Annotated in this window: 52 protein-coding genes (1 of these 52 cut by a window edge); 30 read left to right on the top strand and 22 right to left on the bottom strand. The window is 71.1% G+C overall.

What is annotated here, in order from left to right; all coding sequences use genetic code 11:
• A protein-coding gene (locus ACFYM0_RS21475) for a lytic transglycosylase domain-containing protein (RefSeq protein ID WP_388503580.1) crosses the window boundary here: on the top strand, positions 1 to 757 show its 3' end. Its footprint begins 956 nt before the window's first position; only the last 757 of its 1713 coding nucleotides appear in the window; its start codon lies off the left edge, out of view; it ends in the stop codon at positions 755 to 757.
• A 210-nt stretch (positions 758 to 967) separates the two neighbouring features.
• Here ACFYM0_RS21475 and ACFYM0_RS21470 read toward each other — a convergent pair whose 3' ends face one another.
• Complete coding sequence (locus ACFYM0_RS21470) at positions 968 to 1171, bottom strand: cold-shock protein (protein ID WP_112451444.1); 204 nt, start codon at positions 1169 to 1171, stop codon at positions 968 to 970.
• A gap of 237 nt (positions 1172 to 1408) precedes the next feature.
• On the opposite strand from ACFYM0_RS21470, the gene ACFYM0_RS21465 reads away from it, so the two are divergent.
• The 4 genes from ACFYM0_RS21465 (at position 1409) to ACFYM0_RS21450 (ending at position 5381) form a co-directional block, all read left to right on the top strand.
• On the top strand, positions 1409 to 2272 hold the full coding sequence (locus ACFYM0_RS21465) for a menaquinone biosynthetic enzyme MqnA/MqnD family protein (RefSeq protein WP_266905689.1): 864 nt from the start codon (positions 1409 to 1411) through the stop codon (positions 2270 to 2272).
• 242 nt (positions 2273 to 2514) lie between these two features.
• Complete coding sequence (locus tag ACFYM0_RS21460) at positions 2515 to 3300, top strand: prepilin peptidase (RefSeq protein WP_388503576.1); 786 nt, start codon at positions 2515 to 2517, stop codon at positions 3298 to 3300.
• Positions 3301 to 3521: 221 nt separating this feature from the next.
• Positions 3522 to 4721 (top strand): cyclic dehypoxanthinyl futalosine synthase, encoded by a 1200-nt coding sequence (mqnC, locus tag ACFYM0_RS21455; RefSeq protein ID WP_385383139.1) that lies wholly within the window; start codon positions 3522 to 3524, stop codon positions 4719 to 4721.
• A 6-nt stretch (positions 4722 to 4727) separates the two neighbouring features.
• Positions 4728 to 5381: a hypothetical protein gene (locus ACFYM0_RS21450; RefSeq protein ID WP_388503573.1), complete on the top strand. Its 654-nt coding sequence runs from the start codon at positions 4728 to 4730 to the stop codon at positions 5379 to 5381.
• Here the strand turns inward: ACFYM0_RS21450 and ACFYM0_RS21445 are convergent.
• Positions 5347 to 6228 carry a CPBP family intramembrane glutamic endopeptidase gene (locus ACFYM0_RS21445; protein WP_388503570.1) on the bottom strand — a complete coding sequence of 294 codons (882 nt, stop codon included), beginning with the start codon at positions 6226 to 6228 and terminating at the stop codon, positions 5347 to 5349. The two genes, ACFYM0_RS21450 and ACFYM0_RS21445, sit on opposite strands and share 35 nt — an antisense overlap.
• A gap of 171 nt (positions 6229 to 6399) precedes the next feature.
• Between ACFYM0_RS21445 and ACFYM0_RS21440 the strand changes: the two genes are divergently transcribed.
• A complete protein-coding gene (locus ACFYM0_RS21440; RefSeq protein WP_388503568.1) occupies positions 6400 to 7095 on the top strand; it encodes a demethylmenaquinone methyltransferase in 696 nt (231 codons plus the stop codon).
• 15 nt (positions 7096 to 7110) lie between these two features.
• Positions 7111 to 8022: a glutaminase gene (locus ACFYM0_RS21435; RefSeq protein WP_388503565.1), complete on the top strand. Its 912-nt coding sequence runs from the start codon at positions 7111 to 7113 to the stop codon at positions 8020 to 8022.
• A gap of 461 nt (positions 8023 to 8483) precedes the next feature.
• Here the strand turns inward: ACFYM0_RS21435 and ACFYM0_RS21430 are convergent, their stop codons facing one another.
• Positions 8484 to 9014, bottom strand: coding sequence for a GNAT family N-acetyltransferase (locus ACFYM0_RS21430; RefSeq protein ID WP_388503562.1), 531 nt, complete (start codon positions 9012 to 9014; stop codon positions 8484 to 8486).
• Between the two features lie 103 nt (positions 9015 to 9117).
• Between ACFYM0_RS21430 and ACFYM0_RS21425 the strand changes: the two genes are divergently transcribed.
• Positions 9118 to 10401: a geranylgeranyl reductase family protein gene (locus ACFYM0_RS21425; protein WP_388503561.1), complete on the top strand. Its 1284-nt coding sequence runs from the start codon at positions 9118 to 9120 to the stop codon at positions 10399 to 10401.
• Here the strand turns inward: ACFYM0_RS21425 and ACFYM0_RS21420 are convergent.
• Positions 10367 to 10711 (bottom strand): hypothetical protein, encoded by a 345-nt coding sequence (locus ACFYM0_RS21420; RefSeq protein WP_388503559.1) that lies wholly within the window; start codon positions 10709 to 10711, stop codon positions 10367 to 10369. The genes ACFYM0_RS21425 and ACFYM0_RS21420 overlap by 35 nt on opposite strands.
• A 188-nt stretch (positions 10712 to 10899) precedes the next feature.
• On the opposite strand from ACFYM0_RS21420, the gene ACFYM0_RS21415 reads away from it, so the two are divergent.
• Positions 10900 to 11916 carry a hypothetical protein gene (locus ACFYM0_RS21415; RefSeq protein WP_388503556.1) on the top strand — a complete coding sequence of 339 codons (1017 nt, stop codon included), beginning with the start codon at positions 10900 to 10902 and terminating at the stop codon, positions 11914 to 11916.
• A gap of 15 nt (positions 11917 to 11931) precedes the next feature.
• On the opposite strand, the gene ACFYM0_RS21410 is transcribed toward ACFYM0_RS21415, so the two are convergent.
• Positions 11932 to 12243: a hypothetical protein gene (locus tag ACFYM0_RS21410; protein ID WP_388503554.1), complete on the bottom strand. Its 312-nt coding sequence runs from the start codon at positions 12241 to 12243 to the stop codon at positions 11932 to 11934.
• 401 nt (positions 12244 to 12644) lie between these two features.
• On the opposite strand from ACFYM0_RS21410, the gene ACFYM0_RS21405 reads away from it, so the two are divergent.
• The gene (locus ACFYM0_RS21405; protein WP_388503551.1) at positions 12645 to 13058 is read left to right on the top strand and encodes a hypothetical protein; all 414 of its coding nucleotides are present in this window, start codon (positions 12645 to 12647) and stop codon (positions 13056 to 13058) included.
• Positions 13059 to 13250: 192 nt separating this feature from the next.
• Here ACFYM0_RS21405 and ACFYM0_RS21400 read toward each other — a convergent pair whose 3' ends face one another.
• The gene (locus tag ACFYM0_RS21400; RefSeq protein WP_388503549.1) at positions 13251 to 14117 is read right to left on the bottom strand and encodes a C40 family peptidase; all 867 of its coding nucleotides are present in this window, start codon (positions 14115 to 14117) and stop codon (positions 13251 to 13253) included.
• Positions 14118 to 14944: 827 nt separating this feature from the next.
• Here ACFYM0_RS21400 and ACFYM0_RS21395 point away from each other — a divergent pair.
• From ACFYM0_RS21395 to nuoN, 14 genes are read left to right on the top strand one after another with little or no spacing between them, the layout of a single operon-like run.
• Positions 14945 to 15304: an NADH-quinone oxidoreductase subunit A gene (locus ACFYM0_RS21395; RefSeq protein ID WP_030010013.1), complete on the top strand. Its 360-nt coding sequence runs from the start codon at positions 14945 to 14947 to the stop codon at positions 15302 to 15304.
• A gap of 14 nt (positions 15305 to 15318) precedes the next feature.
• The gene (locus ACFYM0_RS21390) at positions 15319 to 15873 is read left to right on the top strand and encodes an NADH-quinone oxidoreductase subunit B family protein (RefSeq protein WP_243339941.1); all 555 of its coding nucleotides are present in this window, start codon (positions 15319 to 15321) and stop codon (positions 15871 to 15873) included.
• Complete coding sequence (locus ACFYM0_RS21385) at positions 15870 to 16610, top strand: NADH-quinone oxidoreductase subunit C (RefSeq protein ID WP_388503546.1); 741 nt, start codon at positions 15870 to 15872, stop codon at positions 16608 to 16610. The genes ACFYM0_RS21390 and ACFYM0_RS21385 overlap by 4 nt, the downstream gene beginning before the upstream one ends.
• Complete coding sequence (locus tag ACFYM0_RS21380) at positions 16610 to 17950, top strand: NADH-quinone oxidoreductase subunit D (RefSeq protein WP_388503543.1); 1341 nt, start codon at positions 16610 to 16612, stop codon at positions 17948 to 17950. Before ACFYM0_RS21385 ends, ACFYM0_RS21380 begins: the two co-directional genes overlap by 1 nt.
• Positions 17947 to 18684 (top strand): NADH-quinone oxidoreductase subunit NuoE, encoded by a 738-nt coding sequence (nuoE, locus tag ACFYM0_RS21375; protein ID WP_327254425.1) that lies wholly within the window; start codon positions 17947 to 17949, stop codon positions 18682 to 18684. The genes ACFYM0_RS21380 and nuoE overlap by 4 nt, the downstream gene beginning before the upstream one ends.
• Positions 18684 to 20033: an NADH-quinone oxidoreductase subunit NuoF gene (nuoF, locus tag ACFYM0_RS21370; protein ID WP_388503540.1), complete on the top strand. Its 1350-nt coding sequence runs from the start codon at positions 18684 to 18686 to the stop codon at positions 20031 to 20033. Before nuoE ends, nuoF begins: the two co-directional genes overlap by 1 nt.
• Positions 20030 to 22537, top strand: coding sequence for an NADH-quinone oxidoreductase subunit G (locus tag ACFYM0_RS21365; RefSeq protein ID WP_388503537.1), 2508 nt, complete (start codon positions 20030 to 20032; stop codon positions 22535 to 22537). Before nuoF ends, ACFYM0_RS21365 begins: the two co-directional genes overlap by 4 nt.
• Entirely contained in the window at positions 22534 to 23892 is a 1359-nt protein-coding gene (gene nuoH, locus ACFYM0_RS21360) for an NADH-quinone oxidoreductase subunit NuoH (protein WP_388503535.1), read from the top strand. The genes ACFYM0_RS21365 and nuoH overlap by 4 nt, the downstream gene beginning before the upstream one ends.
• Before the next feature lie 3 nt (positions 23893 to 23895).
• The gene (gene nuoI / locus ACFYM0_RS21355; protein ID WP_388503533.1) at positions 23896 to 24507 is read left to right on the top strand and encodes an NADH-quinone oxidoreductase subunit NuoI; all 612 of its coding nucleotides are present in this window, start codon (positions 23896 to 23898) and stop codon (positions 24505 to 24507) included.
• Entirely contained in the window at positions 24504 to 25340 is an 837-nt protein-coding gene (locus tag ACFYM0_RS21350; protein ID WP_388503532.1) for an NADH-quinone oxidoreductase subunit J, read from the top strand. Before nuoI ends, ACFYM0_RS21350 begins: the two co-directional genes overlap by 4 nt.
• Positions 25337 to 25636, top strand: coding sequence for an NADH-quinone oxidoreductase subunit NuoK (gene nuoK / locus ACFYM0_RS21345; RefSeq protein WP_112449176.1), 300 nt, complete (start codon positions 25337 to 25339; stop codon positions 25634 to 25636). The genes ACFYM0_RS21350 and nuoK overlap by 4 nt, the downstream gene beginning before the upstream one ends.
• Positions 25637 to 25645: 9 nt before the next feature.
• Positions 25646 to 27541, top strand: coding sequence for an NADH-quinone oxidoreductase subunit L (nuoL, locus tag ACFYM0_RS21340; RefSeq protein ID WP_388503529.1), 1896 nt, complete (start codon positions 25646 to 25648; stop codon positions 27539 to 27541).
• Position 27542: 1 nt separating this feature from the next.
• On the top strand, positions 27543 to 29144 hold the full coding sequence (locus tag ACFYM0_RS21335) for an NADH-quinone oxidoreductase subunit M (RefSeq protein ID WP_388503526.1): 1602 nt from the start codon (positions 27543 to 27545) through the stop codon (positions 29142 to 29144).
• Between the two features lie 35 nt (positions 29145 to 29179).
• Complete coding sequence (gene nuoN, locus ACFYM0_RS21330; protein WP_388503640.1) at positions 29180 to 30799, top strand: NADH-quinone oxidoreductase subunit NuoN; 1620 nt, start codon at positions 29180 to 29182, stop codon at positions 30797 to 30799.
• Positions 30800 to 30884: 85 nt separating this feature from the next.
• Here the strand turns inward: nuoN and ACFYM0_RS21325 are convergent, their stop codons facing one another.
• From ACFYM0_RS21325 to fahA, 8 genes are all read right to left on the bottom strand, one after another.
• Positions 30885 to 31487, bottom strand: coding sequence for a hypothetical protein (locus tag ACFYM0_RS21325; protein ID WP_388503523.1), 603 nt, complete (start codon positions 31485 to 31487; stop codon positions 30885 to 30887).
• Positions 31488 to 31722: 235 nt separating this feature from the next.
• On the bottom strand, positions 31723 to 34398 hold the full coding sequence (locus tag ACFYM0_RS21320) for a fumarate reductase/succinate dehydrogenase flavoprotein subunit (protein ID WP_388503521.1): 2676 nt from the start codon (positions 34396 to 34398) through the stop codon (positions 31723 to 31725).
• 10 nt (positions 34399 to 34408) lie between these two features.
• A complete protein-coding gene (locus tag ACFYM0_RS21315; RefSeq protein ID WP_388503519.1) occupies positions 34409 to 35149 on the bottom strand; it encodes an ABC transporter ATP-binding protein in 741 nt (246 codons plus the stop codon).
• A 261-nt stretch (positions 35150 to 35410) separates the two neighbouring features.
• Positions 35411 to 36322, bottom strand: coding sequence for an ABC transporter permease (locus tag ACFYM0_RS21310; protein ID WP_388503517.1), 912 nt, complete (start codon positions 36320 to 36322; stop codon positions 35411 to 35413).
• The gene (locus ACFYM0_RS21305; protein ID WP_388503514.1) at positions 36319 to 37689 is read right to left on the bottom strand and encodes an ABC transporter substrate-binding protein; all 1371 of its coding nucleotides are present in this window, start codon (positions 37687 to 37689) and stop codon (positions 36319 to 36321) included. Before ACFYM0_RS21305 ends, ACFYM0_RS21310 begins: the two co-directional genes overlap by 4 nt.
• A gap of 14 nt (positions 37690 to 37703) precedes the next feature.
• Positions 37704 to 37931 (bottom strand): ferredoxin family protein, encoded by a 228-nt coding sequence (locus tag ACFYM0_RS21300; protein ID WP_030710222.1) that lies wholly within the window; start codon positions 37929 to 37931, stop codon positions 37704 to 37706.
• 76 nt (positions 37932 to 38007) lie between these two features.
• A complete protein-coding gene (locus ACFYM0_RS21295) occupies positions 38008 to 38784 on the bottom strand; it encodes a GntR family transcriptional regulator (RefSeq protein WP_388503512.1) in 777 nt (258 codons plus the stop codon).
• Positions 38785 to 38934: 150 nt separating this feature from the next.
• Positions 38935 to 40176 (bottom strand): fumarylacetoacetase, encoded by a 1242-nt coding sequence (gene fahA, locus ACFYM0_RS21290; RefSeq protein ID WP_388503510.1) that lies wholly within the window; start codon positions 40174 to 40176, stop codon positions 38935 to 38937.
• A gap of 141 nt (positions 40177 to 40317) precedes the next feature.
• On the opposite strand from fahA, the gene ACFYM0_RS21285 reads away from it, so the two are divergent.
• Complete coding sequence (locus ACFYM0_RS21285) at positions 40318 to 41127, top strand: HAD family hydrolase (protein ID WP_388503509.1); 810 nt, start codon at positions 40318 to 40320, stop codon at positions 41125 to 41127.
• A gap of 50 nt (positions 41128 to 41177) precedes the next feature.
• Here the strand turns inward: ACFYM0_RS21285 and ACFYM0_RS21280 are convergent, their stop codons facing one another.
• A complete protein-coding gene (locus ACFYM0_RS21280) occupies positions 41178 to 43184 on the bottom strand; it encodes a CocE/NonD family hydrolase (RefSeq protein WP_388503506.1) in 2007 nt (668 codons plus the stop codon).
• Positions 43185 to 43232: 48 nt separating this feature from the next.
• The gene (locus ACFYM0_RS21275; protein ID WP_388503503.1) at positions 43233 to 44750 is read right to left on the bottom strand and encodes a peptide MFS transporter; all 1518 of its coding nucleotides are present in this window, start codon (positions 44748 to 44750) and stop codon (positions 43233 to 43235) included.
• 201 nt (positions 44751 to 44951) lie between these two features.
• Between ACFYM0_RS21275 and ACFYM0_RS21270 the strand changes: the two genes are divergently transcribed.
• From ACFYM0_RS21270 to ACFYM0_RS21255, 4 genes are all read left to right on the top strand, one after another.
• Positions 44952 to 45962 (top strand): polyprenyl synthetase family protein, encoded by a 1011-nt coding sequence (locus ACFYM0_RS21270; protein WP_388503500.1) that lies wholly within the window; start codon positions 44952 to 44954, stop codon positions 45960 to 45962.
• A 276-nt stretch (positions 45963 to 46238) separates the two neighbouring features.
• Positions 46239 to 47483: an outer membrane lipoprotein carrier protein LolA gene (locus tag ACFYM0_RS21265; protein WP_388503498.1), complete on the top strand. Its 1245-nt coding sequence runs from the start codon at positions 46239 to 46241 to the stop codon at positions 47481 to 47483.
• Positions 47484 to 47581: 98 nt separating this feature from the next.
• A complete protein-coding gene (locus ACFYM0_RS21260; RefSeq protein ID WP_239516343.1) occupies positions 47582 to 47785 on the top strand; it encodes a ribbon-helix-helix domain-containing protein in 204 nt (67 codons plus the stop codon).
• Positions 47782 to 48198, top strand: a complete 417-nt coding sequence (locus tag ACFYM0_RS21255) for a hypothetical protein (protein ID WP_327254439.1) — start codon at positions 47782 to 47784, stop codon at positions 48196 to 48198. Before ACFYM0_RS21260 ends, ACFYM0_RS21255 begins: the two co-directional genes overlap by 4 nt.
• Positions 48199 to 48288: 90 nt before the next feature.
• Here ACFYM0_RS21255 and ACFYM0_RS21250 read toward each other — a convergent pair whose 3' ends face one another.
• Complete coding sequence (locus tag ACFYM0_RS21250; protein WP_388503495.1) at positions 48289 to 49605, bottom strand: M28 family metallopeptidase; 1317 nt, start codon at positions 49603 to 49605, stop codon at positions 48289 to 48291.
• A 192-nt stretch (positions 49606 to 49797) separates the two neighbouring features.
• Here ACFYM0_RS21250 and ACFYM0_RS21245 point away from each other — a divergent pair, with 192 nt between their 5' ends.
• On the top strand, positions 49798 to 50196 hold the full coding sequence (locus ACFYM0_RS21245; RefSeq protein WP_388503492.1) for a DUF6193 family natural product biosynthesis protein: 399 nt from the start codon (positions 49798 to 49800) through the stop codon (positions 50194 to 50196).
• A gap of 97 nt (positions 50197 to 50293) precedes the next feature.
• Here the strand turns inward: ACFYM0_RS21245 and rarD are convergent, their stop codons facing one another.
• From rarD to ACFYM0_RS21220, 5 genes are all read right to left on the bottom strand, one after another.
• The gene (gene rarD / locus ACFYM0_RS21240; protein ID WP_388503490.1) at positions 50294 to 51265 is read right to left on the bottom strand and encodes an EamA family transporter RarD; all 972 of its coding nucleotides are present in this window, start codon (positions 51263 to 51265) and stop codon (positions 50294 to 50296) included.
• Positions 51266 to 51445: 180 nt separating this feature from the next.
• Positions 51446 to 52513 carry a 2-oxoacid:ferredoxin oxidoreductase subunit beta gene (locus ACFYM0_RS21235; protein WP_388503489.1) on the bottom strand — a complete coding sequence of 356 codons (1068 nt, stop codon included), beginning with the start codon at positions 52511 to 52513 and terminating at the stop codon, positions 51446 to 51448.
• The gene (locus ACFYM0_RS21230) at positions 52506 to 54545 is read right to left on the bottom strand and encodes a 2-oxoacid:acceptor oxidoreductase subunit alpha (protein WP_388503487.1); all 2040 of its coding nucleotides are present in this window, start codon (positions 54543 to 54545) and stop codon (positions 52506 to 52508) included. The genes ACFYM0_RS21235 and ACFYM0_RS21230 overlap by 8 nt, the downstream gene beginning before the upstream one ends.
• Positions 54546 to 54689: 144 nt before the next feature.
• Positions 54690 to 55349 (bottom strand): response regulator transcription factor, encoded by a 660-nt coding sequence (locus ACFYM0_RS21225; RefSeq protein WP_308313410.1) that lies wholly within the window; start codon positions 55347 to 55349, stop codon positions 54690 to 54692.
• Positions 55350 to 55696: 347 nt separating this feature from the next.
• Positions 55697 to 57004, bottom strand: a complete 1308-nt coding sequence (locus ACFYM0_RS21220) for a sensor histidine kinase (protein ID WP_388503485.1) — start codon at positions 57002 to 57004, stop codon at positions 55697 to 55699.
• Between the last annotated feature and the right edge of the window lie 256 nt (positions 57005 to 57260).

Here is a 57260-nt window from a genome sequence, read left to right as displayed (position 1 = left end):
GAGGGAGCTCACGGCCGAGGCCGGGACCGAGTTCCCGCGCACCCCGCTGATCAAGGCGGTGCTGTCCAACGGCATGCCGGCCGTCGACCAGGTCGTCGTCTTCTCCATCGACGACGACACCACCGGCCACACCGTCTTCGCGGCCGACGGCAAGGACTTCGCGGTCCTGCGCACCAACGAAAAGGGCCTGGTCAGGGTTCCGAAGCTGAAGGCGGGCCGCAAGGCGGGCGACTTCACCCTGCGCGCCTCGGGCTACGCGGCTTCGTCCGAGGTCTCCGTGAAGATCGCCGGCAAGGTCACCCCGGCCAAGCCGGTACCGGTCCCGGAGGCGGACAAGCTGGTCCGCAGCGACGCGAACGCCGGCAAGCCGCTCACCGCGGAAGCCGGGACCGGGATCAAGGGCGTGCAGTTCCTGGCGACGGCGAAGGACAAGCCGGTCGCCGGAGCCAAGGCCACGGCCGGGCTGGGCACCAGGGCCGCGGACGGCACGTGGACCCCCGCGGACCCGGCCAAGGCCGGGGCGACCCCGTACTTCCTGGACAAGGACGGCAAGAAGCTCACGGAGCTGGCGCTCCCGGCGACGGGGGCGGACGGCAAGATCGACCTGCCGGAACTGTCCACCACCGGCGTCGCCGCGGGCACGTACACGCTCCGCGTGCGGATCTCGGACCAGGCGGTCCTCTTCCTGGAGATCACCGTCACCGAGCCCCCGGCCACCGAGCCCCCCGCGACGGAGCAGCCGACCCGGAAGAGCTAGTCCCTCGGGGCGTTCCGCTCCGTATGCGGCAGAACACACGTCACAGTGCCCCCGGCGCCGGTCAACGGTGCCGGGGGCACTGTGACGTGTTCTGCGGGTTTCGCGACCCGGCCGGGGCAAAAGGCAGGAGCCCCGTCGACTCTGCTCGCGCAGAGAAGACAGGGCTCCTTGGGTACTGCATATCCAACCGCGATTGGTTGGCCCAGGCGACTAGGCCGGGGTGACGTTCTCCGCCTGCGGGCCCTTCGGACCCTGGGTGACGTCGAAGTTCACCAGCTGGTTCTCCTCAAGGGAGCGGAAGCCGGCGGCGTTGATCGCGGAGTAGTGGACGAAGACATCCGGGCCGCCGCCGTCCTGGGCGATGAAGCCGAAGCCCTTTTCAGCGTTGAACCACTTGACGGTTCCGGTAGCCATGAGCCCTCCTATGGGCCAAAGGGTCGCCCTGCTCCAGAACCTGCTAAGAAGTCTGAAAACTACAAAAGCCTGCGGGTCACATTCTCCGCAGGCCTCGTACTGCAAGGGAAACCAAACTGCAACTTGCGTCGAGCCTAGCACGCACCCTGCGGCCGAGACCAGAGGGAAAGATCACGTCACTCGGACGTTTGAGACCCGCCAGAGGGCTGACGGAGACGCGGGGGCTAGTCTCGCGATGTGGACGCCTATCGCAGCCGGCCCCGTGTCGGCCACATTCAGTTCCTGAACTGCTTGCCCCTCTACTGGGGGCTGGCCAGAACCGGCACGCTGCTGGACCTGGAGCTGACCAAGGACACCCCGGAGAAGCTCAGCGCGAGCCTCGTGCAGGGCGGCCTGGACATCGGTCCCATCACCCTCGTGGAGTTCCTCCGCAACGCGGACGAGCTCGTCGCCTTCCCCGACCTCGCGGTCGGCTGCGACGGCCCCGTCATGTCCTGCGTGATCGTCTCGCAGGTCCCCCTGGACCAGCTGGACGGCGCCCGCGTCGCTCTGGGGTCCACCTCGAGAACGTCCGTACGCCTGGCCCAGCTGCTGCTCGCGGAGAAGTACGACGTACGGCCCGACTACTACACCTGCCCGCCCGACCTGGGGCTGATGATGCAGGAGGCGGACGCGGCGGTGCTGATCGGCGACGCCGCGCTGCGGGCCTCGCTGCACGACGCGCCCCGGCTCGGGCTCACCGTCCACGACCTGGGGGCGATGTGGAAGGAGTGGACCGGACTGCCGTTCGTCTTCGCCGTCTGGGCCGCCCGCAAGGAGTACCTGGAGCGCGAGCCGGAGGTCGTGCGGAAGGTCCACGAGGCCTTCCTCGCCTCCCGGGACGTCTCCCTGGAGGAGGTCGGCAAGGTGGCCGAGCAGGCCGCCCGCTGGGAGGCCTTCGACGCGGAACTCCTGGAGCGCTACTTCACGACGCTCGACTTCCGCTTCGGCCCCGACCAACTGGCCGGCGTACGTGAATTCGCGCGGCGCACGGGACTTACGACGGGCTATGCGCCCGATGTGAACGTGGAGCTCCTGCCGGTGGCCGTGCCGGGTCATTAGTGCGGCTTATGCGGGTATTGGCCTTTCGCCTTTCCTGTTCGCCCTTCCGCGGAGCGGAATGGAGCGGAAGGCGAATGCCCGCCGTCCACCGCGAATGCGTTCCGCTTTCACCGCCCCCGCGCGGACGGGCGTGCCGGGGACGCGATGCGGGCGCGGCGGCCTGAGCCGGAGCGCGCCCCGGGGACAACCGCCCCTGCTACCGTCCATCGCCGAGAAGCGGCGGGGCGGGGGCTGAAGCTGACATGGACATTGTGGGATTCGTTGCCGGGGTCATGCTCTGGGGCGCACTGGCAGGCCTCCTGCTGCCCCGCGCCGTCTACCGCCTCGCGGTCGAGGCGGACCTGCCCCGGCGCTCGGCCTGCCCGGCCGGGCACCGGCTGACCGGCCCGGCACGCGGCTGGCTGGGCCTCGCGGTCTGCCCCCGGTGCACGCCGCCCGCCCCGGGCACCCGGTCCCGTTGGCGCGGGGGCTTCGCCCCTGCGGGCGGGGCCGTGCTCGCGACCATCCTGGTGTGCCTCGCGCTCGGGGCCGGGGTGGGGGCGCGGCCCGAGCTGGTCGTCTGGCTGCTGCTGGCGCCCTTCACCGTGCTGCTCTGCCTCGTCGACCGGGCCGTGCACCGGCTGCCCGACGTACTGACCCTCCCGCTGGCCGCCGGGACCGCCCTCGCCCTCGGGGCGGCAGCCCTGGCCGAGGGGGCCGGCGGCTCCTGGACGCGCGCGCTGCTCGGCGGGCTCGCCCTCGGCGGCGCCTACCTCCTCCTCTTCTTCATCAACCCGCGCGGCATGGGCTTCGGCGACGTCAAACTCGCGCTCGTCGTGGGGCAGGTGCTCGGCTGGTACGGGTGGCCCGTGCTGCTCGCCGGCACCTTCGCCGCGTTCCTCGGGGGCGCCGTGCACGGCCTCGCCCTGATCGCCCTGCGCCGGGCGGACCGCAACAGCCCGATCCCCTTCGGCCCGTTCATGGCGGGCGGCGCCCTCGCGGGCGTGGTCTGGGCAGGCCTCGGCCTCGGCGCCGCGGCAGGCCTCTGAGGGGGCCTGCGAATGCGCCTCGGACGGCGCCTGTGCGCGTCCCCGAAGGTCCCTGAGCAGGGACCCCGTACGCCCGGCAGGGGGTCAGGGCCGGGGAGGGGGCGGCTGGCGTAGGCTGGATCGGTCCGGCATCTTGACACAGCCGAACGCCAGCCGGACGCCAGCCGAACGACCCAGGCGAACGACACCGCCGAACGACACAGCCGAAAGGTGACGCACCGGTGACCGACCAGGCCGCTCTCCAGTCAGTCCTCGACCGAGCCGCCGCTGGGGGCCGGATCACCAAGGAAGAGGCGCTCGACCTCTACCGTCACGCGCCGCTGCACGCGCTGGGCCAGGCCGCCGACGCGGCCCGCCGGCTGCGCTACGCCGGTACCGAGCACATCGCGACGTACATCATCGAGCGCAACATCAACTACACCAACGTGTGTGTGACGGCGTGCAAGTTCTGTGCCTTCTACGCGGCCCCCAAGGACGTGAAGAAGGGCTGGTCCCGCGACCTCGACGACATCCTGCGCCGCTGCGCGGAAACCGTCGAGCTGGGCGGCACCCAGATCATGTTCCAGGGCGGCCACCACCCGGACTACGGCGTCGAGTACTACGAGCACCACTTCTCCGCCATCAAGCAGGCCTTCCCCCAGCTGGTCATCCACTCCCTCGGCGCGTCCGAGGTCGATCACATGGCCCGGATCTCCAAGGTGTCGGCGGAGGAGGCCATCCAGCGCATCCACGCCGCCGGCCTCGACTCCTTCGCGGGCGCCGGCGCAGAGCTGCTCCCGGAGCGGCCGCGCAAGGCGATCGCCCCGCTCAAGGAGTCCGGCGAGCGCTGGCTGGAGATCATGGAGATCGCCCACAAGCTGGGCGTGGAGTCCACCTCCACCATGCTGATGGGCACCGGCGAGACCAACGCCGAGCGCATCGAGCACATCGCGATGATCCGGGACACGCAGGACCGCACGGGGGGCTTCCGCGCCTTCATCCCGTACACCTACCAGCCCGAGAACAACCACCTCAAGGGCCGGACCCAGGCGACCGTCTTCGAGTACCTGCGCATGATCGCCATCGCGCGGCTCTTCCTCGACAACATCGCCCACATCCAGGGCTCCTGGCTCACCGTCGGCAAGGAGGCGGGCCAGCTCTCCCTGCACTACGGCGCCGACGACCTCGGTTCGATCATGCTGGAGGAGAACGTGGTCTCCTCGGCCGGTGCCAAGCACCGCTCCAACCGCATGGAGATCATCGACCTCATCCGCAAGGCGGGCCGCGTCCCGGCGCAGCGCGCCACGACGTACGAGCACCTCCTCGTGCACGAGGACCCGGCGAACGACCCGGTCGACGACCGCGTGGTCTCGCACATCTCCTCCACCGCCATCGAGGGCGGTACGGCCCACCCCGAGCTGAAGCTCATCTCCTCGAACTGAGCGCCCGTGCTGACGATCCACACCGCCGAACTCCTCGTGACCGGGCCCTCCGGTCAGGGACCCGCGCCGCTGCCTGGCGGCGCGGTCCTGGTCGAGGGCGACCGCATCGCCCGGGTGGGCCCGTACGAGGAACTCGCCGCGGCCTATCCGCACGCGCGCGCCCGCAGCTGGCCCGGGGTGCTGACCCCGGGGCTGCTGGTGCGCGGCGGCGACGAGCTGCTGGAGCGCACGTACTACCCGGACGACCCCTACGAGATCACCGAGCTCGGGGCCGAACCGATCAGCGGAGCGGCGGCGTTGGCGGACCTGAAGATGACGGAGCCGCGCTGGGGCAACAGCGCGCGGCGCGGTACGCAGAAGCTCCTCGCCCGCGGGGTGGTCGCGGTGGCCGGCCGCTTCACCAGCCCGGCCGTCCGTACGGCCGTGGTCCGCTCCGGGCTCACCGTCGTTGCGCCCGCTCCCTACGGGGGCCCGGCCTCCCTGGACCCGCTCGCCGGCCGCACCGCGGCCGAGGAGGCCTTCCACGGAGTCCTGGAGCCGGGCGCCCCGGCGCGGTTCGCGGTGTTCGCCGTGGCCGGTCCGGCGGAGCTGCTGGCGGAGGGCCCGACGAGCTGTGTGGCCACGGTCATCGGCGGCCGGCTGCTGCACCGCCGCCGCTGAGCCCGGCGGCGTCCGCCCGGCCCCGGCGGTCCTCGCGGACCAGGAAGACGGCCACGAACGAGAAGACGACCATGAGGATCGTGGCCGCCGAGGAGAGGACGGACCAGCCGCCGGTGTGGTGCGCGACGGCTTCGTCGATGCCGCCGCTGGCGAGGATCGTCGTCGGGTCCGTGACGGCGTGTAGGGCGATGGCCGCCCAGATGGTGCCGGTGAGACGCATGACGAGGTACATGCAGACGCCGAAGCCGAAGGTGTAGACGACGGTGATGAGCACCGTGCCCACCTTCATCCCGGACAGCATGTTGGTCAGGTGCATGAGGGCGAACAGCAGCGACGAGACCACCATCACGAACCGCTCGGAGCGCCCGGCGCCGCGGAGCAACTCGACCGCGAGGCCGCGCGTCGCGAGCTCCTCGGCGAGTCCCACGCAGACCCCGAGAAGGGCGATGAGGAGCAGCTGCTCCGGCCGCCAGTCGCTCCAGTCGGTGGCCGCGGCATGGCCGACCACGGCGATGAGCGCGAGCGCGGGACCGATCCACATCCAGGGCCGGCCCCAGGCCGTCCGCCGGCCGAAGACCGGGCGGAGCCGGCCGATGGCGGCCGCGAAGCCGAGGAGCGTCGCGGCGCCGATCGCGATCGGCAGCACGAGGGCGAAGAAGATGCTTGCGGCCGTCGCCAGCACGTCGCCCTGGTCCACCTCGTCGCCGAAGACGGCGCCGATGGCGAGCCCCACCAGCAGGTAGTAGGCCAGGTACCCGACGATCACCAGCACGGCTTTCCCCGGGGTCGGCCGATCGAAGAAACCCGTCCGGGACGTGACCGGACCGTCGTCCACCGGCTGCACCATGACACACCCACTCATCGCTACTCTTTTATGACCATCGCACGATAAGCCATACAAGCTCCCCTGATGGGTCAATACGGGCGGCCGGGTGCGGGGGGCGGGGGCCTGCGAGAATGACGTGGGGTCCACAGGACCTGCCGAACCACTCGCACCACACCCGAGGGGCCCACGCCAGTGACCACCGCTTCCCTGGACAAGCAGCCGCACGAAGTCGCCTCCATGTTCGACGGCGTGGCGGCGAACTACGACCTCACCAACGACGTCCTCTCCCTCGGGCAGGCCCGCCTGTGGCGCAAGGAGGTCGCCAAGGCGGTCGGCGCGCGCCCCGGGCAGCTCGTCCTCGACCTGGCCGCCGGTACGGCCACGTCCTCGCTGCCCTTCGCCGCGACCGGCGCGTACGTCGTGCCCTGCGACTTCTCCCTCGGCATGCTCCGCGAGGGCAAGAAGCGCAACCCCTGGCTCCCGCTGACGGCCGGCGACGCGACGAAGCTGCCGTTCAAGGACGACTCCTTCGACACCGTCACCATCTCCTTCGGCCTGCGCAACGTCCAGGACACCGACGCCGCCCTGCGCGAGCTGTACCGGGTCACGAAGCCCGGCGGCCAGGTCGTGATCTGTGAGTTCTCGCAGCCGACCTGGGCCCCCTTCCGGACCGTGTACACCGAGTACCTGATGCGCGCGATGCCGCCGGTCGCCCGCGCGGTCTCCTCCAACCCCGACGCGTACGTCTACCTCGCCGACTCCATCCGCGCCTGGCCCGACCAGCCCGCGCTGGCCGCCCTGCTGCAGAAGGCCGGCTGGTCCAAGGTGGCCTGGCGCAACCTGAGCGGCGGCATCGTGGCGCTGCACCGCGGCACCAAGCACGCGTAGGACGGGCCTGCGGAGATGGACTACCAGGCCCTGCTGGAGCAGGTCGCCACCGACATCGCCCCGCTGATCGGCAGCGGCACCACCGCCGAGTACATTCCGGCGCTGGCGTCCGTCGACCCGCGGCAGTTCGGGATGGCCATCGCCGATCTCGACGGCAACGTGTTCGGGGTGGGGGACTGGCACACGCCGTTCTCCACGCAGTCCATCACCAAGGTCTTCGCGCTGGCCCTCGCGCTCGCCGAGGGCGGCGACAGCCTGTGGGAGCGGGTGGGCCGGGAACCCTCCGGCAACCCGTTCAACTCGCTCGTGCAGCTGGAGTACGAGAACGGCATCCCCCGCAACCCCTTCATCAACGCGGGCGCGCTCGTCGTCACCGACCGGCTCCAGACCCTGACGGGCGACGCGAGCAGCGAACTCCTCGGCTTCCTCCGGGAAGAGAGCCAGAACCCGGACGTCGCCTTCGACGCGGAGGTCGCCGCCTCGGAACAGGAACACGGGGACCGCAACGCGGCCCTGGCCCACTTCATGGCCGCCTACGGGAACATCGACAACCCGGTGCCGACGCTGCTGGAGCACTACTTCTGGCAGTGCTCCATCGAGATGAGCTGTGCCGACCTGGCCCGGGCGGGCCGTTTCCTGGCCCGGCACGGACTGCGCGCGGACGGCTCGCGGCTCCTCACGCGCAGCGAGGCGAAGCAGGTCAACGCGGTGATGCTGACGTGCGGGACGTACGACGCGGCGGGGGAGTTCGCCTACCGGGTGGGCCTGCCGGGCAAGAGCGGCGTGGGCGGCGGCATCGTCGCGGTGGTGCCCGGCGCGTGCACGCTGGCCGCGTGGAGCCCCGGTCTCGACGCCCAGGGCAACTCGGTGGCCGCGGTGGCCGCGCTGGACCGCTTCACGACCCTGACGGGCCTTTCCGTCTTCTGACCCCCGACGCGCCCCACGCGCCGCCGTCCGGGTCGCCGTCCCCGGCGGGTGCGGGTGGTCCTGCCCTGCGGGGTGAGGTCCCCCACCCGCCCTTCCCCCGTTCCCCGGGCCGCGCCCGGGCCCCGGGGGGGGCGGGGGGGGCCCGGCCCCCCCCCCCCCCCCCCGGCGTGGGGCGGGGGGGGGCGGGCACAGCCCCGGGGACCGGCGGAGGCCGGCGGGGGGGGGGGCGCCCCCCGCCGGCCGGCGCCCCCCCCCCCCCCCCCCCCCCCGGCCCCCCGCCGCCCCCCCCCCCCGCGGGGGCGCCCCCCCCCCGCCCCGGCACCCCTCCAGCCCCGCCGGCGTTCGAGGCGCGGGTCCGGGCAGAGCCCGGGGAACGGGCGAAGGGCGGGGAGGGGAACTCCGCCCCGCGCAGCGGAACGCCCGCAGCCGGGGCTACGGGTGGCACGGCTCCGCGTAGCGGGCTAGGACGGGCTCAGGGACAGGGCGTAGCGGCGGGCTTGGCGCTGCCCCCCGGGGCGGGGGATCCGGTCCGTCAGGGTCATGCCCAGCCGCTCCGCCACCGCGATCGAGCGGACGTTCGCATCGTCGATCATCGCCACCACATCCGGAACCCCGGCCCCCCGCACCCGCTCCAACGTCGCCAGCGCAGCGGCATACGCATAGCCCCGCCCCCACGCGGAGCGACCGAGCCTCCAGCCGATCTCGATCTCTCCCACCGGTCCCCACTCCTTCTCCGCCGGCCACGGCTGCGCCCCGGTGAAGCCGATGACCTCACCGTCCGCGTCCAGCAGCGTCCAGAGGCAGAAGCCGAGCCGCGCGTCGTGCATCCGCTGACGCGCGGTGATTTCTTCGTAGAAGGAGAGCTCGGCCGGACCGCCGAGGAACTCCATGACGTCGGGGTCGTGGAAGACCCGGTGCCAGGCGTGCGCGTCCTCGTCCGTGGGCACACGGAGCTGGACGACGGGGAGCGGCCGGGTCGGCGAGGTGGTCACAGGGCAGCCCTTCGGATCGCGATCTCTCTCGCTGCATAGACTGCACGTGTTCTGGTGCCGTTGGGCACTCTTATCGAGTTATCGAGACTTCGGGAGACCCGTCGTGACCGAGCCCCTCTCCGAGCACTCCGCGGACGTGATCGTCGTCGGGGCCGGGCCTGCCGGCTCGACCACTGCTTATTACCTGGCCAAGGCCGGACTCGACGTCCTGCTCCTGGAGAAGACGGCGTTCCCGCGCGAGAAGGTCTGCGGTGACGGCCTGACTCCGCGCGCCACCAAGCAGCTCGTGTCGATGGGCATCGACATCTCCGAAGAGGCCGGCTGGCTGCGCAACAAGGGCCTGCGGATCATCGGCGGCGGCCAGCGGCTCCAGCTGGACTGGCCGGAGCTGGCCTCCTTCCCCGACTACGGACTCGTCCGCAAGCGGGACGACTTCGACGAGACCCTGGCCCGCCAGGCGCAGAAGGCCGGCGCCCGGCTGTACGAGCGCTGCAACGTCGGCGAGCCCGTACGCGATCCCCGTACCGGCCACATCACGGGAGTGACGGCGAAGCTGGGCGAGGAGAAGACCCAGGTCACCTTCAGCGCCCCGCTGGTGGTCGCGGCCGACGGCAACTCCTCGAGGCTCTCCCTGGCGATGGGCCTGCACCGCCGCGAGGACCGCCCGATGGGCGTGGCCGTGCGTACGTACTTCACTTCGCCCCGCCACGACGACGACTACCTGGAGTCCTGGCTGGAGCTCTGGGACCGGCGCGGGGCCGAGGACCGGCTGCTGCCCGGCTACGGCTGGATCTTCGGCATGGGCGACGGCACCTCCAACGTCGGTCTGGGCATCCTCAACTCATCCTCCGCCTTCAAGGAGCTGGACTGGCGCGAGGTCCTCAAGGCCTGGTGCGCCTCGATGCCGGAGGACTGGGGCTACACCCCCGAGAACATGACGCAGCCCATCCGCGGCGCGGCCCTGCCGATGGCCTTCAACCGCCAGCCGCACTACACCAAGGGGCTGTTGCTCGTCGGCGACGCGGGCGGGCTCGTCAACCCGTTCAACGGCGAGGGCATCGCCTATGCGATGGAGTCGGGCCAGATCGCGGCCGACGTCATCGTCCAGGCCCACTCCCGGGCCACTCCGGCCCTGCGCGAACTGACCCTGCACAGCTACCCGAAGGTCCTGAAGGAGACCTACGGCGGCTACTACACGCTGGGCCGCGCCTTCGTGAAGCTCATCGGCAACCCGAAGATCATGAAGGTCGCCGCCCAGCGCGGGCTGAGCCACCCGGTGCTGATGAAGTTCACGCTGAAGATGCTGGCCAACCTCACCGACCCGACGGGCGGCGACGCGATGGACCGCGTCATCAACGGCCTTTCGAAGGTCGCCCCCAAGGCCTGACCTTGATCGGGCGCCCCTCGCGCGGGGTCTCGTACGAGGCCTCGCGCGGGGTCTCGTACGGGGATTCCCGTGCGGGCTCCGCCGTGCCGTGTACCTGGCGGATGCAGCGGGTCAGCAGGACCAGCCCGCAGAGCATCAGGGTGCCCGAGGCCGTCCAGTCCAGGGTGAGCGTCAGGGGGGAGCCGGGCTTCTGCCAGGGGCGGGTGGTGGTCAGCAGCCAGCCGCCGAGGGACAGGAGTCCGAGCCCGGCGGCGGCCGGGGCGGCGGTGGGGCCGGCGCCGGGGGCTTCGTCGGAGGGGCTGGGCGTCACGGATCACCACTTCCTGGGGCGACTCGGGCGTGCTCGCCCCGGCCATCTTGGCAGGGCACGGGCCGTTTCGGCACGGGGTGCCCGCCAGTCGGACGGGCGGGCAAGTTGGTTTCCAGGCAAGAAGTTTGGCTGACCAGCAGGTGAGAAGGCCTTGTCCCGGTACGGGCCGGGCTGTTCAATTCCCGAGAGTGAACAGGTCTTCCACGACGCGCTCCCGTCCGCTCCGTCACCCCGCCCTCCGCTCCGCCTTCCCGGGCGCGGCCCTCCCGGTCGCCGTCCTGCTGGCGTTCGCCCTGGCCGGCTGCTCGGATCCGGACGGCGGTGGCGCGCACGGGGAGCCGGAACTCGGCGAGGTCGCCGTCGCCCCGGCCACCTCCTCGCTCTCGATGCCCCTGGACGCGTACACGGACACCGACGCCGAAACGGTCCGCATGGGGCAGGTGCAGCAGCGGCTGCTCTCGCGGTGCATGGCCCGCTACGGATTCCCGTACGAGGAGGTCAGGCCGTCCGATCCCGCCGGCGCCCAGGGCCCCGAGGGCCGGCACCGGGCGCTCTTCGGTGCGGCCGATCCGGTGTTCGCGGCGGCCCACGGCTACGACATGACCGCGGGCAAGGGGCGGCCCGTGAAGCCCCCGGCCACCCCGCTGAGCGAGAGCGCCACCTTGGTCATGCACGGCGAACGGCCGGGCGGCGGCCAGGGCACCGCGCAGCCCGCGGACGCCGCGAGCGAGGAGGAGGCCGCGCAGGTGGACAGCGGCATCGACTTCGGCGGGCAGAAGGTGCCGCCCGGCGGATGCATACGGGAGGCGTACCGCAAGCTCTACGCGCCGACGAAGGACAGCGTGGACCTGCTGTTCCCGTTCGGGCTGGCCTCGGAGGCGCACGAACGCTCCAAGGACGATTCGCGGGTGGCCGAGGTGCTGAAGAACTGGTCGGCGTGCATGGAGAAGTCCGGGTACACCGGCCTGAAGGACCCCTACGAGGTCGCCCAGAAGCTCGGCCTGGAGGCCGATCCGGGCGGCCCCAAAGCCGTCACCGCGGCAAAGGCCGACGTCGCCTGCAAGCGCGAAGTGAACCTCGTCGGCATCTGGGCGGCGGTGGAGAAGGCGTACCAGGAGCGGCTGGTGGAGGAGCACGCCGAGACCCTCGCGCTCTACAAGAAGCAGCGCGAGGCCCGTTACAAGCTGGCGGCCGGGCTCCTCTGAGCCCGTGCGCGCGGCTCAGGAGGGGCGGGGCATGCAGGCCCGGTACGCGTCGAGGTGGTCCCGCTTGAGCTCCTGCCACTGCTCGGAGGTGCCGCCGTCCTTCTGCTGCACCTCGCCGGTGACCGGATCCGGGTCCGGGTACCAGGAGACGCCCTTGGCCCGCATGCACGCGGAAGCCTCGCGCGCGGAGGCGAGTTCCTGCGGACTCGCCTGGACGGGGGAGGGGGGCGGGAGCAGCGACAGGCAGGCCTGCTGCGCCGGGGGGTACTGCGGGCTCTCCTTCTCCACGAAGTGCGGAGCCCCGTCGTCCCCGTAGGAGATGGTCATTCCGTGCTCCTGCATGCACGTGTAGAACGGCATGTCCGCCGCCGCGATCGAGGGTGTGGCGGTGGGTCCGGCCGTAAGTCCCGGCTTTCCCGCGCCGGAGTTCTTCCCCGGGAGTTCCCCGCCTCCGCATCCGGTCAGTGCGAGGCACAAAAGGAGTGACGAGGATATTTCGCGTACACGCACGAGGCGTTTCCCTTGCGGTCGGCGGAGTGGAAGGGCGCGTTGGTGCGGAGAGGGCCGGAAGGCCGCGGGAGAGCGTAATCGGGTGCCCGCAATACGGACAAGTCCCATACCCGCCATGCCGGTTGTGTCCTGAAAAGCTGGGAAGCCCCTTGCCCTGCGGTGCCCCGGAAGGTTTAATCCCGGCCGGAATCAATTCCCTGAAGATGGAGAAATGTCCCATGAGCAAGGCCCTTAACAAACTCGTCACCGGGTGCGTCGCGGCGGTATCCGTCGGCGCCGTTCTCCTTGTGGCGGCCGGGCCGGCCGCTGCCAACACGGAGCGGAACGGGTATCTGGAAACCAGCGAGTTCGGCCTTTACTACAACTCCTACCAAGGGGGCTGTGTCTTCGACCTGATGTCCTCGGACTGGAACTTCTTCAACAACCTCTTCGTCGGGCCGGAGGGTTGTGAGGGCCGCAACCGGGTGACGAACGACGACACCGCGTCGTACCGCAACCGGGACACCTACACGTGGAAGGTGGCCACCGAGGTGAACCTCACCGGTCTGATCGGTTCGCTCCCGCCGGGCTACGTGGGCAACGCCAGCGTCAACTTCAAGAACAAGATCACCTCGGCCACGTTCCTCGACTGACGGAACGACAGCGAGAGCGGGAGCGGGGGCGGGAGCGGCGCAGGACCGCCTCGGCGGCCGCGGGACGCCCTCGGCGGCCCCAAGGGCCTCCAGGAGCCCCAGGACGGCCGAAAGGCCGGTACTCCACCCCCGAGCGGGGGAGTACCGGCCTTTCGCGCGTCACCGGGAGCGGCCCGGGACTGCGGGGAGATGTCAGAGGACGCGGACGGCGCCCGTCGGCCTGTCGTAGCTCAGGGAGCGCTCGACGATGCCGGTGCTGGGGTTCTGCGCGCCGACGAACTTGCCGCCGCCGACGTAGATGGCGACGTGGTACGCGCTGCCCTTGGAGCCCCAGTACAGGATGTCGCCCGGCTGGAGGGCGCTCAGGGAGACCGAGGTGCCGGCCGAGGACTGCGCCTGCGACATGCGCGGCAGGCTGATGTTGGCCTGGCGGTACGCGGCCTGGACGAGGCCCGAGCAGTCGAACGAGGACGGGCCGGTGCCGCCCATGACGTACGCCTTGCCGACCTGCGCGCGGGCGAAGTTGACGATGGCGGCGGCGGAGCCGGTCACGGGGGCCGTGACGGTGCCCTTGCCCTGCGAGGAGGACCCCGAGGAGGAGGACCCGTTCGACGAGGAGGACCCGGAGGTGTTCTGGATCGGGGTGCGGGCCGTGCTGCGGCTGGCGCGCTCGGCCTCGGCCTTGCGGTCCGCCTCGGCCTTCGCCTTCTTCTCGGCGTCGGCCTTCTCCTGGGCGTCGGCCTTGAGCTGCTTCGCCTCGGCGGCGGCGCCGGTGCGGGCCGTCTCTTCCAGGGCGTTGAGCTCGCCGTCGACGGCGAGGGCGCGGGTGTTCTCGGCGGCCTTGGCCACGGAGGAGGACACCTCGGCGCTCAGGTCCAGGTCGAGGACCGGCATTTCGAGCGTGGTCTCGTGCGCGGGCTCGGCGGAGGGGGTGGCGCTCGCCGTGCCGGCCATGGCCAGGGTGCTGAGGACGCCACCGGCAACTCCGGCGCGGACCGCGAGCTTCGAGGCGCTGCGGCGGGGCTTCCGGTGGCTGGGTATGTGAGCGGTGAGGGACATGGGTACAACCGCTATCAGGGCGCGCCGGTTCCCTTCAAGAAACGTGGTCTGCGCCACAGTTGTGCGCGAAGCGGGCGAACCGGGCGCGTCGTACCTCTTATTGACGCCGTAACGGGCGAATCGGACAGCCCCTCACAAGGCTGTGATCATGGGGTTTCCGCAATAAGTCCGAATTGATCCCGGGCCTACCATCCACCCGGACAGATGGCCAAGCCCCCTTTCGGTACCGCGAATTCCGAGTGGCGCAGGTCACAGAAGCGTCACGCGATGCGGACGCTGTGGCCCTCCTGTGATCGAACCGTGAAGCCGCCGAGGGGTCGGGGACGGGCCGGGGGCGGGCCGGGACCGCGCCGGGACCGCGCCGGGGGTCGTCCCCGGGTCGCTTCCGGGTGACCCCTGCCCCCCTTCTGCCCCGAGTTAGTGAACGCATGCACGCGTCCACTTCCGTCCGCGCGAGGTCCCCCGGCCGGGGGACGCCGATCCCTTTATCATCACGCGCACCACGGTGCCAATTTGCATGCAGTGGCCACGATTTGATAGTGCGGCAGGCCTTCCACCTGCGACGACGGGTGCGGATGTCACCTTTGGTGATCATGTGGATGCTTCACGTATGAAGATCACCACTCATTGGGCTTCATGATCGTTCGTCAGGTGGTGGAGATCACAAACTCGTTGTTGTAACCCGTGTCGCAGATCACAGATGGGCGGGCATAAGATGCGCACCAGTCCGGCTTGTGAACTGCCTCACATGCGAGACGTGGGAGGCGGGGCGCGCGGCGCCGGAGCAGCGGTCCAACGGTCAAGGACGACTGGAAGGAGCGAGGAGCGTGAATGCGTACGCGCCCATCCTCGTGCTCGGCGCCCTCGGCGCAGGGTTTGCGATCTTCTCCGTGGTCATGGCCACGCTGATCGGCCCAAAACGGTACAACCGGGCAAAACTTGAAGCTTACGAGTGCGGCATCGAGCCCACTCCCATGCCGGCCGGCGGCGGCCGCTTCCCCATCAAGTACTACCTGACGGCGATGCTCTTCATCGTCTTCGACATCGAGGTTGTCTTCCTCTACCCCTGGGCGGTCACCTTCGACTCGCTGGGGATCTTCGGGCTCGTCGAGATGCTCCTCTTCGTGCTCACCGTCTTCGTCGCCTACGCCTACGTGTGGCGCCGCGGCGGCCTGGAATGGGACTGAGGGGCTGAATTTCCATGGGACTGGAAGAGAAGCTGCCGAGCGGCTTTCTGCTGACCACCGTCGAACAGGCCGCGGGATGGGTGCGCAAGGCGTCCGTCTTCCCGGCCACCTTCGGCCTGGCTTGCTGCGCCATCGAGATGATGACCACCGGAGCGGGCCGGTACGACCTGGCGCGCTTCGGCATGGAGGTCTTCCGCGGATCCCCGCGCCAGGCCGACCTGATGATCGTGGCGGGCCGGGTCAGCCAGAAGATGGCGCCGGTGCTGCGGCAGGTGTACGACCAGATGCCCGCTCCCAAGTGGGTCATCTCTATGGGTGTTTGTGCGTCTTCGGGCGGAATGTTCAACAATTACGCGATCGTCCAGGGCGTCGACCACATCGTGCCCGTGGACATCTACCTGCCCGGCTGCCCGCCCCGCCCCGAGATGCTGCTCGACGCGATCCTCAAGCTCCACCAGAAGATCCAGGGCGGCAAGCTCGGCGTGAACCGGGAAGAGGCGGCCCGCGAGGCGGAGGAGGCGGCCCTCAAGGCGCTCCCCACCATTGAGATGAAGGGGCTCCTGCGGTGAGCGAGGACCCGGCCGTGCAGAACGGCCCCCAAGCCGGCAACGGCGACAACGTGCCCGCGCCCCGGGGCGCGGCCGGCCCCGAGGTGATCGGCGTCCGCAAGGGCATGTTCGGCGCCGACAACGGCGGCGACACCAGCGGCTACGGCGGCCTCGTCCGCACCGTGGCCCTGCCGGGCGCGAGCGCCCGCCCGTACGGCTCGTACTTCGACGAGGTCGTCGACGAGCTCGAAGGGGCGCTGGAGGAGCAGGACCTGGTCCCGGAGAACGCGATCGAGAAGGTCGTCGTGGACCGGGCGGAGCTGACCCTCCACATCGCGCGCGAGCACCTCCTCCTCGTCGCGAAGACCCTGCGCGACGACCCGGCCCTGCGCTTCGAGCTCTGCACCGGGGTCAGCGGGGTGCACTTCCCCGACGACAAGGGCCGCGAGCTGCACGCCGTCTACCACCTGCGCTCGCTCACCCACGGCCGGATCGTGCGGCTGGAGGTCACCGCTCCGGACGCCGACCCGCACGTCCCCTCGATCGTCTCCGTCTACCCGACGAACGACTGGCACGAGCGCGAGACGTACGACTTCTTCGGCCTGGTCTTCGACGGGCACCCGGCCCTCACCCGGATCATGATGCCGGACGACTGGCAGGGCTTCCCGCAGCGCAAGGACTACCCGCTCGGCGGCATCGCCATCGAGTACAAGGGCGCCCAGATCCCGGCTCCCGACCAGCGGAGGTCGTACAGCTGATGTCCACTTCGAACCACGCCTCCGCCGACCACGCTTCGGCGCGCGAAACCACCGAGGGCACCGTCTACACCGTCACCGGCGGCGACTGGGACGAGATCGTCCAGTCGGCGGCCCGCGCGGACGACGAGCGGATCGTCGTCAACATGGGCCCCCAGCACCCCTCCACCCACGGAGTGCTCCGCCTGATCCTGGAGATCGACGGAGAGACGGTCACCGAGGCCCGCTGCGGCATCGGCTACCTCCACACCGGCATCGAGAAGAACCTCGAGTACCGGAACTGGACGCAGGGCACCACCTTCGTCACGCGCATGGACTACCTGACGCCGTTCTTCAACGAGACGGCGTACTGCCTGGGCGTCGAGAAGCTGCTCGGCATCACCGATCAGATCCCGGACCGCGCCTCCGTCATCCGCGTCCTGCTGATGGAGCTCAACCGGCTCTCCTCCCACCTGGTGTGCATCGCCACCGGCGGCATGGAGCTGGGCGCGACCACGATCATGATCTACGGGTTCCGCGACCGCGAGCTGATCCTCGACGTGTTCGAGCTGATCACCGGCCTGCGCATGAACCACGCGTTCATCCGCCCCGGCGGACTCGCGCAGGACCTGCCCCCGGGCGCCGTGGACCAGCTCCGCGATTTCGTGAAGACCATGAAGAAGAACCTGCCGGAGTACGACAGCCTCGCCACCGGCAACCCCATCTTCAAGGCCCGCATGCAGGACGTCGGCTACCTCGACCTCACCGGCTGCATGGCGCTCGGCGCCACCGGCCCGGTCCTGCGCTCCGCCGGCCTCCCGCACGACCTGCGCAAGACGGACCCGTACTGCGGCTACGAGAACTACGAGTTCGACGTGCCGACCACGGAGTCCTGCGACTCCTACGGGCGGTTCCTGATCCGCCTGGAGGAGATGCGCCAGTCCCTGCGGATCGTCGAGCAGTGCCTGGACCGGCTGGAGCCGGGTCCCGTCATGGTCGCCGACAAGAAGATCGCCTGGCCGGCGCAGCTCGCCATGGGCCCCGACGGCCTCGGCAACTCGCTCGACCACATCAAGCAGATCATGGGCACCTCCATGGAGTCCCTCATCCACCACTTCAAGCTGGTGACCGAGGGCTTCCGGGTACCGGCCGGCCAGGCCTACGCGGCCGTGGAGTCGCCCAAGGGCGAGCTCGGCGTGCACGTCGTCTCCGACGGCGGCACCCGCCCCTACCGGGTCCACTTCCGCGACCCGTCCTTCACCAACCTGCAGGCCATGGCGGCGATGTGCGAGGGCGGCCAGATCGCCGACGTCATCGTGGCCGTCGCCTCCATCGACCCCGTGATGGGAGGCGTCGACCGATGACCGACATCTCGCTGGGCATGCCCCGGCTGCCGGCCCCGGACTACCCGGCCGAGGTGCGCGAGCGGCTCGCCGCCGACGCCGCCGAGGTCATCGCCCGCTACCCCGACAGCCGTTCCGCACTGCTGCCGCTGCTCCACCTCATCCAGTCGGAGGAGGGTTACGTCTCGCGCACCGGCATCCGGTTCTGCGCCGACGTGCTGGGGCTGACGACCGCCGAGGTCACGGCCGTGGCGACCTTCTACACGATGTACCGGCGCAAGCCCTCCGGGGACTACCAGGTCGGCGTCTGCACGAACACCCTGTGCGCGGTCATGGGCGGCGACGCCATCTTCGAGGAGCTCAAGGAGCACCTCGGGGTCGGCAACAACGAGACCACCCCCGACGGCAAGGTCACCCTCGAGCACATCGAGTGCAACGCGGCCTGCGACTACGCCCCCGTGGTGATGGTCAACTGGGAGTTCTTCGACAACCAGACCCCCGAGTCCGCCAAGGCCATGGTGGACGACCTGCTGGCCGGCCGCACCGTCGAGCCGACCCGGGGCGCGCCGCTGTGCTCGTACAAGGAGACCGCGCGGATCCTGGCGGGCTTCCCCGACGAGCGCGAGGGCGCGGTCGAGGCCAGCGGCGGCGCCGGTCACGCGTCGCTGATCGGCCTGCGCATCGCGCGCGGCGAAGCCCCGCACACCCCGATCGTGCACCCGCGCGGCGAGGCCACCATCGAGGGAGGGGAGTGATGACCGTGTCCACCGAACTGAGTAAGAACGGAACGAGTCCGGAGAAGCTCCTCGCGCCCGTCCTGTCGGCGTTCTGGGACGAGCCGCGGTCGTGGACGCTGGAGACCTACCGGCGCCACGAGGGGTACGAGGGCCTGCGCAAGGCGCTCGCCATGACCCCCGACGACCTCATCGCCTACGTGAAGGACTCGGGCCTGCGCGGACGCGGCGGCGCGGGCTTCCCCACCGGAATGAAGTGGCAGTTCATCCCTCAGGGCGACGGCAAGCCGCACTACCTCGTCGTGAACGCGGACGAGTCGGAGCCGGGAACCTGCAAGGACATCCCCCTGCTCTTCGCCAACCCGCACTCCCTCATCGAGGGAATGATCATCGCCTGCTACGCGATCCGCTCGGAGCACGCCTTCATCTACCTGCGCGGCGAGACCGTGCCGGTGCTGCGGCGCCTGCACGAGGCGGTGCGCGAGGCGTACGAGGCGGGCTACCTCGGCGAGAACATCCTCGGGAGCGGGCTGAAGCTCGACATCACCGTGCACGCGGGCGCGGGCGCCTACATCTGCGGCGAGGAAACGGCCCTCCTGGACTCCCTCGAAGGCCGGCGCGGCCAGCCCCGGCTGCGTCCCCCCTTCCCCGCGGTCGAGGGGCTCTACGCCTGCCCCACCGTGGTGAACAACGTGGAGTCCATCGCCTCGGTTCCCGCGATCCTGAACAAGGGCAAGGACTGGTTCAAGTCGATGGGGACCGAGAAGTCCCCCGGCTTCACCCTGTACTCGCTCTCCGGGCACGTCGTCGGCCCCGGCCAGTACGAGGCCCCGCTCGGCATCACCCTGCGCCAGCTCCTCGACATGAGCGGCGGCATGCGCCCCGGGCACCGGCTGAAGTTCTGGACCCCGGGCGGCTCCTCCACCCCGATGTTCACCGAGGAGCACCTCGACGTCCCCCTCGACTACGAGGGCGTCGGCGCGGCCGGCTCCATGCTGGGCACCAAGGCCCTGCAGTGCTTCGACGAGACGACCTGCGTGGTGCGGGCGGTGACCCGCTGGACCGAGTTCTACGCCCACGAGTCCTGCGGCAAGTGCACGCCCTGCCGCGAAGGCACGTACTGGCTCGTCCAGTTGCTCCGCGACATCGAAGCGGGCAAGGGGGTCATGTCGGACCTGGACAAGCTGAACGACATCGCCGACAACATCAACGGCAAGTCGTTCTGCGCGCTCGGCGACGGCGCCGCCAGCCCCATCTTCTCCTCGCTCAAGTACTTCCGCGCGGAGTACGAGCAGCACATCACGGGCAAGGCCTGCCCCTTCGACCCCAAGAAGTCGACCCTCTGGGCCGACACGGAGGTGACCGCATGACCGTGACCACAACAGCGGCCTCCGGCGGCGGGGAAGCGGCGGTTCCCCCCGTGGACCACATCTCCCTGACCATCGACGGCATCGAACTGTCGGTGCCCAAGGGAACCCTGGTCATCCGGGCCGCCGAACAGCTCGGCATCGAGATCCCCCGGTTCTGCGACCACCCCCTCCTCTCCCCGGCCGGCGCCTGCCGCCAGTGCATCGTCGAGGTCGAGGGCCAGCGCAAGCCGATGGCCTCCTGCACCATCACCTGCACCGACGGCATGGTCGTCAAGACCCAGCTGACCTCACCGGTCGCCGACAAGGCCCAGCGCGGGGTGATGGAGCTGCTGCTCATCAACCACCCGCTGGACTGCCCCGTCTGCGACAAGGGCGGCGAGTGCCCGCTGCAGAACCAGGCGATGTCCCACGGCAACGCCGAATCGCGGTTCGAGGGCAAGAAGCGCACCTACGAGAAGCCGGTCCCGATCTCCACGCAGGTGCTGCTGGACCGCGAGCGGTGCGTGCTGTGCGCGCGCTGCACCCGCTTCTCCAACGAGATCGCCGGCGACCCGATGATCGAACTCCTGGAGCGCGGCGCGCTCCAGCAGGTCGGCACCGGCGAGGACGACCCCTTCGAGTCGTACTTCTCCGGCAACACCATCCAGATCTGCCCGGTCGGCGCCCTCACTTCGGCCGCCTACCGGTTCCGCTCCCGCCCCTTCGACCTCGTCTCCTCCCCGAGCGTGTGCGAGCACTGCGCGGGCGGCTGCGCGACGCGCACCGACCACCGCCGCGGCAAGGTGCTGCGCCGGATGGCCGCGGAGGACCCCGAGGTCAACGAGGAGTGGATCTGCGACAAGGGCCGCTTCGGGTTCCGCTACGCGCAGCGCCCCGACCGGCTCACCACCCCGCTGGTCCGCGGCACCGACGGGGTCCTGGCCCCGGCGAGCTGGCCCGAGGCCCTGGAGGCCGCGGCCACCGGGCTGGCCGCCGCGCGCGGCCGGGCCGGAGTCCTGACCGGCGGACGCCTCACCGTCGAGGACGCCTACGCGTACGCCAAGTTCGCCCGGGTCGTGCTCGACACCAACGACATCGACTTCCGGGCCCGGGTGCACAGCGCGGAGGAGACCGAGTTCCTGGCCGCCACCGTGGCCGGCACCGGCAAGGACCTCGACGGGCGCGGCGTCACCAACACCTCGCTGGAGGCGGCCCCGGCCGTGCTCCTCGTCGGCATCGAGGCCGAGGAGGAAGCCCCCGGGGTCTTCCTGAGGCTGCGCAAGGCCCACCGCAAGCACAAGCAGCGGACCTTCGCCCTCGCCCCGTTCGCCACGCGCGGCCTGGAGAAGGCGGGCGGCACCCTGCTGGCCGCCGCCCCCGGCACCGAGCCCGAGTGGCTGAACGCCCTGGCCTCCGACACCGGCCTGGAGGACGGCGGCCAGGCCGCCTCCGACGCGCTGCGCCTGCCCGGCGCGGTCATCGTCGTGGGGGAGCGCCTCGCGGGCGTGCCCGGCGCGCTGACCGCGGCCGTACGGGTCGCGGGCGCCACCGGCGCCACCCTGGTGTGGATCCCGCGCCGGGCCGGAGAGCGGGCCGCCGTCGAGGCGGGCGCGCTGCCGTCCCTGCTGCCGGGCGCCCGCCCCGCCACCGACCCGCGGGCGCGCGACGAGGTCGCCGCCGCCTGGGGCCTGGACGAGCTGCCGCACCGCTACGGCCGCGACACCGGCCAGATCGTCGAGGCCGCCGCCACCCGGGAGCTCTCCGCCCTGCTGGTCGCGGGCGTCGAGCTCGCCGACCTGCCGGACCCGGCCCGCGCCAGGACCGCGCTCCAGGAGGCCTTCGTGGTCTCCCTGGAACTGCGGCCCAGCGAGGTCACCGACCACGCGGACGTGGTCTTCCCCGTCGCGGCCGTCGCCGAGAAGCCGGGCGCGTTCATCAACTGGGAGGGCAGGGTCCGGCCGTTCGAGGCGGCGCTCAAGCCCGAGCAGATGACCCGGCGCCTGGCCCCCGCCGACTCCCGCGTGCTGCACATGCTGGCCGACGCGGCCGACCGGCCGATCGCGCTGCCCGACGTACACGCCGTACGGCAGGAGATCGACCGGCTCGGCCCGTGGGCCGGGGAGCGCGCCGCCGGACAGTCCGGAGACAGGGAGCTGCTGCCCCGTCCCGGCACGGGCGAGGCCGTCCTCGCGGGCCACCGGCTCCTCCTCGACCAGGGGCTCCTGCAGGACGGCGACGAGGCCCTGGCCGGCACCCGGCACGAGGCCAGCGCCCGCCTGTCGGCCGCCACGGCCGCCGAGACCGGCGTCAAGAACGGCGACGTCCTCGCGGTGACCGGCCCCGCCGGCTCCGTGGAACTGCCGCTGCGCGTCACCGAGATGCCCGACCGGGTGGTCTGGCTCCCGATGAACTCCACCGGCTCCGGGGTCCTCGCCGACACCGGAGCACGCCCGGGGGCCCTGGTCCGCATCGGCCCGGCCACCCCCGCCGACACCAGCGACTCCCCTGCGGAGGTGGGCGCGTGAACACCGTTCAGATCGCCGCCGAAGACCTCTCCCTGTTCGGCAGGGACGTCTGGTGGCTCGTCGTCGTCAAGGCGGTGTTCTGCTTCGCCTTCCTGATGGTGACCGTGCTCTTCTCCATCGTGTGGGAGCGCAAGGTCGTCGCCTGGATGCAGCTGCGCATCGGCCCCAACCGGCACGGCCCCTGGGGCATGCTCCAGTCGCTCGCCGACGGCGTGAAGCTGATGCTCAAGGAAGACCTGATCGTCAAGCGGGCCGACAAGGTCGTCTACGTCCTGGCCCCGATCATCGCGGCGATCCCGGCCTTCATGGCCATCGCGGTGATCCCCTTCGGCCCCTCGGGCAACGAGGTCTCCATCTTCGGCCAGCGCACCACGATGCAGCTGACCGACCTGCCCATCGCGATGCTCTACATCCTCGCGGTGGCCTCGGTCGGCATCTACGGCATCGTCCTCGCGGGCTGGTCCTCGGGCTCCACGTACCCGCTGCTGGGCGGCCTGCGCTCCTGCGCGCAGATGATCTCGTACGAGATCGCGATGGGCGCGGCCTTCGCCTCGGTCTTCCTCTACTCCGGGTCGATGTCGACCTCGGCGATCGTCGAAGCCCAGGCGGACCGCTGGTACATCATCCTGCTGCCGGTCTCCTTCATCATCTACGTCATCACGATGGTCGGCGAGACGAACCGCGCCCCCTTCGACATGCCGGAGTCCGAGGGCGACCTGGTCGGCGGCTTCAACACCGAGTACTCCTCCATCAAGTTCGCGCTGTTCATGCTCGCCGAGTACGTCAACATGGTCACCGTCTCCGCGGTCTCGGTCACCCTCTTCCTGGGCGGCTGGCGGGCCCCGGCGCCGATCTCCACGTACTGGGAGGGCGCGAACCACGGCTGGTGGCCGATGCTCTGGTTCGTCCTGAAGGTCCAGCTGCTGCTGTTCTTCTTCATCTGGCTCCGCGGCACGCTCCCACGCGTGCGCTACGACCAGCTGATGAAGCTCGGCTGGAAGGTGCTGATCCCGGTCTCCGTGGTGTGGCTGATGCTGGTCGCCACCGTCCGGGCGCTGCGCAACGAGAACTACGACTTCCAGGAGATCGTGCTCTACGTCGGCGGCGGGGTCATCGCGCTCCTGCTGCTGTCCTTCGTCGCGGACCTGTTCCGCGACAAGAAGGAGAAGACGGCCCTCGCGGACGCCGAACTGGCCGCGGCCGCCGAGCCCTTCGACCCCCTGGCGGGCGGGTTCCCCGTACCGCCCAAGCCCGGCCAGCACCTGGCACCCGTACCGCGCAGGCGGCCCCGCAGTGAGCGGGAGCTCATTGTCAGTGGCGCGGCGAATACTGACAGTGACCGAGAGGAGGGTTGAGAGATGTCTGACAAGTCTGACGCCGAGCAGGGCGAGAAGTGGCAGAATCCGGTGGCCGGCTTCGGCGTGACCTTCAAGGCCATGTTCAAGAAGCGCCTCACCGAGCAGTACCCGGAGCAGGAAAAGACCACGGCACCGCGCTTCCACGGGCGGCACCAGCTCAACCGCCACCCGGACGGTCTGGAGAAGTGCATCGGGTGCGAGCTGTGCGCCTGGGCCTGTCCCGCCGACGCGATCTACGTCGAGGGCGCGGACAACACCGAGGAGGAGCGCTACTCCCCGGGTGAGCGGTACGGCCGGGTCTACCAGATCAACTACGCCCGCTGCATCCTGTGCGGGCTGTGCGTGGAGGCGTGCCCCACCCGGGCGCTGACCATGACGAACGAGTTCGAACTGGCCGATTCCAGCCGCGAAGCGCTCATCTACACCAAGGAGCAGCTGCTCTCCGGGCTGACCGAGGGCATGGTCGAGGCACCGCACTCGATCTTCCCCGGCGCCGATGACACGGACTACTACCGCGGGCTGGTGACCGGGGCGGCTCCCGGCACGGTCCGCCAGGTGGCCGTCTCCAAGGGCGAGGCCGCGGACAACAGCTCCGAGGGGGTGGGGGCATGAGCGCCCTCGCCGCAGCCGCCACGCTCACCTCCACCGGTGAGGCGGCCCAGTTCTGGATCCTCGGCACGGTCGCCGTCCTCGGCGCGCTGGCCACGATCCTGATGAAGAAGTCCGTGCACAGCGCGCTGAGCCTGGCCGGGACGATGATCATCCTGGCGGTCTTCTACCTCGCCAACGGGGCGTACTTCCTCGGCATCGTCCAGGTCGTCGTCTACACCGGCGCGATCATGATGCTCTTCCTCTTCGTCGTCATGCTCGTCGGCGTCACCGCCGCGGACTCGCTGACCGAGACCATCAAGGGACAGCGCTGGCTGGCCGTCCTGTGCGGCCTCGGCTTCGGCATCCTGCTGATCGCCGGCATCGCCAACGCCCGGCTCACCCACTTCAACGGACTCGGCCGGATCAACTCCGGCGGGCACGTCGAGGGCCTGGCCACGCTGATCTTCACCAAGTACGTGTTCGCCTTCGAGATCACCGGCGCCCTGCTGATCACGGCGGCCGTCGGCGCGATGGTGCTCACCCACCGCGAGCGCACCGAGCGGGCCGCCACCCAGCGCGAGCTCGCCGAGCGCCGCGTACGCGAGGGCGTCCAGCTCCCGCCGCTGCCCGCACCCGGCGTCTACGCCCGGCACAACGCCGTGGACGTCGCGGGCCTGCTGCCGGACGGCACCCCCTCCGAGCTCACCGTCAACCAGACGCTGCGCGCCCGCGGCCAGATCAGGGACGTCTCCGGCAAGGCCCTGGACGACCTGAAGGCCCTGGAGCAGCGGTCGTCCGAGCGGCTCGGCCGCGACGCCCTCGGCCACGACGCCCGTGAGGAGGCCTCGAAGTGAACCCGGTCAATTACCTGTACCTGTCCGCGCTGCTGTTCACCATCGGGGCGGCGGGAGTCCTGATCCGGAAGAACGCGATCGTGCTGTTCATGTGCGTGGAGCTCATGCTCAACGCCTGCAACCTCGCCTTCGTGACCTTCTCCCGGATGCACGGCAACCTCGACGGCCAGATCATCGCGTTCTTCACGATGGTCGTCGCCGCCGCCGAGGTCGTGGTGGGCCTCGCGATCATCGTGTCGCTGTTCCGTACCCGCCACTCGGCCTCGGTCGACGACGCCAGCCTGATGAAGCTGTAAGGGGTCGCTGTGGAGAACATGATCGCGCTGCTGGTAGCGGCGCCCCTGCTCGGAGCGGTGGTGCTGCTCTGCGGCGGCCGCCGTCTCGACAAGACCGGCCACTGGATCGGCACCCTGCTCGCCGCCGTCTCCTTCGGCATCGGCCTCACCCTCTTCGCCGACATGCTCGGCAAGACCGCCGAGGACCGGACCTTCCACCAGCGGCTGTTCAGCTGGATCCCGGTGGAGGGCTTCCAGGCCGACGTCGGCTTCCAGCTCGACCAGCTGTCGATGACCTTCGTCCTGCTGATCTCCGGGGTGGGCACGCTCATCCACGTGTACTCCATCGGGTACATGGAGCACGACGAGCGCCGCCGCCGCTTCTTCGGCTACCTCAACCTCTTCGTCGCCGCGATGCTGCTCCTGGTCATCGCCGACAACTACCTCCTGCTGTACGTCGGCTGGGAGGGCGTGGGCCTCGCCTCGTACCTCCTCATCGGCTTCTGGCAGCACAAGCCCAGCGCGGCCACCGCCGCGAAGAAGGCCTTCCTGGTCAACCGGGTCGGCGACATGGGCCTTTCGATCGCCATCATGCTGATGTTCACCACCTTCGGAACCTTCGCCTTCGGCCCGGTCCTCGGCTCGGTGTCCGAGGCCGGCGAGGGCAAGCTGACGGCGATCGCCCTGATGCTGCTGCTCGCCGCCTGCGGCAAGTCGGCCCAGGTGCCGCTGCAGTCCTGGCTCGGCGACGCGATGGAGGGCCCGACCCCGGTCTCGGCCCTCATCCACGCGGCGACCATGGTCACCGCCGGCGTCTACCTGATCGTCCGCTCGGGCGCCATCTTCAACGGGGCGCCGGACGCGCAGACCGCGGTGGTCGTGGTCGGCGCCGTCACGCTCCTCTTCGGTGCGATCGTCGGTTGCGCGAAGGACGACATCAAGAAGGCCCTCGCGGGCTCGACGATGTCGCAGATCGGCTACATGATCCTGGCGGCGGGCCTCGGCCCCATCGGGTACGTGTTCGCGATCATGCACCTGGTCACGCACGGGTTCTTCAAGGCGGGCCTCTTCCTCGGCGCCGGTTCCGTGATGCACGGGATGAACGACGAGGTCGACATGCGCAAGTACGGCGGCCTGCGGAAGTACATGCCGGTCACCTTCATCACCTTCGGCCTCGGCTACCTCGCCATCATCGGCTTCCCGGGCCTGTCGGGCTTCTTCTCCAAGGACCTGATCATCGAGGCCGCCTTCGCGAAGGGCGGCACCCAGGGCTGGATCCTCGGCGGGGTGACCCTGCTGGGCGCGGCGATCACCGCCTTCTACATGACCCGGGTCATGCTCCTCACCTTCTTCGGCGAGAAGCGCTGGCAGCCCGACGCGGAGGGCCACGCCCCGCACCCGCACGAGTCCCCGAAGTCCATGACCATCCCGATGATCATCCTGGCCTTCGGCTCGGTCTTCGCGGGCGGGTTCTTCGGGATCGGCGACCGCTTCCTGAAGTGGCTGGAGCCCGTCACCGGACACCAGCACGGGCACCCGCCGATCAGCGCCATGACGGTCACCGCGGCCACGATGGTGGTCCTCGTCATCGGCGTCGCCATCGCCTGGGTGATGTACGGCAAGAAGCCCGTCCCGGTCGTCGCCCCGCGCGGCTCGCTCCTCACCCGGGCGGCCCGACGGGACCTCTACCAGGACGACTTCAACCACGTGGTCCTGGTCCGCGGCGGGGAGCACCTGACCCGCTCCCTCGTCTACGTCGACCACAGCCTGGTCGACGGCGTGGTCAACGGGACGGCCGCCGGAGTCGGCGGGCTGTCGGGCCGGCTGCGCAAGCTGCAGAACGGCTACGCCCGCAGCTACGCGGTCTCGATGTTCGGGGGCACGGCGATCCTGATCGCCGCGACCCTGCTGATGAGGGCGGTGTGAGATGAGTTTCCCGCTTCTGACGGTGACGGCCGCGGTCCCCGCGGTCGGTGCGATCCTGACGGCGGCCGTCCCGGCCGCCCGCCGGACCGCCGCCAAATGGCTCGCCCTGCTCTTCTCGCTGGCGACCCTGGCCCTGGCCGTGCTCGTCGCGGTCCGCTTCGAGCCCGGTGGCGACCGCTACCAGCTCACCGAATCGCGCTCCTGGATCGCGGACTTCGGCGTCCGCTACGAACTGGGCGTCGACGGCATCGGGGTGGTGCTGATCGCACTCACCGCGCTGCTCATCCCCTTCGTGATCGCGGCCGGCTGGCACGACGCCGACCCGCTGGAAACGAACTCGTCCCGCTGGCGGCCGACCCAGGGCTTCTTCGCCCTGATCCTGCTGGTCGAGGCGATGGTGATCATCTCCTTCGAGGCCACCGACGTCTTCCTCTTCTACATCTTCTTCGAAGCCATGCTCATCCCGATGTACTTCCTCATCGGCGGCTTCGGGGACCGGGCCCACTCGGGCACGGACGAGAACGCGGCCGCGCAGCGCTCGTACGCGGCGGTCAAGTTCCTCCTCTACAACCTGGTCGGCGGCCTGATCATGCTGGCCGCCGTCATCGGGCTCTACGTGGTCGCCGGGAACTTCTCGCTCCAGGAGATCACCGCCGCCCGCGCCGCGGGCACGCTCGACATGGCGACCAACACCGAACGGTGGCTGTTCCTCGGCTTCTTCTTCGCCTTCGCGGTGAAGGCCCCGCTCTGGCCGCTGCACACCTGGCTGCCGAACGCGATGGGTGAGGCCACGGCCCCGGTCGCCGTCCTGATCACCGCCGTCGTCGACAAGGTCGGCACCTTCGCGATGCTCCGCTTCTGCCTCGGACTCTTCCCCGAGGCCAGCAAGTGGGCCACGCCGGTGATCCTCGTCCTGGCCCTGATCAGCATCGTCTACGGCGCGCTGGTCGCCTGCGGGCAGCGGGACATCAAGCGGCTGGTGGCGTACGCCTCCATCTCGCACTTCGGCTTCATCATCCTGGGCATCTTCGCGATGACCTCCCAGGGCCAGTCGGGCGCGACGCTCTACATGGTCAACCACGGGCTCTCGACGGCGGCGCTCATGCTGGTCGCCGGCTTCCTGATCTCGCGGCGCGGCTCCCGCCTCATCGCCGACTACGGCGGCGTGCAGAAGGTGGCCCCGGTCCTGGCCGGCACCTTCCTGATCGGTGGCCTCGCGACCCTGTCGCTCCCCGGCCTCGCCCCGTTCGTCAGCGAGTTCCTCGTCCTGGTCGGCACGTTCGCCCGGTACCCGGTCGTCGGCGTCATCGCCACCTTCGGCATCGTGCTGGCGGCGCTCTACACGCTGGTCCTCTACCAGCGGACCATGACCGGCCCGGTCAAGGAGGAGGTCCGCACCATGCCGGACCTGCGCCTGCGGGAGGTCCTGGTGGTCGCCCCGCTGATCGCGCTGCTGATCGGACTGGGCGTCTACCCGAAGGTCCTGACCGACATCGTCAACCCGGCGGTGAAGCACACCATGTCGGACGTGAAGCAGACCGATCCGAAGCCCGAGGTGGCCGTCGAGGCCAAGCACACCAACGACGGGGAGGAGTCGAAGTGAGCACCGTGACTGCTGCCCAGAACCTGCTGCCGAACCTGGCGGCCGCGGCGCCGATCGACAAGATCCCGGCCCCGCACATCGAGTACGCCCAGCTGTCGCCCACGCTCATCGTGCTGGGCGCGGCCGTCATCGGAGTCCTCGTAGAGGCCTTCGTACCGCGCAAGGCCCGTTACTCCACGCAGGTGTTCCTCGCCGTCGCCGCTCTGGCCTCGGCCTTCGCGGCGGTCGTCGCACTCGCCGCCGGCGGGTACGGCAGCTCCAAGGCGCACATCGCGGCCATGGGAGCCATCGCCGTCGACGGCCCGGCGCTCTTCCTGCAGGGCACCATCATCCTGGCCTCGGTCGTGGCGATCTTCACCTTCGCCGAGCGGCGCCTGGACCCGGCCGCCCACGGCAACCGGGTGGACTCCTTCGCCGCACAGGCGGCGTCCGTACCGGGCAGCGAGAGCGAGAAGGAAGCCGTCAAGGCGGGCTTCGCCACCACCGAGGTCTTCCCGCTCGCACTGTTCGCGGTCGCCGGGATGCTGATCTTCCCCGCGGCCAACGACCTGCTGACGCTGTTCGTGGCCCTGGAGGTCTTCTCCCTCCCGCTGTACCTGCTCTGCGCCCTCGCCCGCCGCCAGCGGCTGATGTCGCAGGAAGCGGCCGTCAAGTACTTCCTGCTCGGCGCCTTCTCCTCCGCCTTCCTCCTCTTCGGCATCGCGCTCGTCTACGGGTACGCGGGCTCGGTCTCCTACGCGGCGATCGCGGAGGTCGTCGACGGCACCGTGGCGAACATCGACCCGGCGCTCGCCGACACCATGGGCAACGACGCGCTGCTGCTGATCGGCGGCGCGCTGATCCTCATGGGCCTGCTCTTCAAGGTCGGCGCGGTCCCCTTCCACATGTGGACCCCGGACGTCTACCAAGGCGCCCCCACCCCGGTCACCGGCTTCATGGCGGCGGCGACGAAGGTGGCCGCCTTCGGCGCCCTCCTGCGGCTGCTGTACGTGGTGCTGCCCGGCCTGCGGTGGGACTGGCGGCCGGTCATGTGGGGCGTGGCGATCGTCACGATGCTGGCGGGCGCCGTCATCGCGGTCACCCAGACCGACGTCAAGCGGCTCCTCGCCTACTCCTCGATCGCGCACGCCGGCTTCATCCTGGCCGGTGTCATCGCCACCTCGGCGGAGGGCGTCCAGTCCGTCCTCTTCTACCTGGGCGCGTACTCCTTCGTGACGATCGGCGCCTTCGCGGTGGTCACGCTGGTGCGCGACGCGGGCGGCGAGGCCACGCACCTGTCCAAGTGGGCGGGGCTGGGCCGTCGTTCCCCGCTGACGGCGGCGGTCTTCGCGGTCTTCCTGCTCGCCTTCGCGGGCATCCCGCTGACCTCAGGCTTCTCCGGCAAGTTCGCCGTGTTCAAGGCGGCGGCGGAGGGCGGCGCGGGAGCGCTGGTCGTGGTCGGTGTCATCTCGTCCGCGATCGCCGCGTTCTTCTACATCCGGGTGATCGTCCTGATGTTCTTCAGCGAGCCGAAGGCGGACGGCCCCACGGTCGCCGTCCCGTCCCCGCTGACGATGACGACGATCGCGGTCGGCGTCGCGGTCACCGTGGTGCTGGGCGTGGCCCCGCAGTACTTCCTGGACCTGGCGGGGAGTGCGAGCACGTTCGTGCGCTGACCGTACGCGGTACGGCCCGGGGCCCGGCTTCCCTTCGAGGGGGCCGGGCCCCTTCCCTTTTCGCCGTGCGCCTTTTGCCGTGCGCTCAGTGGGGGTGGGGTGCGGGGGTGCTGGTTTTGGGGCAGGTCAGGGCGGGGTTCCAGTTGTGGAAGCGGCCCGCCGGATTGTCCTCGTACGCCCACATGTGCAGGTCGTAGTGCTTGGGCATGCCCGTCCAGTGGCCCGGCATCGGCCCGTCGAAAGGCAGGCCGAACATGCTCGGCCGGTCGTCGGTGGTCTTCAGGTCCTGGTCCCGGTCGGTGGACATCCACTCCACCGTCTGGAGCTTGCGGCGGCCGTTCTCGTCCTTCTCGGTGCTGTAGAGGAGGGCGGTCGGCTTGGCCGGGTCCGTGGAGCCCCAGTTGGCCTGTTTCACGTAGTGGTAGCCCATGGTGCCGACCCCGAACGGGTTGGTCATGCACTCCGTGCCGTGCGGCACGTATCCGTCCTTGAGGGCCTGCCGCTCGTCCACGTACTTGGCCGTCACCCGGATCGCCGTGGCCATGTCGCGCATCGCCTTCGCGTTCCTCGGGTCGGGAGCTGGACCGTCGACGCCGTGGGCCGGGACGACGCCGGTGACGGTGGCGGCCAGGCCGAGGGATATCGCGGCCGCGCACGTCAGGAAGGCCTTGCGGGGACGGAGAGGCATCGGGACTCCTGCCGTTCGGGGGCTTTCGACCACCATCCCGGTGCGGTGGCGGGCCTGCACGCGGCGGGGCTCCGAACGGGGGGTCGGCCGACGGGTCGGTCTCTTCAGCCGTCCGGTGTTCGAGGGCCGGGGTCCGGGGCGGAGCCCCAGGGGGTCCGGGCGCAGCCCGGTGCCCCTTCCAGCCCGTCCGGCGCTTGAGGACCGGGTCAGTGCAGGCTCCGGGCCGGCGGCGGAGCTACACGCGGGTGGCGTACGCGCGGACGTCCGCGTCGGGGTCGGAGGCGGCCGTGGCCAGGGCCGCCACGGCGGACGGATCGGGGCGGTGCGCGCGCAGGGAGAGCACCGCGGCCTTGCGGACGTCCGCGTTCGGGTCGGACAGCGCGAGGGACAGCGGCGGCACCGCCACCCCGGCCGGGGCCGAGGACAGGCCGGTGGCGGCTCCGGCCCGGACCTGCCACGCCGGGTCGGCGAGGGAGGAGACGGCCCGCGCCGCGTGGCCGCCGGTGGCGCCCAGAGAGGTCAGCGCCGCCGCCCGGACCAGCGGGTCGGGGTCCGACAGGAGCGGGGCCAGCGCGGAGCCCGCCCTCAGGGTGCCCAGGGCCTTGGCCACGGCGACCCGGACCTCCCGGGAGGAGTCCCCGGCGGCCGGAGCCAGCGCGGCCACCGCGTCCACCGAGACCAGGGCCCGCACCGCCTGGATCCGGACGTCCACGTCGGTGTCCCGCAGGTACCGCTCGTACAGGCGGGGCTCCCCGAGCCGCAGGACCCGTAGGGCTTCGAGCGCCGCCGAGCGGACCGCCGGATCCGGTACCGCGAGGCCCGCCCGCAGGGCCGCGCCCAGTTCGGGGTCGGGAGCGAGCACCTCCAGGAGTTCGCGCAGCGCGGCCGCCGCGGCCGCGCGGACCGCCGGGTCGGGGTCCGCGAGCCGCGTCCCGAGGGCGGGGCCGGCGCCCGCGGGGACGGTTTCGCCGAGCACGGCCACCGCCGTGGCGCGGACCGCAGGGTCGGGGTCGTCCAGGTAGGGGAGGAGGGCGTGCAGGTCCGGGGCTTCCTCCGCGAGGGAGAGGAGTTCCAGGATCCGGGGTGAGCCCTGCTCGGATCCGGTGTCCCGGCCGGCCGCCGCGGGGGCCGCCGTCCGGGCCTCGCCGCCCGCCAGGGCCACGCCCACCAGCTCGACCTCGCCCAGGTGCCGGGAGGGCCCGCCCGGCGGGGCGAACTCCGGGACCGGCACCAGGTAGGGGTCGACCGGGCGCGCCGTGAACTCCATGGCCCCCGAAGGGGACTTGCGCAGGTCCAGGTGGTGCAGCCAGCCCGCGTCATCGCGCTCGGGGTGGTCGAGGCGTTCGTGGTACAGCCCCCAGCGGGACTCCGTGCGGGCGAGCGAGGCCCGCGCCGCCATCTCCGCGCAGTCCCGGATGAAGGAGACCTCCGCGCAGCGCATCAGCTCGTGCGGGGTCGTGGCGCCCATCTCGCCGATCTCCCTCTCCATCCGGGTGAAGGCCTCCACGGCGAGGGACAGCTTGGCGCCCGTCTTGGGCGGGGCCACGTAGTCGTTCACGAACCGGCGCAGCTTGTACTCCACCTGCGGCTGCGGCGGCCCCTCCGGGTGGAGGAGGGGGCGGTAGATCAGTTCGTGGGCGCCGGCGAGTTGGTCGGCGGGCAAGTCGCCTTCGTACGGCCGGTATCGGGCGGCATCGGCCCCCGCCAGGTCGCCGAAGACGAAGGCACCGATCATGTAGTTGTGCGGTACGGAGGCCAGGTCCCCGGCCGCGTAGAGGCGGGGCACGGTGGTGCGGGCGTGGTCGTCGACGCGTACGCCGGAGGCCGAGTGGCCGCCGCACAGGCCGATCTCCGAGATGTGCATCTCGATGTCGTGCGTGCGGTAGTCGTGGCCCCGGTTCGCGTGGAAGGTGCCGCGCGTCGGCCGCTCGGTGGTGTGCAGGATCGATTCGACGGCGGCGACGGTCTCCTCGGGGAGGTGGCTGAGCTTGAGGTACACCGGGCCCCGGTCGGAGGCGAGTTCGGCGGCGAACTCCGACATCATCTGCCCCGACCAGTAGTCGGAGTCGACGAACCGCTCGCCGTGCCGGTTGACCTGGTAGCCGCCGAAGGGGTTCGCGACGTACGCGCACGCCGGGCCGTTGTAGTCCTTGATCAACGGGTTGATCTGGAAGCACTCGATGCCGGTGAGCGCGGCGCCCGCGTGGTACGCCATCGCATAGCCGTCACCGGCGTTGGTGGGGTTCTCGTACGTCCCGTAGAGGTATCCGGAGGCGGGCAGGCCGAGGCGCCCGCAGGGGCCGGTGGCCAGGATGACGGCCCCGGCGCGGACGGTCACGAACGCGCCCGTACGGGTGTTGAAGGCGGCCGCGCCGATCGCCCGGCCGTCCTGCGGGGAGGTCAGGACGCGGACCGGCATGACCCGGTTCTCGATCCGGATCAGCTCGCGCATCTCGCGGCGGCGAAGCTGCCGGTAGAGGACCTTCTTGACGTCCTTGCCCTCCGGCATCGGCAGCACGTACGAGCCGGAGCGGTGGACCTGGCGGACGGCGTACTCGCCGTGCTCGTCCTTCTCGAACTTCACCCCGTACGACTCCAGGCGCCGGACCATCGCGAACCCGCGGGTCGCCGTCTGGCGGACCGTGGACTGGTCGACGATGCCGTCGTTGGCGCGGGTGATCTCGGCGACGTAGTCGTCGGGCTCGGCGCGGCCCGGGATGACGGCGTTGTTGACCCCGTCCATGCCCATGGCGAGGGCGCCGGAATGCCGTACGTGCGCCTTCTCCAGGAGCAGCACCCGCGCGCCGGCCTCGGCGGCGGTCAGCGCCGCCATCGTGCCGGCGGTGCCGCCGCCGATGACGAGGACGTCACAGGTCAGTTCCTCGGCGTCGGCGAGCGCGGGGATGTCCATGAGGTGCCTTTCAGAGGGAGTCGAGGATGCGGCGGCGGAGCGCCGAACGGTCCGCGGTCCGCGAGCGGGGGTGCGGTACGTCGATCAGCTCGCCGGTGGCGAGGAGCGCGACGCGGTCGCCGAGGTGCAGGGCCTCGTCCACGTCGTGGGTGACGAAGACGACGGTGGCGCCGCTGCCGGCGAGGACGGTGACGAGGAGGTCCTGCATCTCGGCGCGGGTCTGGGCGTCGAGCGCGCCGAAGGGTTCGTCCATGAGGACGGCGCGGGGCGCGGCCGCGAGGGCACGGGCCAGCTGAACGCGCTGGCGCTGGCCGCCGCTGAGCTGGTGCGGGTGCTTGTGGGTGTGATCGGCGAGGCCTACGCGGGTCAGCCAGTCGGTGGCGGTGCGGCGGCGGTCTGCGCGGGTGGCTCCGCGGATGGCCAGGGGGAGTTCGACGTTGGCACGGACGGTGCGCCAGGGGAGGAGCGCGTCGTCCTGGAAGACCAGGGCCCGGTCGGCGTGCGGGCCCGTGACCGGGGTGCCGTCCTGCCGGACGGCGCCGCGGAGTGGGGGCAGCAGGCCGGCCAGGGTGCGGAGCAGGGTGGACTTTCCGCAGCCGGACGGGCCGACGACGGTCAGGATCTCACCCGCGTTGACGGTCAGGTCGAGGCCGTCGAGGACGGGTTCGGTGGTGGGGTGGCCCAGGCTGACGCCGGTGAGGTCGAGGGCGGCGCCGGTGGGTGGGGCGGGGGTGAGGGTGTGTACGGACATGGTCCCTTCCTGTCCTGTGGTCGCCGTGGACTTCGTCGTCGTGGCCGTGGCCGTGGCCGTGCGGGTGGGCGGGCCCTGCGGGGCTGTCCCCTCCCCACCCTTTGCCGCGTGCGGCGCCGGCCAAATCCAGCCTCGCCGGCGTTTGAGGCGCGGGGTCTGGGGCGGAGCCCCAGGGGCTCGGGCGCAGCCCGGGCCCGGCGGGTCAGGGCGGAGCCCTGGGAACGGTGGAAGGGCGGGTGGGGGACCCAGGCCGCGCAGCGTCTAGCCGGGCGGCCCGTCGGCGGTGGCCGGGGCCGGGGCCGGGCTGCGCGAGCCCGGGACGTGGGGGCCCGGGGTGCGGGAGCCCGGGGTTCGCGGACCCGGTGCGCGGGAGCCCACAGTGCGGGACCCCGGGGTGTCTGCGCCCCGGGTTCGGGACGGGAGCCAGCGGGTCAGGTGGCGGCCCGTGCGTTCGACCGCCGTCGAGGTGAGCCAGCCCAGGGCGCCGATCGTGGCCATGCCGACGAAGACCCCGGGGTAGTCCACGACCGTGTAGTCCTGCCAGGTGCGGTAGCCGACCCCGTACTCCCCGGAGATCATCTCGGCGGAGATCACGCAGATCCAGGACACCCCGATGCCGACCGAGAGCCCGCCGAAGATGCCGGGGAGGGCCCCCGGGAGGATCACCGAGAAGAGGATCCGGGCGCGGCCGCCGCCCATCGTCAGGACGGCCTCCTCCCAGACCGGGGACAGCGCGGACACCGCGTGCCGCGTGGAGACGAGGACCGGGAAGAACGCCGCCGCGCAGGTGATGAAGACGATGCCCTGCTCGTTGGACGGGAAGAGCAGGATCGCCACCGGGACCAGCGCGATCGCCGGGATCGGGCGCAGGACTTCGAGGACCGGGCCCAGCAGGTCCGCCGCGAGGCGGGAGCGGGCGATCGCCGTGCCCGCCGCCACCCCCAGGACGGACGCCAGCGCGAAGCCCGTCACGATGCGCCGCAGGCTGAAGCCGAGGTCCTGCCGGTAGGGGCCGGTCGTCGCCCGGTCGGCGAAGGTGGAGGCCACTTCGCCCACGGTCGGGAACTGCTCGAAGCGGAGCCACAGGTTGACGTCGAGCGAGGTCAGGAGTTGCCAGGCGAGCAGGGCCGCGCCGAGCGAAGCCAGCCGCAGGAGCCGGCGGCCGGCCGTCATGACGCGAGGGCTCCGGCTTCGGCGGAGGCTTCGGCGAAGCTCACGATCCGCGCTCCGGACCCCGCGTGCTGGTCCACGTACGCCTTCGCGCCCGCGGGGGTGACGAACGCGCGCAGTTCGGCGCCCTCCGCCACCCAGACCGCCTTGTCGGCGAACCACAGCGTGCCCGTCACCGCGTCCGGGACGTAGGCCGCCCGGACGCCGCCGGGGCCCGCGGCCTTGAGGGCCTTCAGCAGGGCCGCCGGGGTCTCGAAGGCCTGGGTGCGGTTGCCCTCCTTCAGCCACAGCTCCGGGCGGGCCGGTGCGGGCGCCGGGTAGTCCCGGGTGCCCGCCGTGGCGCGCTTCAGCGGCTCCGGGTCCACGAAGGCGTCCACGTCGACGGAGTCCACCAGCTTGGCCGCCTTGAGGACGGGGACGTCCTCCTTCAGCGCGGCCAGCAGCTCGGGGCGCAGGGCCGGGTCGAAGGCCGCGATGCCGTTGGCCCCGTTGTAGAGGTACACGACCTCCGCCGGCAGTCCGGTCTCCTTGGCCACCGACTCGGCCGCCGCGACCGGCTGGGTGCGCAGGTACTCGGTCGCCTTGCGCTGGGCGCGCAGGAAGTCGTCCAGGACGGCGGGGCGGTCGGCCGCGAACTTCTCGCGGACCGTGACCCCGTGGAAGGTCGGCAGGTTCAGTTCGGCTCCGTCGTACAGGGCGGTGGCCCGTCCCTCGAAGGCGAGTTGGCCCGGCCAGGCGACGAATTGCGACAGGGCGTCGACACTGCCCGCCTGGAGGGCCGAAGCGCCCACGCTGGGCTGCTGGTTGAGCTTCTCGATCCCCTTCTCGGGGTCTATGCCGGCGCGCTGCAGGGCGCGTACGAGGGTCCCGTCGGCGGCCGATCCGACCGAGGTGGACACCTTCTTGCCCCGCAGGTCAGTGAGCGTCTGCAGTTTCGAACCGGGCGCGGTGACCACGGTGTTGAGGCCGCCGCGCAGGTTGTAGCCGGTGACGGAGACCAGGTGGGTGGGCTGTTTCAGCTCCTTGCCGCGCGCCGCGTTGATGAGGAGGGGGAAATCGCCCATCGAGCCGATGTCGATCTTCCCGGCGGTCATCTGGGCGGTGATCGGGGCGCCGGTGGCGTAGTCCTGCCAGTCGACCTTGTAGGTGACCCCGTCCTTCTTGCCGCGCGCCGCGAGCTCCTGCTCGAAGTACCCGAGGGAGCGCAGGAGCGTACCTGCGGTGACGGTGTTGATGGTCTTGGACTGGTAGCCGACGGTCACCGTGACCGTCTTGGAGCCGCCGTCCGCGCCGGAGACGCCGCCGCACGCGGTGGCCAGCGGGAGGCTCAGCAGGAGGACGGGACCGAGGGCTTTCGTACGCGTACGCATCGGGGGAGGGCCTTTCACCGGAGCAGGTAGGGCATGTTGACGGTCACCGCGCCGGTGGGACAGCGGGCGGCGCACGGGCCGCAGTACCAGCACTCGTCCACGTGCATGTAGGCCTTGCCGTTGTCCTCGCGGATCGCGAGCGAGTCGAGCGGGCACATGTCGACGCAGAGGGTGCAGCCGTCGATGCACAGGGACTCGTCGATGGTCACGGGCACGTCGCCGCGCTGGGGGACCAGAGGCATGGCTGTCTCCAGGAAGGGAGGGGAGCGAGAGGGGGAGGGGAGCGAGAGGGGGAGGGGAGCGAGCGGGAGCGGGACGTTACGCGGTGGCGGTGCGGTGCAGCAGGCCGCTCATGGTGATCCGGTCGCCGCGGAAGCGGATGAACTCCAGGTCCACGGGCCGGCCGTCGCCGAGGTGGGTGAGGCGCTCCAGCATCAGGACGGCGGCCCCGCGCGGGGCCTGCAGGACGGCGGCGGAGTGCGCGTCGGCGTTGACGGCTTCGAGGGTGATCTCGGCGTGGCCGAGCGGCTGCCCGGTCAGGGACTCCAGCAGCCGGAAGACGTCGGTGTTCTCCAGGTCGCAGCCGATCAGGTCCGCACCGATGTCCAGGGGGACGTACGTGAGGTCGAGCGAGAGCGGCAGCCCGTTCAGGCGGCGCAGCCGCTCGATGTAGAGCACGTCGGAGTGTTCGGGCAGGCGCAGCCGGCTCGCGACGGGGGCCGGGGCCCGGACCGGTCCGACCGTGCGGACCTCGTTGGTGACCCGGCCGTGTTCGTGGAGGGTTTCGGCGAGGCCCTGGAGGCGGTCGAGACCGTGCGGGTACTTGGCGCAGACGATGACGGTGCCGACGCCGGGGCGGCGCTCGACGAGCTGTTCGCCGCGCAGCAGGTCCAGGGCCTGGCGCACGGTGTTGCGGCCGGCGCCGTAGTCGGCGGCGAGTGTGCCCTCCAGGGGGAGGACGCCGGTGGGGTAGCCGCCCGCCAGGATCTGGTGGCGCAGCAGGTCGGCGAGCTGTCGCGCCTGGTCCGCGCGCAGCCGCCGGCGGCGCGCGGCGGCGACCGGGACGGTGTGTTCGCGGGTGCGTTCGGCTGGCATGGCACGGAACATACCGACGGGGCCGGGCCGGTGGTGTTGCCGCAGTGTTGCGCCACTCGCGGGTGCCGGCGTACGGCCGTGACCTGCACGAACGGCGGGGCGGCGGAAAGATCCGCCACCCCGCCGTCGACTGCCGTCCCGAGATGTGGACTAGCGGGTGCCCACGATGCGGCCGGTGACCTCGCCGAGGCCGACGCGGGTGCCGTCGGCGCCCGGTGCCCACGCGGTGAGGGTGACGGTGTCCCCGTCCTCCAGGAAGGTGCGCTTGCCGTCGGCGAGCTCGATGGCGTCGCGGCCGTTCCACGTGAGCTCCAGCAGCGAGCCGCGCTGGCCGGTCTCCGGGCCGCTGACGGTGCCCGAGCCGTACACGTCGCCGGTGCGCAGGGAGGCGCCGTTGACGGTCATGTGGGCGAGCTGCTGGGCGGCGGTCCAGTACATCGAGGCGAACGGCGGCTGCGCCACCTCCTGCCCGTTGATGGACACGGTGATGCGCAGGTCGAAGCCGCCGGGGCGGTCGGCGCCGGCGTCCTCGAGGTAGGGCAGGAGCGGGAAGTCCCGCGCGGGCGGGGCGACCCGGGCCGCGTCCAGGGCCTCCAGCGGGGTGACCCAGGCGGAGACGGAGGTGGCGAAGGACTTGCCGAGGAAGGGGCCGAGCGGCACGTACTCCCAGGCCTGGATGTCGCGCGCGGACCAGTCGTTGAGCAGGAACAGCCCGAAGACGTGCTCCTCGAAGTCGCAGAGGGCCACGGGACGGCCCTGCTCCGAGGGAGTGCCGACGACGAAGCCGACCTCGGCCTCGATGTCGAGCTTCACGGACGGCCCGAAGACGGGCGCCGGGTCGGCGGGCGCCTTGCGCTGGCCGGAGGGCCGTACGACGTCGGTCCCGGACACGACGATCGTCCCGGCGCGGCCGTGGTAACCGATGGGCAGGTGCTTCCAGTTGGGGGTCAGCGCGTCCCCGTCCGGCCGGAAGATCCTGCCGACGTTCGTCGCGTGGTGCTCGCTCGCGTAGAAGTCGACGTAGTCGGCGACCTCGTACGGGAGGTGCAGCACGACGTCTTCGAGCGGCAGCAGGTGCGGCTCCACGGAGGGCCGGTGACCGGGGTCGGTGACCCAGGCGGTCAGCGCGCGGCGCACGTCCTTCCAGGCGGTGCGGCCCGCGGCGAGCAGCGGGTTGAGCGAGGGCTGCCCGAGCAGTCCGGCGTACGCGGACCCGAGCGCGGCCGCGGCCGCCCCGGCGTCGAGCACGTGCCCGCCGATGCGGACACCGATCCGGCGCCGCTCCTCCCCGGCGGTGGAGGCGTCCCCTTTGGTGGAGAACAGGCCGTAGGGGAGGTTGTGCGGCCCGAACGGGTCGCCCTCGGGCACATCGAGGGGGCTCTGCTGGGGCATGGGGTGCTGCCTCGCTTTCGACGCGGCCCGGGGGTGTCCCGGGAGCTGCTTGACAGGTTAAGGGGCTGGTGGGGCGTGCGGGAGGCCGGATTCGGGCAGTATTTGTAAGATTTGTCCGGGGAGGTCCGTATCCTTGGACGCGTGACTTCCGCCCTCCCCTATGCACTCGTGGCCACCGACCTGGACGGGACTCTGCTGCGCGCCGGAGACACCGTTTCGGCCCGCTCCCACTCGGCCCTCGCCGCCGCCCGCGCGGCCGGCGCCCGGCACATCATCGTGACGGGCCGACCCGTCCCGCAGGTCCGCCACGTCCTGGACGGCCTCGGCTACACGGGGCTCGCGGTGTGCGGGCAGGGAGCGCAGGTCTACGACGCGGCGGCCGGACGGATGCTGCACTCCGTGCCCCTGGACCGGGAGCTGGCCGAAGTCGCCCTCGGGAAGATCGAGGCGGAGGTCGGCGAGGTCTGGGCGGCGGTCAACCAGGAGGGCGTCGACGCGGAGATGCTGATGGGGCCGGGCTACCGGATGTTCCACCCCCACCTGCCGACGGTGTCGGTGGCCCGGCGCGCCGACCTCTGGACCTCCCCCATCAACAAGGTCCTCCTCCAGCACCCCCGCCTCTCCGACGACGAGCTGACGGAGATCGCCCGGGGCGTGGTCGGGGACCTGGTCAACGTCACGATGGCGGGGGAGCACACGGTCGAACTCCAGCCCCCGGGCATCGACAAGGCGAGCGGCCTCGCGGTGGCGGCGGAACTCCTGGACGTCTCGGGGTCCTCCACGATCGCCTTCGGCGACATGCCGAACGACATCCCGATGTTCGCGTGGGCGGCCCACGGGGTCGCGATGGCGGGCGCCCACCGGGAACTCCTGGCCGTCGCGGACGAGGTCACCCTCTCGAACGAGGAGGACGGCATCGCGGTGGTGCTGGAGCGGCTGTTCCCGTCCTAGCCCGTCCCAGCCCTGCCCAGCCCTGCCCAGCCCTGCCCACCCCCGCGGTGTTAGACCGCCGCGCGCGGCAGCCTCCGCTCCCACGTGCGGTGGAACAGCACCTCGTCGCCCTCGCGGCACACCACCTCGTTCGACGTCAGGAAGCCGCCCTCGTCGCAGGTGATTTCCGAGCGGGTCACCACCGAGACGTCCCAGCCCAGCTCCGGCCGGTGCAGTCGTACCGTCCAAGTGGAGTGGGTCCGGGCGGACAAGGGGTCCGCCTCCTGGATCTCGTAGATCTCCAGCGCGTCCTCGCTGAACTCCAGGCCGTCCGGGTAGACCCGGGTTCCGCCGTAGCGCGGGTCGACCTCCAGGCGCCACAGGCCGCGCGCGACGTCCCGTACGACCAGCCGTTCCGGCCGGGGGGCGTCCAGGGTCGCCGGGTAGGAGACCCCCAGGGGCTCCGACTGTTCCGGGGCCTCGAAGAGGATCGGCTCCTCGTCGCCGGACGGGTCGCGGACCGGGAGCTCCACCGCGCTGCCCGCCGGGTCCAGGGTCCAGCCCGCCTCCGAGCCGGCGCGCGGCCAGATCCAGGGCCAGTAGGCCGAGGAGAGGGCCAGGCGGATGCGGTGGCCGGGCGGGAAGGAGTGGCCGATGCCGTTCAGCTCGAAGTGCACGTCCTCGTACGAGCCCACGGGCCACGGCACCGCCTTGTCCCGGCCCTGCCGGGCGGACAGGTTCAGCACGCCCCTCGTGACCAGCGTCGAGGAGCCGTCGGGAGCCACGTCGCAGAGCCGGGCCACGACCTGGCCGTACGGGACGTCCATGCGCAGGCGGAGTCTGACGACCGGGCGGCCCAGGATCTCCACCGGGCCGGAGCCGTCACCCACCGGGAACTCGAAGCAGGCCGACTTCGCGTCCTCCTCGCGCTGGTCGGGCGGCAGGTCGGCGTCATTGCCGAAGGGGAAGAAGCGGCCCGCGTCCAGGCCGGTGTGCTGCGGGGAGGCCACGACGACCGGAGCGCCCTGGAAGGCGTAGGTGACGGGGTCGACGTGGGGGGAGGGCCAGGACGGGTCGCCGACCCAGCGGCCCGGCAGGGTCGGGTAGGTGGTCGCGGGCGGGTGGGACTCGGAGATCCAGGAGCGGAGGAGGGGCTCGGACATGACGCCGGTGTCCTCGCCCTTGAGCCAGTGGTCCCACCAGCGCAGGGTCTCCTGGAGGAAGCCGATCGCGGGGCCCGGGGGCAGTCCCCGGTCGGGGTACTGGTGCGACCACGGGCCGATCAGGCCCCGGACCCGGTCGGCGGGCAGGGCCGAGACCAGGCGGAGCACGGTGTCGCGGTACGGGTCGTGCCAGCCGCCGACGGCGAGGACGGCCGCGCCGATGGCCCCGTAGTCCTCGCACACCGATCCGTGGCGCCAGTACGCGTCGCGGGTCTGGTGGGAGAGCCAGGTGTGGACGAGGGGTTCCACCGCGCCGAGGCGTTTCAGCCACTGGTCGCGCCATCCCTCGCCCGCGTAGAGCGGGTCCGGCGGGCGGGAGGCGAAGGCGAGCATGGTGGCCGCCCACGCGTGCATGTCGACGGCGAGGAGGGAGCCGCCCATGTAGTGGACGTCGTTGTCGAAGCGGTCGTCCGTGGAGCAGACGGTCACGATCGCCTTGAGGGGTTCCGGGGCGAGCGCGGCGATCTGCAGGCTGTTGAAGCCGCCCCAGGAGATCCCGAACATGCCCACGGACCCCGTGCACCAGGGCTGGGCCGCCAGCCATTCGACGACCGCGACGCCGTCGGCGAGCTCTTGGGCGTCGTATTCGTCGCCCGGGTCGCCGCCGCTGTTGCCGTGGCCGCGCACGTCGACGCGTACGGAGGCGTAGCCGTGGCCCGCGTACCAGGGGTGGCGCTGCCAGTCGCGCGGCGCGGTCCAGTCGGTGAGGCGGTACGGGAGGTACTCCAGCAGCGCGGGGACGGGCTCGTCGGTGACCGGGCGCCAGATGCGGGCGTACAGCTCGGTGCCGTCCGGGACGGGGATCCGGACGTCCTCGTGCGTGGTCCCGTAGGGGAAATCGGTACGGATGATCATCGAAGCTCTCTCGCCCATCTCCTCGGGAGGGTCGGTGGACAACCGGCGTCAGTGAACGGGGTGCATCGTGCGCTTGAGCCACGGCGCGAGCGCGATCACGGCGAGTCCCACCGCGACGGCGATGGCGCCGTTCACGCCGAAGTAGGCGGGGTTGGAGACCTGGCCGTAGAGCTTGACCACCTGCGCCTGGATGCCGTTGGCCAGGGCGAGGGAGAGGAACCACAGGGCCATCGTCTGGCTCGCGAAGGCCTTCGGGGCGAGCTTCGTGGTGGCCGACATGCCGGAGGTCTCCAGCAGGATGTCGCCGAGGCCGAGCAGCAGGTAGGAGCCGATGATCCACCAGGCGGCCATCTTGTACGCGTCACCCGAGTGCCCCGAGGTCGGGATGACCATCAGGAGGAAGGACAGGCCGCCCAGGATCACGCCGATGGCGATCTTGTTGGAGGCGTGCGGCTGCTTGTGGCCCATACGGACCCACAGCGCGGCGACGACCGGGGCCAGCAGCACCTCGAACGCGCCGAGCGCGGAGGCGTACCAGCCGGCCGGGAAGGTGAAGCCGAGGATCTCGGTGCGGGCGTTCGTCGACGCGAGCAGCATCATCGTGGAGTACGCCTGGAAGAGGATGAAGTTGAAGGCCACCGAGGCCAGGAAGAGCACCACGTACGGGCGCAGGCGCCCCCGTTCGGCGGCCGTCACCCGGTCGCTGCGGAACATGATCGCGAAGTACACGATCGGCGCGATCACCGAGATCAGGGTGAGCAGGTCGACGAACCGGTCCATCGTGAGCCAGCCCAGTACGGCCAGAAGGGTGGCGAGCGCGGCGAAGAGCAGGATTCCGCCGATGATCTTCATCACAGCCGAGCGCATCGCGTCGGGCGCGAGCGCGAACTCGGCGGAGTGTTTGCGACCTGCCAGGTGGCGGCGGCCGGCCACGTACTGGATCAGGCCCGCGGTCATGCCGATCGCGGCGGCCGAGAAGCCCCAGTGCCAGCCCTGGTGCTCGCCGAGCCAGGCGGTGATCAGGGGGCCGGCGAAGGCGCCGATGTTGATGCCCATGTAGTACAGGGCGAAGCCGGCGTCGCGCCGGTCGTCGTCCGTCTTGTACAGCTTGCCGACCATGCTGGCCACGTTCGGCTTCAGCAGGCCGGTCCCGGCGCTGATCAGGCCGAGGCCCACCCAGGTCATGGCGGCGGTGGGCACGGCCATGGCGTAGTGGCCGCAGGCGATCAGGATGCCGCCCCAGAGCACGGCGCGGTAGGAACCGAGGATCCGGTCGGCGAGCCACCCGCCGGCGACGGAGACGAGGTAGACCATGGTCCCGTAGGCCGCCGAGACGGAGGCCGCGGTGCCCGGATTCATTCCCAGGCCGCCGTTGGCCACCGTGTCCGCGAAGTAGAGGACGAGGATGGCCTGCATGCCCAGGAACGAGAAGCGCTCCCAGACCTCCAGCCCGGCGAGCGTGGCCAGTCCCCTGGGGTGCCCGAGGAAGGCGTGGTCGTCGCCGGGCGGCGGCTGGTCGGCCTCCGGGTCGGAAGGCTCGTCTATATCGGTAGAAGTTCTGGACAAAACGCATTCTCCGGTTGTTTCGGCTGCTCTAGAACATACCGGGGCGCATGGGGCACCGCCCGGCCGGTGCGCGGCTCGTGGCCGGACAGGCGCCCTGGGTGATCGAAAACAGACCCGATACGCTGGCTTGAGTGATGGCAGCGACACATCGACAATCCGTGTGATCGTCAAGGTGATCGTCAGCAGACAGGAGTACCCCTCGTGACCGTCGTCGGGCCGTTCGGACTGAGCGTGCGGGACCAGGCTCTTGAGACCGATGTCCAGGCCGGACTGGCCGCCGTCGAGGCGGGTCTGCTGGAAGCCACCAAGAGCGAAGTCCCCTTCATCACCGAGGCCGCACAGCACCTGGTCCGCGCCGGCGGCAAACGGTTCCGGCCGCTGCTGGTGATGCTCGCCTCCCGGTTCGGCGATCCCTACGCGCCCGGGATCGTCCCCTCCGCCGTGGTCGTGGAGCTCACCCACCTGGCGACGCTCTACCACGACGACGTCATGGACGAGGCGGACGTGCGCCGCGGCGTGGAGAGCTCCAACGCCCGCTGGGGCAACTCCGTGGCCGTCCTGACGGGTGACTTCCTGTTCGCCCGCGCCTCGCACATCCTGGCGGACCTCGGCCCCGAGGCCGTACGGGTCCAGGCCGAGGCGTTCGAGCGCCTGGTGACGGGCCAGATCCTGGAGACGGCCGGCCCGCGCGACGGCCGCGACCCGGTCGAGCACTACCTCGACGTCATCGCCGGCAAGACCGGCTCGCTGATCGCGGTCTCCGGCCGCTTCGGCGCGATGATGTCCGGCGCCGACGAGTCGGTCGTCGACATCCTGACCCAGTACGGCGAGCGGCTCGGCACCGCCTTCCAGCTCGCCGACGACGTCCTCGACATCGCCTCCGACTCGCACGAGTCCGGCAAGACCCCCGGCACCGACCTGCGCGAGGGCATCCCGACGCTGCCCGTCCTGCGGCTGCGGGAGATGGCGGCCCAGGGCGGCGACCCCGATGACCTGGAGCTCGTACGGCTCCTGGACGGCGACCTGACGGACGATGTCCGGCACGCCGAGGTGCTCGCCCGGCTGCGGGTCCACCCGGCCCTGGAGCAGGCCCGCAAGGACACCGTGCGGTACGCGGAGGAGGCGCGGGCCACGCTGGCCCCGCTGCCCGACTGCTTCGCGAAGTCGGCGCTGGTGGAGCTCTGCGACGCCGTGGTCCACCGCGCGGGCTGACCGGCCGCAGGCGGGACCGAATACACCGGATACGGGGCCGAGGGCCCGGCAACCCCTACGGGTGGGGGAGGCCGGGCCCTCGTCTTGTCATCCCTGGGGCGTACGCACAGTTGGCTCCGGGGGCTGACGCCCCGACCCCCTCTTCTTTGGTCAGATAGAGGCACATCCCCACCAGATCGGGTGAGAGTGGCGGCGAGGGGTGGACGTGGTCGCAGTTGTCGACCACATGCGAGACGGGTAGGTCGCCGCCTACACACAGAGGTAGGGCAGACAGACATGGCAACGAACGCAAAGACCCGCAAGGCCGCTCGGTACGCCGTACCGGTCGCGGTGTTCGGTGTGGTCGCCGGCACGATCGCGATGGTTCCGGCCTTCGCGAACGCCGGGGGACCGGACCTTCCGAAGGTGACGGCCCAGCAGCTCATCGAGAAGATCGCGGCCTCGGACGTGCAGCAGCTGTCCGGCAGCGCCAAGATCAGCACGGACCTGGGTCTGCCGAGCCTTCCGGCCGGCCTGCTGGGCGGCGGTGGCGGCGTGACCGGCGGCTCCGCGGACCCGCAGGACAAGCTCGCCCAGCTGGTGAGCGGCACCCACACCTTCCGCGTGGCCGCCGACGGCCCGGACCGCCAGAAGCTCACCTTCGTCGACGGCAAGGACGAGTACAGCCTCGTCCACAACGGCGACGACGTCTGGGGGTACGACTCCAAGTCGAAGGAGGTCTTCCACGAGAAGGCGCCCGCCGACAAGGGCGACAAGGGCGACAAGAGCTCCGAGCGCAAGACCGGCGAGGGCCTCCCGGGCACCCCGCAGGAGATCGCCCAGGAGGTGCTGGAGGCCGCCGGACCGACCACCGACGTCACCGTCGGCGACACGGCCCAGGTGGCCGGGCGCGACGCCTACCAGCTGGTCCTGAAGCCGAAGGGCACCGGTTCGACGGTCGCCTCCGTGAAGATCGCGGTGGACGCGAAGAACGGCATGCCGCTGCGCGTGCAGCTGCTCTCCACCGACGGCGGCAAGCCGATCGTGGACGCCGGCTTCACCAAGGTGGACTTCGCCAAGCCCGCAGCCGACACCTTCGCCTTCACCCCGCCCAAGGACGCCAAGGTGACCGAGGGCGCGGCGGGCGAGCACGGCAAGGCCGGCGACCACGGCAAGGACGGCAAGGACAAGGGCCTGGACGCGCTGGAGGCCATCCCGGGCCTGGGCGGCCTGACCGGCGGCGCCGGGGGCGCCCAGGGCGAGCCGAAGGTCCTCGGTGAGGGCTGGACCGCGATCGCCCGGATCGAGACCGGCGCGAACAACACCCTCAAGGGCCTCGACGACGCGGCGAAGGACAAGGACGCTCCCAAGGGCGCCTCGCAGTTCCTCGACGCGCTCGGGGAGAAGGTCTCCGGGAAGTTCGGCGAGGGCCGTGTCCTGAAGACCCGCGTGGTCAACGCTCTGATCACGGACGACGGCAAGGTCTACGTCGGCGCGGTCACCAAGGCCGAGCTGGTGAAGGCGGCCGACGCCAACAAGTAGGCGATACCGGCACCCAAGGGTGGGCGGGGACTGTGTCCCTGCCCACCCTTGGGCCGTTCCGGCCCTGTGTACAGCGGCCCCGCTGTACCGTGAAAAGCATGTCGAGACACGTCACCATCCGCCTGGAAGAAGAGTTCCACGAACGCCTGAAGGCGCGTGCGGCGGCCCTGGGCACGACGGTCACCGCGCTGATCACCGAAGTCACGGAACGCGAGCTCGACGAGGACCGGAAGAACTTCCTGTCCGGGATAGAGGAGTTCGCCGACCACTGGGGCTACTTCCAGGAGCGGTTCGGGCATTGAAGATCACCATGGAGTGGGCCTGGACCGCTCTGGCACACCACCTCCCGTCCGATCCCGCCGTGTGGGATCCCTCCGGAGTGGCCGCCGCCGTGGCCCGCCACCAGAACGACCTCGTCCTGGTTCCCGAACAGCCCGCCCCGGACACCGCGTGGCGGGCCGCCGCGTTTCTGCACACCCTCGCGGTGTGCCCGGCGCTGGAATCCCCGATGAACGAGTTCTACGCCGCCGCCGCCACCCGCTCGTACCTGCGGGTCGCCGGGGCCAAGCAGCTGCCCTCGCCGGAGGAACTCGGCGATCTGGTGGAGGCCGCGAAGCTGGGCCACGCCGATGTCGCGGCGGTCGCGGAGGAACTGCGGGCCCGGATCCAGGAGCCGCTGTCGGCCTCGTTGCGGGGCCTCGCCCAGGACTCGTAGGACTCGTAGGACTCGTGGGACACGCCGGCAATGAGCTCCGGCGTGATCCGATCGGATCACGCCGGAGCCAAAGAGGACTAGACCAGTCGGCTAGAAGGTGATCTTCCAGCTGTTGATGTAGCCGACGTCCTGCGCGGCGACGTCCTTGACCTGGAGCTTCCACACTCCGTTGGCGACCTCGGAGGAGGCGTTGACCGTGACGGACTTGACGATGTTGTCCGCGCTGCCGCCGGTGCGGTTGTGCAGGTTGTACAGGGTGCCGTCGGGGGCGACCAGGTCGACCACCAGGTCACCGATGTAGGTGTGGACGATGTTCACGTCGACCTTGGTGGTGGCCGGGGCGTTGCCCGTGACGCCGGAGACCGTGATCGGCGAGTTCACCGCGGCGGCCGGGGAGTCCGGGATGGAGACGTCCGCCGTGTTCTCGAAGGACGGGCCCGGCGGGACCGGGACGGCGAACCCGAGGTTCCAGATCGCGTAGGCGATGGCGTCGGAATTGCGGTCCAGGGCGGTGTCGTTGATGTTCGCCGTGGTGTCGCAGGAGGAGTGGTAGCAGCGGTCGAAGGCCTGACCGGAGGTGCCGCCCCACTTCGTCGCCTGCGCCGCCGTCTTGGTGTAGTCGGCGCCGGAGAACAGGCCGCCGACCGGGATGCCCGCGCTCTTGAACGGCGCGTGGTCGGAGCGGCCGTCGCCCTCGGTCTCGATCTCGGTCGGGATGCCGAGGCCCGCGTAGTAGTTCTTGAAGGTCTGCTCGATCGTCGGGTCGTCGTCGTAGACGAAGTAGCCCGGGTTCGGCGAGCCGATCATGTCGAAGTTCAGGTAGCCGGAGAGCTTCGCCTTCTCGGCCGCCGGCAGGTTGTTCACGTAGTACTTGGACCCGATCAGGCCCAGTTCCTCCGCGCCCCACCAGCCGAAGCGCAGGTGCTTCGTGGGCGTGAGGCCGGCCCGGGAAACGGCGAGGGCGGCCTCCAGGACGGCCGCGCTGCCGGAGCCGTTGTCGTTGATGCCCGCGCCCGAGGTCACCGAGTCGAGGTGCGAGCCGGACATCAGGACCGAGTTGGGGTCGCCGCCCGGCCAGTCGGCGATCAGGTTGTAGCCGGTGGCGCCGCTGGAGGTGAAGGTCTGCAGGGTGGTCGTGAAACCGGCCGCGTCCAGCTTGGCCTTCACGTAGTCGATCGATGCCTTGTAACCGGTCCTGCCGTGGGCGCGGTTGCCGCCGTTGGCGGTGGCTATCGACTGCAACTGGGTCAGGTGTGCCTTGACGTTGGCGAGCGGGATGTCGGGCGGCGTGGGCGCCGCGGCGACCGAGGCCGGCGAGGCGAGCGCGGCGGGGGCGGTGGCGGCGAACAGGCCGGCGACCGCGAGGGCGGTCACGGTGGCGATGCGCCGGGAGACGGACAGGCTCATGTGGGGGCTCCGGGATTCCGTACTGGGGATGTGTGCGGAAACGTGCGGGGTAGAACAAGTGAGCAACGTGCGTCAGTGCGAGCCTGATGGTCAGCGAGAGCATGACACTCCGTCAAGACCTGAATCCGGTCAGACCCGTTCGGAAAGCGGACGGAGCCGCCCGCGGGGCCGCGACGGGAGCACACTGGGGGGATGAATGTGAACGAAGAGACCCGTGCGGCGGTCGTCGAGGCGCAGTGGCTCGACACGCGGCGGGCATGGACGGACCGTCTGGAGCGCCTCGGTCCCAAGGTCTGGCGTCTCGGCACCATCGCCGTGCTGGAGGCGGCTCACGAGGACCCGCTCCTGCGGCAGCTGTACCCGTACACGAGCCATTGCCATGTGCACTTCAGCAGCACGACCCGCTTCCCCTACGAGGTGGCGGTCCCCTTCGTGATCCCGCTGCCCGACGGGCGGTTCCGCGTCGTGCGGCGCGATCCCTCCGCGGAGGTCGCCGAGGTGGACACGGCCGAGGAGGCCGTGGCCCTGGTGGCCGCGCACGCACCGCCCCGACTCCGGCTCGCCACGACGGGGCTGCCGATGGGCGGGTAGGGGCCGGGACGCGGAGGGGGGTGCGAAGGAGGGGTGGAGGGGGCGGACATGCGGACGGGCGCGTCCGAAGACGCGCCCGTCACTGCTCCGGGTGGTGTTACGCGGTCTCGCGCGCCGGGGCCGGGAGAGTGCTCGGGAGGGGGCCGGGAAGGGGCGCCGACAGGGCCTCCAGGCGCAGGGCCCGGGAGCGGCGGGCGGTGCGCAGGGCGTCCCAGGTGAGGATCGAGAGGGCGACCCAGACCAGGGAGAAGCCGGCCCAGCGCGCGGGCGGCATGGCCTCGTGGAAGTACAGGACGCCGAGCCCGAACTGGAAGACCGGGGCCATGTACTGGAGCAGTCCGAGGGTGGACAGCGGGACCCGGATCGCGGCCGCGCCGAAGCAGATCAGCGGGATCGCGGTGACCAGCCCGGCCGAGGCCAGCAGGGCGGCGTGCCCCGGTCCCTGGGCGGTGAAGGTGGACTCGCCGCGCGAGCCGAGCCACAGCAGGTAGCCGAGGGCGGGCAGGAACATGATCACGGTCTCGGCGGTCAGCGACTCCAGGCCACCCATGCCGAGCTGCTTCTTGATCAGCCCGTACAGGGCGAAGGAGAAGGCCAGGATCAGTGAGATCCACGGCGGCCGCCCGTACCCGACGGCGAGGACCAGTACGGCGGCGACGGCGATCCCGACGGCCGCCCACTGCGTGCGGCGCAAGCGCTCGCCGAGGACCAGGACGCCGAGCGCGATGGTGACCAGGGGGTTGATGAAGTAGCCGAGGCTCGCCTCGACGACCGCGCCGTTGTTGACCGCCCAGATGTAGACGCCCCAGTTCACGGTGACCAGGGCGGCGGCCACCCCCGTGAGGGCGAGCTTGCGCGGCCGGCGCAGCAGCTCCGCCATCCATCCCCAGCGCCGCAGGGCCAGCAGCGCGAGGCCGACCACGGCCAGGGACCAGACCATGCGGTGGGCGAGGATCTCGATCGCCCCGGCGGGCTGGAGGAGCGGCCAGAAGAGGGGCACGATCCCCCACATTCCGTACGAGGCGAAGCCGTAGAGCAACCCCGTGCGCTGGTCGTTCTCTGCCTTCACGGCACCTCCAGAGCTACTTCAAGCCAACCTGACGACGGTAGCGCCGCACGCCCCGAAAGTCATTAGCGTTCGACGAGATGCTCATGACACTTGGATGGCCGCCGGGCGGCCGGAACACGACGAAGCCCGGATCCCCCTGCGGGGTCCGGGCTTCGAACGGGTGCGGAGGACGGTTCGGGTTCAGCCGACGACGGTCCAGGTGTCGTTCCCGCTCAGCAGCGCGCCCAGGTCGCCCTTGCCGCTGCGGTCCACGGCCGTCTCCAGCTGCTCGGCCATGAGCGTGTCGTAGACGGGTCGGCGCACGTTGCGGAACACCCCGATGGGCGTCCGGTGCAGCGTGTCGGGGTCGGCCAGCCGGGACAGCGCGAACGCGTTGGTCGGGGAGGCCGAGGAGGCGTCGTGGACCAGGATCCGGGACTCGTTCTCGGGGGTCACGGTCACGACCTCCAGGTCGCCGGTGGCCACGTCGCGCACGACGCCCTTGGCGTTGTCCACGCCGAAGCGGATCGGCTGCCCCTGCTCCAGCCGGATCACGGCCTCCTGGGCCTGCTCGTGGTCCTTGAGGACCTCGAAGGCGCCGTCGTTGAAGATGTTGCAGTTCTGGTAGATCTCCACCAGCGCCGTGCCCTCGTGGGCGGCCGCCGCGCGCAGCACCTCGGTGAGGTGCTTGCGGTCGGAGTCGACCGTACGGGCCACGAAGGAGGCCTCCGCGCCGATCGCCAGCGAGACCGGGTTGAAGGGCGCGTCGAGCGAGCCCATCGGGGTCGACTTGGTGATCTTGCCGACCTCGGAGGTGGGGGAGTACTGCCCCTTGGTCAGCCCGTAGATCCGGTTGTTGAACAGCAGGATCTTGAGGTTGACGTTCCGCCGGAGGGCGTGGATCAGGTGGTTTCCGCCGATGGAGAGCGCGTCCCCGTCACCGGTGACGACCCAGACCGACAGGTCGCGGCGCGAGGTGGCCAGCCCGGTGGCGATGGCCGGGGCGCGGCCGTGGATCGAGTGCATCCCGTACGTGTCCATGTAGTACGGGAAGCGCGAGGAGCAGCCGATGCCCGAGACGAAGACGATGTTCTCCTTCGCCAGCCCCAGCTCCGGCATGAAGCCCTGGACGGCCGCGAGCACCGCGTAGTCGCCGCAGCCGGGGCACCAGCGGACCTCCTGGTCCGACTTGAAGTCCTTCATCGACTGCTTGGCGGCCGCCTTGGGCACCAGCGAGAGCAGGGAGGGGCTGTCGGTCACCTCAGTCATTGATGGCCTCCTTGAGATGGTTGGCGAGCTGCTCGGCCTTGAACGGCATGCCGTTCACCTGGTTGTACGACGACGCGTCGACCAGGTACTTCGCCCTCAGGAGGGTCGCGAGCTGCCCGAGGTTCATCTCCGGCACCACTACCTTGTCGTAACGCTTCAGGACCTCGCCCAGATTCCTCGGGAAGGGGTTGAGGTGGCGCAGGTGGGCCTGCGCGATGGGGGTCCCGGCGATCCGCAGCCGGCGTACGGCGGCCGTGATCGGCCCGTACGTCGAGCCCCAGCCGATGACCAGGGTCCGCGCGCCGTCCGGGTCGTCGACCTCCAGGTCGGGGACCCGGATGCCGTCGATCTTGGCCTGGCGGGTGCGGACCATGAACTCGTGGTTGGCCGGGTCGTACGAGATGTTGCCCGTGCCGTCCTGCTTCTCGATGCCGCCGATCCGGTGTTCCAGCCCCGGCGTGCCGGGGACCGCCCAGGGGCGGGCCAGGGTCTGCGGATCGCGCTTGTACGGCCAGAAGACCTCGGTGCCGTCCGCGAGCTCGTGGTTGGGACCGGCGGCGAACTGCACCTTCAGGTCCGGCAGGTCCGCCACGTCCGGGATCCGCCAGGGCTCGGAGCCGTTGGCGAGGTATCCGTCGGAGAGCAGGAACACCGGGGTCCGGTAGGTCAGCGCGATCCGGGCCGCGTCCAGCGCCGCGTCGAAGCAGTCCGCCGGGGTGCGCGGGGCCACGATCGGAACCGGGGCCTCGCCGTTGCGCCCGTACATGGCCTGGAGCAGGTCGGCCTGCTCCGTCTTGGTCGGCAGACCGGTCGACGGTCCGCCGCGCTGGATGTCCACGATCAGCAGCGGCAGCTCCAGGGAGACCGCGAGCCCGATCGTCTCGGACTTCAGGGCCACGCCCGGGCCGGAGGTGGTGGTCACGCCCAGCGCGCCGCCGAAGGCCGCGCCCAGTGCCGCGCCGATGCCGGCGATTTCGTCCTCGGCCTGGAAGGTGCGTACGCCGAAGTTCTTGTGCTTCGACAGCTCGTGCAGGATGTCCGAGGCCGGGGTGATCGGGTACGAGCCCAGGTAGATCGGCAGATCGGCCTGCTGACCTGCGGCGATGAGCCCGTAGGACAGGGCGAGGTTCCCGGAGATGTTGCGGTAGGTGCCGGTCGGGAAGGCGCGGGTGGCCGGGGCCACCTCGTAGGAGACGGCGAAGTCCTCGGTGGTCTCGCCGAAGTTCCAGCCCGCCCGGAAGGCGGTGACGTTCGCCTCCGCGATCTGGGGCTTCTTCGCGAACTTCTGCCGCAGGAAGGTCTCGGTGCCCTCGGTGGGCCGGTGGTACATCCAGGACAGCAGCCCGAGCGCGAACATGTTCTTGCTGCGCTCGGCCTCCTTGCGGGAGAGCCCGAACTCCTTCAGCGCCTCGACGGTGAGGGTGGTCAGCGGCACCGGGTGGACGTTGTAGGCGTCGAGCGAGCCGTCCTCCAGGGGGGAGGTCTCGTAGCCGACCTTGGCCATCGGGCGCTTGGTGAACTCGTCCGTGTTGACGATGATCTCCGCGCCGCGCGGCACGTCCGCGATGTTCGCCTTCAGTGCCGCCGGGTTCATCGCCACCAGGACGTTCGGGGCGTCGCCCGGCGTCAGGATGTCGTGGTCGGCGAAGTGCAGCTGGAAGGACGACACGCCGGGGAGGGTGCCGGCGGGCGCCCTGATCTCGGCCGGGAAATTCGGCAGCGTCGAGAGGTCGTTGCCGAAGGAGGCGGTCTCGGAGGTGAAACGGTCACCGGTGAGCTGCATGCCGTCACCGGAGTCACCCGCGAAGCGGATGATCACCCGATCGAGTCGGCGCACTTCCTTCGTCCCGGCGTCCGTGGCGGCCCCGGCGTTCTCGGCGGCCCCGGCGTCCGCACCCTGGCCTTCGTGGCCCGTGTGGCCCGGGTGGCCCGCTGGTTCGCCGTTCGGGCCCGGGGACGTCCGCTGCTCGCCGACGACTGCGCCTTCGGCCCCGTCGGACTGTTCGGCTGGGCTACTGACCTGGCTGGTCACTGAACTGGACCTCCTTCGAGGCGTGAGCACTGCCCAAGGCCAACCCTACGTCCGTAGGGATCGCTTCCCCGGGCTGCTCATTTTCTGGACCGCCCCTTCGGCGGTCTGTCCGAATCCGGCCTTACCTGACAGAGTGTCAGTTGATCAAGATCTTAGGTAGGTGAGAACGGCCAGCACGCGCCGGTGATCCCCGTCACTGGGTGACAGGCCCAGCTTCATGAAGATGTTGCTGACGTGCTTCTCCACCGCGCCGTCGCTCACCACCAGCTGCTTGGCCACCGCGGAATTGGTCCGCCCCTCGGCCATCAGCCCGAGCACCTCGCGCTCGCGCGGGGTCAGCCCCGCCAGCACGTCCTGCTTGCGGCTGCGGCCGAGCAGCTGCGCCACGACCTCCGGGTCCAGGGCGGTACCGCCCCGGGCCACGCGGACGACGGCGTCGAGGAACTCGCGCACATCGGCCACCCGGTCCTTCAGCAGGTACCCCACCCCGGTACTGGACCCGGCCAGCAGTTCGGTGGCGTACTGCTCCTCCACGTACTGCGACAGCACGAGCACACCTATGCCGGGGTGATCGCGCCGCAGCCGTACGGCCGCCCGTACGCCCTCGTCGGTGTGCGTCGGCGGCATCCGCACATCGGCCACCACCACGTCCGGCAGCGCGTTCTCAGCCGCCAGCTCCGCCACCGTCTTGATCAGGGCTTCCGCGTCCCCGACGCCTGCGACGACGTCATGCCCCCGGTCGGTCAGCAACCGGGTCAGGCCCTCACGCAGCAGCACTGAATCCTCGGCGATGACCACCCGCACCCTGTCTTCCACGACTTTGCCGCTCCCGCGTCCGCTCGTGCCCCGTGTTCCCTGACTCAGCCAAGCATCCCAGTCTTGAGCCCGGATACAGTCGGAGCGCGATCAACGCGTACCCCCGGACCGGCTGTTTTCGGCCCTGAGGGCCCCTCTGGGCCACCCACTCCCCGAAGTCAGGGCTTTGGCCCCCGCTCCCGGCGGGCCGAAGGGCACCCGGCGGGGGCGGACGGGGGCCGGACGCGGGGCGAGGGACGGCATGCGACCGCACGGACACCCCCTGCGGGGCGTCCGTGCGGGTGACTGTCACCGGCTTCGCGCAGTGGCCTCGGATTCCGCCGGGGGAGGGGGCCTCAGACGGCCCGCCAGGGGAGTTCGGCGGTGACGGTCGTGCCGCCACCCGCGGGGGAGTCCACGACGAGCAGCCCGTCCACGGCGTCGAGCCGCTCGGCCAGCCCCGCCAGTCCCGAACCGGCCACGGCATCGGCGCCGCCGACACCGTCGTCGGCGACCTGGATCAGCAGCCGCCCGCCGGACTTCCACACGTCCACCCCGGCGGTACGGGCCCCCGCGTGCTTGCTGACGTTCTGCAGCAGCTCCGACACCGTGAAGTACGCGATCCCCTCGATCGCCGCCGCCGGCCGCGAGGGCAGCTCCACGGCCACCCGTACGGGCACCGCGCACCGGGAGGCCACCGAGGACAGGGCCGCGTCCAGCCCCCGGTCGGTCAGCACCGCCGGGTGGATCCCGCGGGCGAGGTCCCGCAGCTCCTGGAGGGCGATCTTCACCTCGCCGTGCGCCTCGTCCACCATGCGGGCGGCGACCCGCGGGTCCTCCGTCAGCTTCTCCTTCGCCAGCCCCAGATCCATGGCTAGTGCCACCAGCCGGGCCTGCGCCCCGTCGTGCAGATCGCGCTCGATGCGCCGCAGATCGGCCGCGGCGGTGTCCACCATGACTCCGCGGTCGGACTCCAGCTCGCTGACCCGGTGCGCGAGCCGCGACGGCCCGAGCAGCCCGCAGACGAGCACCCGGTCCACGGTGGTCAGGGCACGCACCACCCAGGGGGTGGCGAGGGTGAGGGCGAGCCCGGTCGCGCAGGTCGCCGCGATCGCGAGCGGGGAGTCGAGGTAGAAGGAGTAGTCGTCGTTCTGGAAGACCTGCAGCCCCGGCTGATCGGTGAAGGCCGGGAACACCCAGAACCAGAGCGGGTAGAGCAGCATGGCCCAGCCGTAGGCCCAGAACGTCAGGGCCACGCAGAAGGCGAACACCGCCCACGGGAAGTGGATCACCGAGTACAGCACGTGCCGCCAGGCGCTCCCGCTCTTGAGCAGGGCCCCCATCCGGGCGATCGCCCCGCTCTTCTCCGCACGGATCGGCGCGGGCTCCGCGACGTCGTGCCCGAGCATCCCGCGGACCCGGGCCCGCTCCACGCGCCCGAACCCGCGGCACATGGCCAGCACCCCCGCCAGCACCGGGACCCCGAGGAAGGTGACGAGCAGTCCGGCGCCGAGGCTGACGCCGGTGACGGCGAGCGAGAAGTACAGGGTGCTCAGCGGCAGCCCGAGCAACAGGTACCCGAACTCCCGCCAGGTCCGCCCCTCGAAGGGAGCCCGCACCACCCTGCCGATACCGCTGCCACTGTGTGCTGCGCCGCTACCCATATCGCCGACCCGCCCTTCATCCACTGTGTCCCCCAACCCTCCCGTGCCCCCTTCACGGAAACCATCCGGCAGGTCGGCCTCTCCCCCGGGGGGTTAACCCCACCCCACCCCAACCCAGGCCGGGGGCGGCCCCAGGGTCCCGGGTCCCGCCCCCGGGCTCCGCCCAGACCGGCGCCGCCCACCCCGGGGGGGGGGGGGGGGGGGCGCGGCGGGGGGGGGCCCCCCCCCCCCCCCCCCCCCCCCCGGGGGGCGGCGC

Source organism: Streptomyces sp. NPDC006487 (assembly GCF_042870555.1).
Taxonomy (GTDB): domain Bacteria; phylum Actinomycetota; class Actinomycetes; order Streptomycetales; family Streptomycetaceae; genus Streptomyces.
The sequence above is the reverse complement of the archived record's forward strand: the minus strand, read 5'-3'. Positions and strand labels throughout refer to the sequence as shown.

Coding starts and splice junctions, on each gene's coding strand:
- nuoE (WP_327254425.1), top strand. CDS start 17,947: ATGACCGACATCTCGCTGGGCATGCCCCGGCTGCCGGCCCCGGACTAC.
- ACFYM0_RS21460 (WP_388503576.1), top strand. CDS start 2,515: ATGGACATTGTGGGATTCGTTGCCGGGGTCATGCTCTGGGGCGCACTG.
- ACFYM0_RS21350 (WP_388503532.1), top strand. CDS start 24,504: ATGAGCGCCCTCGCCGCAGCCGCCACGCTCACCTCCACCGGTGAGGCG.
- ACFYM0_RS21260 (WP_239516343.1), top strand. CDS start 47,582: ATGTCGAGACACGTCACCATCCGCCTGGAAGAAGAGTTCCACGAACGC.
- ACFYM0_RS21470 (WP_112451444.1), bottom strand. CDS start 1,171: ATGGCTACCGGAACCGTCAAGTGGTTCAACGCTGAAAAGGGCTTCGGC.
- ACFYM0_RS21305 (WP_388503514.1), bottom strand. CDS start 37,689: ATGCGTACGCGTACGAAAGCCCTCGGTCCCGTCCTCCTGCTGAGCCTC.
- ACFYM0_RS21380 (WP_388503543.1), top strand. CDS start 16,610: ATGTCCACTTCGAACCACGCCTCCGCCGACCACGCTTCGGCGCGCGAA.
- ACFYM0_RS21445 (WP_388503570.1), bottom strand. CDS start 6,228: ATGGTGCAGCCGGTGGACGACGGTCCGGTCACGTCCCGGACGGGTTTC.
- ACFYM0_RS21235 (WP_388503489.1), bottom strand. CDS start 52,513: ATGACTGAGGTGACCGACAGCCCCTCCCTGCTCTCGCTGGTGCCCAAG.
- ACFYM0_RS21250 (WP_388503495.1), bottom strand. CDS start 49,605: ATGAGCCTGTCCGTCTCCCGGCGCATCGCCACCGTGACCGCCCTCGCG.
- ACFYM0_RS21400 (WP_388503549.1), bottom strand. CDS start 14,117: ATGTCCCTCACCGCTCACATACCCAGCCACCGGAAGCCCCGCCGCAGC.
- ACFYM0_RS21245 (WP_388503492.1), top strand. CDS start 49,798: ATGAATGTGAACGAAGAGACCCGTGCGGCGGTCGTCGAGGCGCAGTGG.
- ACFYM0_RS21315 (WP_388503519.1), bottom strand. CDS start 35,149: ATGTCCGTACACACCCTCACCCCCGCCCCACCCACCGGCGCCGCCCTC.
- nuoI (WP_388503533.1), top strand. CDS start 23,896: ATGTCTGACAAGTCTGACGCCGAGCAGGGCGAGAAGTGGCAGAATCCG.
- ACFYM0_RS21335 (WP_388503526.1), top strand. CDS start 27,543: ATGAGTTTCCCGCTTCTGACGGTGACGGCCGCGGTCCCCGCGGTCGGT.
- ACFYM0_RS21310 (WP_388503517.1), bottom strand. CDS start 36,322: ATGACGGCCGGCCGCCGGCTCCTGCGGCTGGCTTCGCTCGGCGCGGCC.
- nuoF (WP_388503540.1), top strand. CDS start 18,684: ATGACCGTGTCCACCGAACTGAGTAAGAACGGAACGAGTCCGGAGAAG.
- ACFYM0_RS21390 (WP_243339941.1), top strand. CDS start 15,319: ATGGGACTGGAAGAGAAGCTGCCGAGCGGCTTTCTGCTGACCACCGTC.
- fahA (WP_388503510.1), bottom strand. CDS start 40,176: ATGCCCCAGCAGAGCCCCCTCGATGTGCCCGAGGGCGACCCGTTCGGG.
- ACFYM0_RS21410 (WP_388503554.1), bottom strand. CDS start 12,243: ATGACCATCTCCTACGGGGACGACGGGGCTCCGCACTTCGTGGAGAAG.
- ACFYM0_RS21325 (WP_388503523.1), bottom strand. CDS start 31,487: ATGCCTCTCCGTCCCCGCAAGGCCTTCCTGACGTGCGCGGCCGCGATA.
- ACFYM0_RS21435 (WP_388503565.1), top strand. CDS start 7,111: ATGGACTACCAGGCCCTGCTGGAGCAGGTCGCCACCGACATCGCCCCG.
- ACFYM0_RS21220 (WP_388503485.1), bottom strand. CDS start 57,004: ATGGGTAGCGGCGCAGCACACAGTGGCAGCGGTATCGGCAGGGTGGTG.
- ACFYM0_RS21405 (WP_388503551.1), top strand. CDS start 12,645: ATGAGCAAGGCCCTTAACAAACTCGTCACCGGGTGCGTCGCGGCGGTA.
- ACFYM0_RS21365 (WP_388503537.1), top strand. CDS start 20,030: ATGACCGTGACCACAACAGCGGCCTCCGGCGGCGGGGAAGCGGCGGTT.
- ACFYM0_RS21320 (WP_388503521.1), bottom strand. CDS start 34,398: ATGGACATCCCCGCGCTCGCCGACGCCGAGGAACTGACCTGTGACGTC.
- ACFYM0_RS21265 (WP_388503498.1), top strand. CDS start 46,239: ATGGCAACGAACGCAAAGACCCGCAAGGCCGCTCGGTACGCCGTACCG.
- ACFYM0_RS21295 (WP_388503512.1), bottom strand. CDS start 38,784: ATGCCAGCCGAACGCACCCGCGAACACACCGTCCCGGTCGCCGCCGCG.
- ACFYM0_RS21300 (WP_030710222.1), bottom strand. CDS start 37,931: ATGCCTCTGGTCCCCCAGCGCGGCGACGTGCCCGTGACCATCGACGAG.
- ACFYM0_RS21280 (WP_388503506.1), bottom strand. CDS start 43,184: ATGATCATCCGTACCGATTTCCCCTACGGGACCACGCACGAGGACGTC.